Source organism: Kribbella sp. NPDC050281 (genome assembly GCF_040655855.1).
Classification (GTDB): domain Bacteria; phylum Actinomycetota; class Actinomycetes; order Propionibacteriales; family Kribbellaceae; genus Kribbella.
Map to the genome: position 1 here is coordinate 55,481 of NZ_JBFAKS010000014.1, position 55,561 is coordinate 111,041.

The following is a 55,561-nucleotide window of genomic DNA, read 5'->3' on the forward strand; positions in this document are numbered from 1 at the left end:
CGTCGTCCCGAACCGTGTCAACTGCTCTCCGAAGTGGGTAACGTCGTCCTCGGCGAGTTGCCGTACCCGCTCGACCTCGAGCGCCCGCCCGGCCCGCGCCACCCGCCGCGCGCGAAAGTACGCCAGCGCACCGGCAAGCCCGCCGCAGGCGATCAAGGCGACTATCCACTCCATCTACCGATGATAGGACGCAAGCCCCAACAGCCGCCGCGCTCAACTGGTGGACGGCGCGGAACTTCCGGGGGTGGTCGGCAGTTGAGTGAATGGGCGTTTACCGGTGGTGAGACGAGGAGAGTCATGGCAAGGCGTGTCGAGCAGAAGGCTCGGGCTCGGGACAGGATCGCAGCGCAGCAGGCTGCACAGGCGCGGGCTGAGCGGCGCCGGCGGTTGCTGCTCGCGGCGGGTGCGGTGACGGTTGTGGTCATCGTGGTCGCCGGTCTGGTGATCATCCGGCTGGCCGGCGGCGGGAAGGACAACACCGCGACCGGGCCGTCCGGTGCCGCCGACTCGCAGATCATGAGCGCGCTGACGTCCGTCCCCGACTCGACGTTCACCGAGGTCGGCACCGACGCCGTGCAGGGCGGTCCGGCGGCGATCACGGCCCCGCCGCTGACCGCGGGCGGGAAGCCGAAGGTGCTCTACATCGGTGCCGAGTACTGCCCGTTCTGCGCCGCCGAGCGCTGGCCTGTCACGGTCGCACTCTCGCGGTTCGGGACTTTCAGCAACCTCGGTACGACGCACTCGTCGGCCAGTGACGTCTTCCCGAACACCCCGACCCTGTCGTTCCACGGAGCGAAGTACACGAGTCAGTACCTGACCTTCACCGGCGTCGAGACGACCACGAACCAGCAGGTCAACGGGCAGTACGCCCCACTGGACACCCCGACGGCCGAGGACCAGAAGACGTTCGACACCTACAACGCGCCGCCGTACGTCAAGGAGGGGGGCTCCATCCCCTTCGTCGACCTCGGCGGGAAGTTCGTCGCCTCGGGCGCGTCGTACAGTCCGGAGATCCTGGCCGGGAAGACGCAGGCCGAGGTCGCGGCCGCGCTGAAGGATCCGTCCAGCCCGATCGCGAAGGCGATCATCGGCTCCTCCAACCTGTACACCGCCGCTCTCTGCCAGGTCACCGGCAACCAGCCTTCCAACGTGTGCTCGAGCGCCGCCGTTACCGCGGCCGCCGGCAAGCTCGGGAAGAGCTGAGACGTGAGCAAGACTGCGGGGACAGAGCAACAATCCGAGCAGGTCGCACCGCTGGGATGGTTGCCCTGGACAACCTTGGGACTGTCGATCGCAGGCGTCGCGGTCGCGGCGTACCTGACCTATGAGCACTTCACCGCCGGGTCGACGCTCGCCTGCCCGGACACCGGCGTGGTCAACTGCCTGAAGGTCACGTCGAGCGAGTACTCAGCCGTCTTCGGCATCCCAGTCGCGCTTCTGGGACTCGGCTTCTTCGTCGCGATGACTGTCCTGTGCCTGCCGCAGATGTGGCGCTCCACATCGCCGTGGCCCGGCCGAGTGCGCCTCGCCGCGGTCGTTGTCGGAGTGCTGTTCGTCTTCTACCTCGTCTGGGCCGAGCTCTTCCAGATCGACGCGATCTGCCTGTGGTGCACAGTCGTCCACGCGTTGACCCTCGTGCTGTTCGGGCTGGTCGTCGTACGGGAGGCGCTGGCGCCGACCAGCACCTGAGCCGTGCTGTCTACGTTCGCCCGGGGCCGGGTACCGGTCGGTCATGCGATGGTTTCGGCTTCGGGCGCTGTTGACGGTCAATCTGGTGCTGTTCTTCGTGTTCCTAATCGGCCTCGTTCTCACCGGTCACGCGCAGGACAACGCTGAGCTCACCGATCACGGGCAGCCGACCGAGACCCTGGGCCAGTACGTCGGTTCGTCGTCCTTCGGCGAGGCGGTATTCGAGAACTGGGAGTCCGAATTCCTGCAGATGGGCATGTACGTCCTGCTTACCGCCTACCTGGTACAGAAGGGCTCGGCTGAGTCCCGCCCGATCGACGAGCCCACACCCCAGGACGCAGACCCACGGGATCACCGCACCGATCGTGAGGCACCCTGGCCGGTACGACACGGGTCGCCGGTGGTGCTGAAGCTGTACGAGAACTCCTTGGCGATCGCGTTCGGGCTCGTGTTCCTGCTGTCGTTCTGGCTGCATGCGGTCACCGGTGCGGCGTCGTACAGTCAGGAGCAGGAGCTGCACGGCGGTAGGGCGGTGACGACGTGGCAGTATCTGGGGACGTCACAGTTCTGGTACGAGTCGTTCCAGAACTGGCAGAGCGAGTTCCTCGCCGTGGCGGCCATTGTCGGTGGGTCCATCTACCTGCGTCAGCGCCGCTCGGCCCAGTCGAAGCCGGTCCACGCACCGCACTCGGCCACGGGAGGCTGACGTGAACGACTTCACCGGCGCCGCACAGTGGGTTCCGCGCGACGGCGGGATGCGCAAGGTCACGGCGACGCTCCCGGACTGCCGCGGCTGCGACCTGCACGAGTACGCCGAACAGGTCGTGCCGGGCGAAGGGCGGGTCCGCGCCCGGATGATGCTGATCGGGGAACAACCCGGCGACGTGGAGGACAAAGAGGGGCACGTCTTCGTCGGTCCTGCCGGCCGGCTGCTGGACAAGGCGTTGGTCGAGGCGGGGATCGAGCGCTCCGAGGTGTTCCTGACCAACGCGGTCAAGCATTTCCGGTTCGAACGCCAGGGCAAGCGCCGGATCCACAAGACCCCGTCGGCCGGTCAGATCGTTGCCTGCCGCCCCTGGTTGGACCGCGAACTGGAGATCGTGAAGCCCGAGCTCGTCGTCATCCTCGGCGCCGTCGCCGCCCGCGCCCTGCTCGGCTCCGGCTTCAAAGTCACCGAACGCCGAGGCTCGCCTGTGCAACTTCCCGACGGCCAAGCCGCAGTGGCGACGGTTCATCCGTCAGCCGTCGTACGCTCCCAGGAATTCCGCCGCGACTTCGCCCATTTCGTCGACGACCTCCGCGCCGCCCTCGCCCTACTGGGCTGAGCTACCTGCCGACTGCCTTGGCGAGTTGGGCCTTGGTCATCTTGGAGCGGCCCTTGATGTTCTTGTGCTTGGCCTCGTTGTAGAGCTGTTCCTTGGTCCGGCCCTTCGAGCCGCTGTGCGAGCGGAGTCCGCCGCGGCGGCCCGACGAGATGTCGTGGGTCGACGTACGGCTCTTCTCCTTGGCCTCGCCGGAGCGGGCGCGTTCCTTGTTCACGGTCCGCGCGGCGATCTCCTCCGCGGTGTCCTCGCTGCGGCCACGCTTCTTCAGGCCGGACTTGATGTGCTCGTACTGCCGTTCGCGCTTGGCGTTCGATCCTGCGGGCATGATCCGCTCCTTCCGACGCTCCGGCCGGTACCCCGACAGCTCTCACCCAATCAGCCGCGTGCATGGATGGAACGGGATCGGGCACTCGGCGGGTAAATCAAACGATCGGAGTACGACGTGAAGATCGGCTACTTCCTGTCCAGTGAGGAGTACACGCCGGCACAGTTGATCGAGCAGGCGCGGCTGGCCGAAGACGCCGGGTTCGACGGACTGTGGATCAGTGACCACTTCCATCCGTGGAACGACGAACAGGGTCAGAGCGCGTTCGTCTGGTCCACCATCGGCGCGATCTCCCAGGTCTGCGAGCTCCCGGTGACCACTGCGGTGACGTGTCCGACGGTGCGGATCCATCCCGCGATCATCGCGCAGGCGGCCGCGACCAGCGCCGTACTGCTGAACGGGCGGTTCCAGCTCGGCGTCGGAACCGGCGAGGCCCTGAACGAGCATGTGCTCGGGTCGGTCTGGCCGACGGTCGGCGTACGGCTGGAGATGCTTGAGGAGGCGGTCGAGATCATGCGCCGGCTGTGGACAGAGGAGGGTTTCGTCTCGCACCACGGCAAGCACTACACGGTCGACACAGCCCGGATCTACACCCGGCCGGAGGCGCCGCTCCCCATCTACATGTCCGGATTCGGGCCGGAGGCAACCGATGTTGCGGCGCGGATCGCGGACGGATACATCACCACCACGCCGGACCGTGAACTGCTGCAGCGGTTCCGCGACAACGGCGGTGGGGACAAGCCGGCGCAGGCCGGGTTCAAGGTCAGCTACGCGCCGACCGAGGAAGAAGGCATCGAGCAGGCGCACCGGATCTGGGGCAACTCCGGCCTGCCGGGCGAGCTATCCCAGGTGCTCCCATCACCCCGGCACTTCGAGCAGGCGAGCCAACTCGTCACGAAGGAATCGACGGCGCAGTCCGTCACCTGCGGATCCAAGGCAGACACACATGTCGAGGCGTTCATGCCATACGTCGACGCCGGCTTCGACGAGATCTACGTCGCCAACATGGGCCCGCACTCCGTCGACATGATGAACCTCTACCGCACCGAAGTACTCCCCGAACTCCGCCGCCGCACCTGAGCCCGCAGCAAGTTCCGGCCGTACAAACCAACAGGTAGTGCACCTCCGAGACACCGTACACAGAACGCACGCCCGCTCAACCGCACTACCCGTCACCCCAACACCTCCTGTCCACCTGCACGCCACAAGCCGCCCGCTGACCTCGGTCGCCGGTTTGTCGGAGGCTGCTTCTAGGCTCTCGCCATGGCTGAACCGCCTCGCCTTGTGATCACCCCGGACGGCCCGTACTCGATCACCTCTGCCGACGCGGTGACCGTGCTCTTCGCGCGCTCACGCTCCGACTACTCCACCGGTCGTCTCACGCCCGACGCTCCTGCCGACGCGGTGCTCTTGTGCCGGTGCGGACGCTCGGGCTCCCCGCCGAACTGCGACGAGACCTGCGAGCGTTCAGGCTTCCAAGCGGATCCGGCCGGGCGTGGCCCGGACACATCGCGCGAGGCCGGCGTCCAGCCCCGGCTCGCGTTCGTGGAGAACGGACCGATCATGGTGGCCGGGATGGATGTGGTCCACGAGGACGGCTCAGTCACCTCGCTGACTGACCACGAGGCGCCGATGTGCCGGTGTGGTGCGTCGAACGACAAGCCGTGGTGCGACTTCAGCCACCGTGTCGTCAGGTTTTGCAGCCAGAAGCGCTGACTCAGTCGGTGATCGGGAGCGCGTGTGCCTCGGGGTAGCCGGTGGCGGCTAGGCGGTTGAGGGTCTTCTCGAGTACGGCGGTGTCTTCGAGGGTGCGTACTTCGGTGATCTTGCCCCACCGGAGGCGGAGGAACTGGTGTACGACGTTCTGGTAGTGCGTGCCGTCGACGACGCCCACGTGGACCGTGACCGCGGTCGCGACTCGCGTGTTCCACGGCCACCCTGCGACCACGACGTCTTGTACGTCGAACCGGGTGTCCGGGAGCAAGCGGAAGCAGCGCTCCCACCAGCGCCGCAATGCATCGTGCGTGTGCCGTTCACCGCCCAACGCGTGATCACCGTAGAACCGGTAGGTGAAGGCCGGCGCCATCCCCGCGACCATGGCCTCCCAGTTCCCGGCACTGATCTCCGCGAACGCCTTCCGCACCTGCGCCGCCACGATCCGGTGATACATGCCCCGCTCCCCTCTCGTCGGCCGTCGCCTCCACCGTAGATATGGTGAGTTCAATACCGCAACTGACTAGAGTGGTGACATGCGGAACACCAGCTTCGCCTCGATGCACTGCTCGCTCGCCCAGTCCCTCGAAGTCATCGGCGACTGGTGGACCCCCTTGGTACTGCGCGACCTCTACCTCGGCCTGAACCGCTTCGACGAGTTCGTCACCGACCTCGGCATTTCGCGCAATCTGCTCACCGACCGGCTCACCACCCTGATGAACGGCGGCCTCGTCGTCCGTACGCCGTACCAGGACAACCCGGTCCGCTACACCTACGCCCTTACCGAAGCCGGCCGCGAACTCATCCCGATCCTGATGGCTCTCACCGCCTGGGGTGACCGCTGGGCCACTCCACCGGCCGGGCAACCGCTCCACTTCACCCACAGCATCTGCGGGCACCGCACGACCCCAACAGTCACCTGCTCGGAATGCGGCGGCCCTCTCACCGCCGCCGACGTCTCGCCGTCCCCGGGCCCGGGCGGCCGAACAGCGCCCGGCACCGCCCTCATCGCCACAGCGCTCACCGATCCTGGGCGTTAGGCAGGCGTTGCGCCGCCGCTTGCGCGCCACTCGAGGGCTTCGGGCAGGTCGTGGTACTCGAGGAGGTGCTGACCCGCGATCCGGGCCAGTTCGTCACGGACCTCGGCAGGAGTCGCATAGAAGTACTCGCGCCGCAGGTTGACCTTGTTGACGCGCTTCTCCGCGAACGCCGCATGGAGTCCACCCTCCAGGCCGAGCGCGTCCTCGCTGAAGATGATCGCGTGGACGTCGAACCGGAACGGAACCGACGCGTCGCCCAACTCGCGGACCCGGTCCAGCGGATCGAGTCGCCGCGTCATGCCGATCTTGATCATGTTCTGACCGAACGAACCGAGGTTCGAGATGATGTAGACGTAGCCGGCCCGGATGTTCGCCTCGCGCTCCTCGACGCCGGCGATCGACGATTCGATCTCGGCGATCTGCGCCTGGAGTTGGTCGATCGCGGCCGTATCACCTGTCGCTTGCACCCGAGCCAGGGCGGTCTCGTAGTGCGACCGTTCCTTCAGCAGCCTCGACTTCTCCCGCTCGAACTCGCGCCGCGCGGCTTCCTCCTCGCGCTGCTGCTCGCGCTGCGCGCGAATGCGTTCCTTCTCCTCATCGACCTTCGAGAGGTAGTCGGCAGTCAAGAGGACCTCGTCGACTCGCAGCGCGTGGTAGTCCTCGCTGATCCTGATGTTCATGCTCTGACCCAGCCGCGCGATGGAATCGCGAGCCTTGGACAGACGCTCGACACTCGACGCCCGGCGATGTGGCCGGACTGTCCGGACACAGTTGTCCGCCTCGGCGTTGTACGCGCGCAGCATCAGCTTGGAGATCTCGCGAACCATCTTGGCGCCCTCACGCGCCGAGTTGTTGACCTGCCAGGTCGTCGAGGCCGTGACCGCGCCGTCGGCTCGCGCGAGAGCCTTGTACTGGTCCTTCAGCTCGGCCAGCCGCGCCTTGTAGGCAACCGCGTCCTCCAACGGATGCGAGTACTCGTAGATGCCCACCTCCTGCAGCATCGCAACCTCGTTGGTCTCGATGACCTCTTGCCGTACGGCGGTCAGCTCGGCCTGAGCGTTGGACACATCCTGTCGGGCACTGCCCAGCGCAGACTGCACCTGACCGAACTCGTCGCGCAGGCGGTCCGTCTCGGCAGCGATGGTCAGCGCATCCATCCCACCGAGCTGATCCACCAGGTGGTGCAGACGCTCGACCTCGTTCTCCAGGCGCTTCTTCCCGCCGAACAACCCGCGTCCCTCGCGGCGGCCCGGAATGTCGAGTCCGACCGCCTCAGCTGGAGCGGTCTGCTGTTCCGCGTGCTCGGTCCGCGCCGCATGCCTCGCGCGTACCGCAACCGGACTCCGCAGCGGAGGTTCCGGTACGGCGCTCGCGTGCGATCCGACGGGCACATTCTCGACCCACAGCTGCCACCCAGGCGGGGCCGGCGGCCAACTCGGGTCGGGTTCCCAACCCGGCTCAGGGACGAAGCCGGCCGGCGGGCTGGGCCAGTTCGGCGGCGGGTTGAATCGATACGACATGCAGCACGCTCCCCCACGTCAGACACGTCACGACCAGACGGCCGCCCCGCGGGCCTCACACCAGCCTCGCCCTCCCCGGCAAGGCCACCCACGCAAGCCCATATCGCTGTAAGACACGAATCCGTTACATCTCGCCACCCCGCGCAGCGCTCGTCAGACGATCCGGATCGGAACTTTACCGAGGGTGAACAGCCGTGGCCGCGGACGCAGGCTACTATTGGGAGAGCACCGAACATCGGCAATGCCGACCGCCCCTGGCGACGGTTGCGTCTTGGCCCGGAGGTCACAGTCATCGACTAGAGGTCGCCAATCGCACGCGGTGGCCGGTCCCGGTGGAGTCCGGGACAGCGATCGCTCGTGGAAGCGGTGGTTCTGCGCCGTTTCCCGGTGGCCCTACCGGACTCTCGGCGCGACGTGTCGCGGCGGCGGGATGGCCGTGCGGTGCTGCGTTCAGCCATGGCTCTCGCGCCGTGGCAGTACTGAGGAGGAGTCTTTGGCCCCACGAGGCCAGCGCCAGTCCAGCGCTGCCCGTTCCGCTCCCCGTCGCCGGCGTCCTGCCCGCGATGGTGACGGTCTGATCCCGGTCCTCGCGCGTGCCGTGCGGGAGGTCGAGGGCGCGGTCGAGCGCTCCGACGTACGCCCGTCGGTGCGCACCAAGTTCCAGGTCGTCGCGCTGCTGGTGCGCGAGGAGCGGGCCCGCGTGAACGCGGACCAGAACGCGACCGACACCTACCGGGCCGAGCAACTCCGGCGGCTGGACGGCGTCGCGACGATTCTCGCCAAGGCGGCCGCCCGCGAGACCTCGCTCCTCGGGCTGCTGGCCGAGGACGCCGTCGTGTCCGAGGCGGGTACGCGGCTCAAGCGCGACATGCTGAAGTCCGCCGGCGTCGAGGCGCCGCACGAGGAGCCCGCGCCCACCGAGCCGGTGACTCCACCAGATGCCGCGCGCCGCGTCGTACCGCAGGCGGTGGTCCAGCGTCAGCTCGCCAACCCGTTCCTCGCGCCCGACTTCTCGGCTGCCCCGTCGCGTCCGCCGCGCCCGCGCCGACTGGCCGGCTGGGAGCTCATCGGGCCTCTGCTGAAGTCGTTCGAGTACGCCGGTGCCGCGGCCAGCATGAGCTTGCCCGAGCCGACCTCTCTGAACGCGGCCGGCGGCCTGGAGCTCATGCCACACCAAGCGCGCCTGATCGCGTCCGCCGCGGCCGGCCACCGCACGTTCCTGCTCGCCGACGAGCCGGGCCTCGGCAAGACCGCTCAGGCCCTGCTGGCCGCTCGCGCCGCCAACGCTTATCCCCTGCTGGCCGTCGTACCGAACGTCGTGAAGACGAACTGGGCTCGCGAGGCCGGCCTCTGGACGCCGCAGAAGACTGCCACGGTGATCCACGGCGACGGCGACACGATCGACGGGTTCGCGGACATCGTCGTCGTCAACTACGAGGTCCTCGACCGTCACGTCGGCTGGCTCGGCGACCTCGGCTTCCGCGGCATGGTGGTCGACGAGGCGCACTTCATCAAGAACAGGAAGTCGCAGCGGTCGCGCAACGTCCTGCAGCTGTCCGAACGCATCCGGACCCGTACGCCGCGCCCGTTGCTGATGGCACTCACCGGAACGCCGCTGATCAACTCGATCGAGGACTTCACCGCGATCTGGCAGTACCTCGGCTGGATCGACGAGAAGGGTCCGCGGGCCGAGCTGATGGAGTCGCTCGAGGACACCGAGCTGACGCCGGCCGACCCCGGCTTCTACGCCGCCGCCCGCGCGTCGGTGATCGACCTCGGCATCGTCCGCCGCCGCAAGGTCGACGTGGCCGCCGACATCCCGGCCCGCCGGATCGCCGATCTGCCCGTCGAGCTCGACGGCGCCCTCGGCCGCTCGATCCGCGACGCCGAGCGCGAGCTCGCCAACCGCCTTGTGCAGCGGTACCAGACCGCACTCGAGACGCGGACGTCCGGCACCACCGTGGAGGGTATCGACCACGAGCTCGTCCGCCGGGTCGCCGGCTGGGAGCGCACCGAGATGGCGAACGCGAAGACCGGCGAGAACGTCTTCACCCTGGTACGCCGGATCGGTACTGCGAAGGCCGGCCTGGCCGCCGACTACGCCGCGCAGCTCGCGCAGAACGTCGGCAAGGTCGTCTTCTTCGCTCGCCACATCGAGGTCATGGACGCCGCCGAGGAGCTCTTCACCGAGCGCGGCATCCGCTTCTCCTCGATCCGGGGCGACCAGACCGCGAGGAACCGGCAGAAGAATATCGACGCGTTCGTCAACGACCCAGAGGTCTCCGTCGCGGTCTGCTCCCTGCTGGCCGCCGGTGTGGGCCTGAACCTGCAGGTCGCGTCGAACGTCGTACTCGCGGAGCTGTCCTGGACGAACGCCGAGCAGACGCAGGCGATCGACCGGGTCCACCGCATCGGCCAGGACATGCCGGTGACGGCCTGGCGGATCATCGCCGCCCAGACCATCGACACCAGAATCGCCGACCTCATCGACAGCAAGTCCAGCCTCGCCGCCCGGGCCCTCGACGGCTCCGACGAAGAGGTCTCGTCGTCCGCGGACTTCCAGCTCGAAGCCCTGGCGGCCCTCCTGACGGACGCCCTGGAGAACACGCTCTAGGCGGCCGGTCAGTCGGCGGTGATCTCCACGCAGCACTCGCCGCCGGCTGGGTCGAGGATGGCGCGGACAGTGGTTGCCCGGAGGCCGTTGAGCATGCCGGTGAGGAAGGCGTGGTTGATGCCGCAGACTGCGTCGGGCTGAGCCTGCGCGAGTGGGTGGAACGGGCAACTGTGCAGCCGGACGCAGTTCGGGCGTGGACGGTCCGGTTCGAAGCCGGCGCGCGACAACGTTGCCTCCGACAACGTCAACGCCCGTTCCGAACTCAACCGGCCGGGGCGGGATCGGGCGCGTTCCTCTTCGCCGACGCGTTCACCTCGGCGGAACGCCGCCTTGAGGGTCGAGTCCATCGGGCTGAGGTCGTCATCGCTGAGGACACCGTCGAGGAGGATCTCCGCGAGCAGGTCCGGCTGGCGCGGCGGGATCGACACCCGCACGTCGGTCTCGACCGGTTCGTACAGCTTCGGTGCACGGCCGACCTTGCGAAGCCTGCCGCCGTGCTCGTAGTGGGCTCGCAGGAGCCTGGCCTCGACCAGCTTCTCCAGGTGGAACGCGGCCAGTTTCCGCGAGATCCCGACCTCGGCCGCCGCCTCGTCCCGGCTGATCGCCCGGCCGGCCCGACGGCAGAACTCGAACATCCGGCGCCGGGATTCGTCGCTCAACGCCGAGACCGCTCTGATCGTCGCGTCCGCACCGAGCCTCTCGTCAGCCACCCGTCCACGATAACGGACACGAACATTGGCGAAAAGCGACGCTGACGCGCGCCCACCTCTTGACCTGCGAGTCCGAATAAGACCAAACTCGGTTGGTGAAATAGGAGGTGCCGATGTCCGACCGGTCGTCTGCCGCGAAGCACCCTGTCAGTGCGCTGCTCACCGGGCCGTACGGTCACCCGTTCCATCCGATCCTGGTGACGATCCCGATCGGCGCCTGGGTGGCCAGCTTCGTCTTCGACATCGGCTCGCAGGCGGCGGACGCGGCGTACCTGGTCCAGGCGTCGACGTGGCTGATCGTGATCGGCATCGTCGGCGCCCTCGCGGCCGCGGCCGTCGGGCTACTGGACTTCTTCGCCATCCCGCCCGGCACACCGGCGTTCCGGACCGGGTTCATCCACCTGCTCCTGAACGTGGCGGTCGTCGTGGCGTACGTCGTCAACGCGCTCTGGCGCCGCGGATCCGATGCCGACCAGGTCGCGGTCGGTCCGATCGTCCTGTCGGCGGTCAGCTTGGCCGCACTCATGGTGTCGGGCTATCTCGGGGGAAAGCTGGCCTTCCGGTACGGCGTACGCGTCGCCGAGGAGGACGACCAGGCCGAAGGTTTCGAGCCGAGGAGATGACATGGGTATCGCAGCACTCGTCACGTGGCTGATCACCGCGGTCGGTGGTTTCTACCTGCTGTTCACCTGGATCAGCAACGGCGGGCCACGCACGCCGAGCGCGAGCAAGTTCCGGCCGGCACTGATCTTCAGTCACTTCGCCCTCGCGGCCATCGGGCTCGTCCTGTGGATCATCTACCTGATCGCCGACAGCGACGCCCTGGCCTGGGTCGCGTTCATTCTGCTCGTGCCGGTGGCCTTGCTCGGGTTCGCGATGCTGCGACGCTGGCTGCCGACGTACCGAGCGCGTGCGGCGGCCGAGGTCGCAACGGCAGACGTCCCGGCTGAGCGGCACTTCCCCGTCGCTGTCGTTGGCGGCCACGGCCTGTTCGCCGTCGTCACCGTGGTGCTGGTTCTGCTGGCGGCCCTAGAGGTCTGAGGTGAGTTCGCCGACGGGCAGTTCTGCCTTCACCGTGTTGGTGGCCGGCGCGAGTGGGCAGGTCCACAGCGGGCTGTAGGCGCACGACGGGTTGTAGGCGAAGTTGAGGTCCACGATGAGCCGGCCCTCGCGGACGTCACCACCCAGATCGGCGCCCTTGACGGTGTCCAGCAGATAGCGGCCCCCTCCATACGTGCGTGATCCTGCGAGCGCGTCCTTGACCGGCACGAACACACCACCGCCGTACGACTCCAGCCACCACACGTCGAGGTCGCCGATCGCGGGCAGGTGCAGTACGCCGACCCGCGAGAACGGGATCACGCCGTCGGTGGCCGAGGGGACCTCCCATCGGACCGGCTCGACCTCCGTGTCGACCTCGACCTCGAACCGCAACTCCGGCCGGTAGTCCCCCACCGGAACCCCTTTGAAGCCGTCGCGCTCCTCGACAGGCGATGCAGGGTGGGTCGCCAGCAGCTCATCTCTCCCTGCCCGCCACAGCGCATGCCCTTCGGCTGGGTCGCCGGCCGCTCGCACAGCGCCGTACAGCGCGAACACGCGCCGCCGCCAATCAGCCGTCTCCAGCGCGCCCGGTGCTCCCCGCTCTTCGCTCACCCAACCACCCTACGGCGCCACTCCACAGTGCGAGTGGCTGGCACGGAGCTTGCAGACGGGGGATGGTTAGGAGGGGGTGGGGGCGCGTGGAGTTGGCGTTGGAGGGGCGGGTCGGGCTGCGGTTGGAGTTGCGGCCGCAGATCGTCGCGTTTGCCGAGCTGCTGCAGCTGCCGGCCGTCGGGGTGGACGAACTGGTGGAGCGGGAACTGGGCGACAACCCCGCGCTCGAGCGAGTCGACGACGGCGCCGGACGCGGACCTGTTGCCGGGGTGACCGAGTGGGTCGATGGCGGCGACGTGGGTGCCCTGCGGGCGGAGGCACGATTGCTGGTGCCTGCCGCCGATGGACCCATCGTGGAGTACGTCGTGGGCTGCCTCGATCAGCGTGGGCGGTTGACGAGTACGACCGCTGAGATCGCCGGCTGCCTCGGGGTCAGTACGACGCGGGTCGTGGGTGCGCTGGCGGCCGTGCAGAAGGTTGGGCCACCTGGAATCGGGGCTCGGGATCTGCGGGACTGCCTGTTGCTCCAGCTCGAGGACCGGACTCCGACTGTCGTCAGGGCAGTGGTGGACCGGCATCTCGAGGACCTGGCCGGCCAGCGGTTCGACCGTATCGCCAACGCTCTCGGGACGTCCGCAGAGGAGATCCAGGCAGCGGCGGACTTCATCAAGGAGCGGCTAGTGCCGTTCGTGGCACTGGATCTCGGGTGCTGGCCGCCGCGGACCACGAACGGCCGGGCAGAGGTGCTGCGGCCGGACTACGTGTTCGCGGACGAGTTCACGATCGAGATCGCCGAGGAGGCTCGGCATTCGCTGGCGATCAGCCCGTCGTACCGGACCGGCGGTGCGGAGGCCCAGGAGTGGCTGGCGCGGGCGAGGCTGTTCATCAGCCGTCTGCACCAGCGCTGGCAGACAATGCGCGCGGTCGGCGAGGCGATTGTCGACAATCAGAAAGTCTTCCTGGCGGGGCGATCCGGCTATCCCGCTCCCCTGACCCGCGCCGACGTCGCGCGCACGGTCGGCGTCCATGAGTCGACGGTGTCCCGCGCGGTGTCGGCCCGTTGGGCGCAACTGCCGTCGGGACGCCTCACCTCGATGGCAGACTTCTTCTGTACGTCGGCCGAACCGCGCGACGCGGTTCGCAACCTGATCGCGCAGGAGGCCCAGCCGCTGTCGGACGGCGAGATCGCGCGGCTGCTGTCCACCACGGCCCATCCGATCGCCCGTCGTACCGTCGCCAAATACCGGGCCCAGCTCGGAATCGCCGCGCAGTCCCGACGCTGAAGCGAACTTCGCCGACGTCGCTCATTAAGGGCCTGCTAGACGAAGGCGACTTCGGCGGCTGCACCGGTGACCCCTGGCACGGATCGTGCATCCCTGTGGTCGAACAGATCTCGCGACAGATCGGGTGACCGGGGAGGGTCTTCGTGCAGCAGCTGGATCCGGTGCATGAGCTGGAGCTCGCGACCCGCGCCATCGAGGTGCGGGACCGCGCGGGAGCCGTGCCGGCGCTGCGTGCCATGGCGACCAGCCTGGCCGGGCTCCTCCCGACCGCGACCTCCGAGCAGGTGGCGCGGCTGGTGGATCAGAGTCTCCCGCTCTGGATCCGGCTCCAGGAAGGTTCCGATCCGGCGCGGGTCAGCACGTTGCTCGGGCTCGAGCTGGAGGGACTGAGCGCGGAGGACCGTGAGCTCGAGGTGACTCGTGAGCTGGTGCGGTCGGCCTGGGATCGGTTCGCGACCTTGACAGATGGACCAGGAGGAAGGAACGGCGTGATGGCGGCTTACGGATACGAAGGCTCGTTCGGTCCGGGCGAGGTCTATGCCGAATTCGGCGAGGGCGAGCAGTACGGCGAGGGCGAGTTCGGCCAAGGCGAGTTCGGCCAGGGTGAGTTCGGCGAGGGCGAGTTCGGCCAGACGGAGTACGGCCAAGGCGAGTACAACGAGTTCGGCCAAGGCGAGCAATACGGGGAAAGCGAACAGTACGGAGAGTTCGGAGAAGGTGAGTACAACGAGTTCGGGGAGGGTGAGCAGTACGGCGAAGCCGAGTTCGGCGAACTGCAGGAGGCCATGCCCGGCGAGTTGGAGCAGTTCGAGGCCGAGCTCCAGGAGCTGAACGGCGAGTACTCCAGCCCACTCGGCGAGCAGCAGGAGATGGAGCTGGCCGCGCAGTTGCTCGAGATCCGCGACGAAGCCGAACTGGAGCAGTTCCTCGGCGGCCTGATCAAGAACGTGGCCAAGGGAGTCGGCGGGTTCCTCGACTCGCCGACCGGCAAGGCCCTCGGCGGGATCCTCAAGAACGTCGCCAAGAAGGCGCTGCCGATGGTCGGCGGTGCGATCGGCTCGTTCGTTGCCCCTGGCATCGGTACGGCGATCGGCACCCGGCTGGGCAGTATGGCGACCAAGCTGTTCGAGGCCGAGGTAGGTGAACTGGAGGCGCTCAGCCAGGACGAGGCCGAGTTCGAGGTCGCCCGCCGGTACGTTCGGTTCTCCGCAGCCGCCACCCGCAACGCGGCATTGTCCCCGCGGCACGGACAGCCACAGCGGACAGCCCGCGCAGCCGCCTACGGTGCAGCGCGCCGGCATGCCGGCGGAGTGGCTCGGCGCTACCCGTCGTTCGCGCGGCCGGGTCAGTGGCACGGCTCGCAGCAGCAACGCCGCAGGCGGCACCATCACCCGCAGCAGCCCGGACCGTACCCCTACGCCGCCTGGCCGTACCCGGTGCCGCCGTTCCCACCGCCCTATCCGGTCCCACAGCAGGAGCCTCCGCAGCAGGAGCCCCCGGGCGGCGCCGCGCCGAACGGTGCGCCACCCAAACCTGCCGGAGGACCGCCGCCGGACGCGCCGCCACCTGATGCCGGACCGGACTCCGGAGGGCAGAGCGAGTACGGGTACCGCGGGTCGTCGTCGCGGCAGAGCTCAGGCGGTCGCTGGGTACGCCGCGGCAGCCAGATCGTGCTCTACGGGGCGTGACCGCGATGCCCGACGCCGTGTGGTTCCTGGAGCAGGAGTGCCGTGCGCTGCGCACGCGGCTGGCACTCGTGCAGCCGTTCGTGCTGCACGAGTCGATGCTGCCGGCGGCCGCGCTGGCGCCGGACGCCTTGCTGGCGGTCGAGCGCTTCCTGATCCAGGGCCGCGAGGAGCTACGGCGTCGACTGGACGCGTACTACGACTGGCTCCTCGGCGCCGGTGCTTCGGCGCCACCCGACGAGCAGCAACGCCGGTTCGTCAGCCTGCGCTGGCGGTTCAACGACGTACTCACGCAGTTCGACACGTTCCAGCAGGCCATCACCCAACGCAGCGAGAGCCGGATCGGTATCTGGCTGTCCGGCCTGGACGTGGCAGCCCGGGATGCGTTGCAGCTTCCCGGCATCGCCGTACCGCCGATCATCTGCTACCTCGATCGGGGTCAGGGCGCGGCGATCCGGCGGGCGCGGACCCGGTTGGCAGGTGGCGACCCGAGCCCGACGGCCCTGGTCCTCATCCCGCGCGAGCGGATGATCGGCTCGAGCGGAATCGCGTCGTCGCTCCTGCACGAATGCGGCCACCAGGTCGCAGCCTTGCTAGAGCTGGTCCCGTCCCTGCACCACGAGGTACGGCGCTATGCGCGGAGGCGACCGGACGATGAGCGGCCCGCCTGGCAGCTGTGGCAGCGCTGGCTGTCCGAGATCGTGGCCGACCTGCATTCGGTCGGCAAGCTCGGGATCGGCTCGACGCTCGGGCTGATGGGTGTCGTGAGTCTCCCCCGCGTCTTCGTCCTGCGAATGACCGAGGGTGATCCGCATCCGTTCCCCTGGATCCGGGTCCACCTCAGCTGCGCGCTCGGCGACGTTCTCTATCCACATCCGCAGTGGGCGGCCGTGGCGCGGTTGTGGGACGAGCTCTACCCGGCGACGGGTCTCGATGCGGCGCGGCAACGGCTGTTCGCAACGCTTCGCCGTACCTGTCCGTTGCTGGCCGGACTCCTCGCCGGCCATCGCCCGCCGGCTCTGCGCGATCACACGCTCGCAGACATCTACCCGACCCGCGAACGCACTCCTGACCGGCTCGCGCGGCAGTACGACGACGTACTGACCGACCCCGGTCGGCTGTGCCGGGAACGTCCGACGCTGGCGTTCGCGATCCTCGGCCAGGCCCGCGCCGACGGCCGGCTCAGACCCGAGGACGAGAGCACGGTCGTCAACGACCTGCTCACCCGGTGGGCGCTCGACTCCACGTTCGCAGCCGCCGGCATATCTCTCACCAGTTCAAAGGAGACACCCTGATGCCAAGCAACGAACCCGAGGTCATCCTGACCCCCAGCCCGGAGACGATCGAGCAGGGCGGCCGCGTCCGGCTCACCGCCAGGCTCGACACATCCGAGACCTACTTCATCACCGAGGCGTCCTGGAACTTCCCGGGTCGCGGACCGTTCATCGTGCAGACCTACGACCCCGACGACGAGGTCACCGAGGCCAAGGCGGTCTGGCACGTTCCGGACGACCAGACCCCCGGGACCTTCGACATCCGCGTGAAGGTGACTGCGGAGCTGCAGCCGGTCAGGCGGGGCAGCGGCGGTTCTCCCCCGGCGCCGATCACCGTCGTCGTCAATGGCAAGGAGGAGGTCACCGTGCGGGCCCGGCCGTTCGCTTCCGGCGATGCGGTCGCGGTGACCATGCGCCGCGGCGACGTGGTGGAGACCGACGACCAGGCGTTCTGGGTCGCGATCCGCAACAGCACCCAGGCCCTGTCCTTCAACCGGTACTCCGAATTCCTGGCCGGCACCATGCGCCGACGCGACGTTCGCCGGCTCGCGAAGCTGCAGAAGGTCCGCGCGCTGCCGTTCCCGGACATGGACCAGTACCGGGTGCTGAAGACCGCGACCGAAGTGTTCATGATGGCGCACTGCGGTGTCCGGGTGGACGCGAACCGGCTGGGCCGGCCGTTCAAGGGACTCGACCTCGACGAGGAGCGGGTCCGGCTGAACCGTCCGGATCTGGACGACGACCCGTTCCGCGCCGAGATCCGGCACCAGTGGGAGGACTACATCACCGAAGGCCCGCGGCTGCCGGGTGAGGAGGACCAGGCGTTCCTGCCGTACCTGGCGGTGATCCGGCTCAAGCTCGGCGATGTCGACATCGTCGGCGACCGCGACTTCGGCGTGAACACGTACGGCATCCTGCAGAGCAAGCTGACCAATCCGTGCCTGATCGAGCTGATCTGGAACTACTGGCACCGCGAGGCTCATCTGGTGCACGCGATGTCGGCGCTGCTACTGCGCTTCCAGAACGTCCGGACGGGTCGTGGCCCGGACCCCCTCGCGCATCTGGAGATCGATCCGCTCCGGCCGTTGAGCAACCTGATGTGGGGCATGGTCAACGACGAGCAGCACCGCCTCACCGACACCCGGGTCGCGTACGAGCTGTTCCACCACTACGGCATCAGCATGTTGCAGCCCGGTCAGCCGCCGATGCGGCCGGCCGACAGCAGGGTGCATTTCCTCAGCAGCTTCCACCGGTTGCTGCACGTGGTCTCGATCTTCCTGAAGGAGGACGACGACACCACAGTGCTCGCGGATGCCTTCCCCGTCCTCAACGCACTCAAGGAGGTGCACCTGCAGCTCACCGAGGGGCAGGGAAACCAGTACCTCGAGCTGCCCTGGCAGGCGCGCCAGGAGGACCTGATGTACCAGTACATGCTCGCGCGGCCGGAGATGCGGGAGTTCCTGCCGAGCCGAGTGATGGTCGCCTACCCGGAGGCCTGGATGGATCCGGTGGAGACGGTCAAGCGCCTGTACGGCTGGCCGGATGCGTCCGTACTGCACTTCCGCGACCTGGCGATCTTCGGTGAGCAGCTCCTGCTCGGCATCCGCTACGGCAACTGGAACGACATCAGGCTGCCGCAGCAGGCCGCCAACTGGGTCCGCTACTGGCGTCCGGAGCTGCAGGGCTACATCCACGCCTACCAGGCGGTGACCGGAGCCGATCTCACGGTCGACCCGGTGGACACCACGATGCCGTCGATCCTGCTCCGGCAGCGACTGCTCGACCAGTTGGCCGGCACTGGCTCTCGTCGTACGTCGGCGGCGCCCGTGCAGCTGCCCGGTGACTCCGGAACGTTCTGACCAGGGAGGCTGAATCATGACGACCCAAGCGTTCCTCGACGAGACGTGGGGCGAGGTCTCCACCCCGGGCGGCGCAGACGCACTGGACAACGCCCTGCCCCAGTCGGGTCCAGGGTTCTACTGCAAGAGCACTGGCCGGCAGTTCGGTCGCCGCGAGACGCTGCGCGCGGTGACCGCGATCGCCGCTGAATGGGCTCGGCGGCACCCGAGCGGCCCGAGGATCGGGATCACCGACATCAGCCTGCGCGGCGGCGGACCGATGTCGCCGCACAAGTCGCACCAGAAAGGAACGGACGTCGACATCCGGCCGGTGCGCAACGACGGCAAGGAGGAGCCGGTCAACTACACGATGCCGGTGTACTCCCGTCAGCTCACCCAGGAGTTGGTCGACCTCATCCGGGGCAACCCGGTGCTGCAGGTCTCGCGGGTCTTCTTCAACGACCCACAGGTCAAGGGCGTCTCCCCGCTGAGTGGTCATCACGACCACATGCACGTCTCCTTCACGACCACGCCTGCGACCGGAGGCTCCTTCCCGGCGGCAGGCGGTTCGTACGTGCCCAGCGCGCCTCCGCCGCAGGCGGCTCCAGGCGGTTCGTACGTGCCGAGCGCTCCTCCGATGCAGGCGGCTCCAGGGGGCGGGGCTCAGAATGTCCGGCTCGGCACGATCCACGCGACCCGGCCCGACGGCACGCGCTTCACCTATCAGTTCACCAGCGACGACCTGGTCTGGACCGCGCGGTTCATCGTCGGTGAGGCCGGTGGGCGTGACAACGCGGACAACCGAGCGGTCATCTGGGCGATGATCAACCTCTACGGTCTGATCCGGCATCGCCAATACCCCACCTTCCACGGATTCCTGCGGGCGTACTCGACACCGCTGCAGGCGTCGCTGAAGAACTGGGGTGCCGCCCGCCGGCACATGCACAAGCCGGAGTTCGTCAAGACGGGTGCGACCTACCCGCCACCGGCGCCGCCGGGAATCCCGGTCGGTCAATTGCGGCAGTTCCTCAAGCTCCAGAGCACCGCGTGGGCGGCGCTCCCCCAGCCTGCGCGGAACCTCGCCACCACCGCCCTGACCGGCGCCATCCCGAACCCGATCGGCAACGCCACCCAGTTCGCCAGTACGGCGGTCTACTTCCGCGACCGGCACGGACGGCTGCCAACCGACCCGCAGTGGACGAAGTTCACCCAGGACTACGCCAAGGGCCAGCGCTGGCAGTGGATCGGGCAGCGTGCCGGGCTCAACCAGCGGAACAACGCGTTCTTCATCGAGGACCGGTTCTCGAAGTTGCCGGCGGGCGCCGTACGAGTCCAACGGCCTTAGGGCGATGACCATCGTCGACGCCCACTGCCATGTGGGGAGAGGAGACACACTCACCGGGCCGTGGGACGTCGGCCGGTTGGAGCACTACCTGCGGCGGGCCGATGCCGCGGGGATCACGCACACGGTCCTCTTCTCGGTGTTCCACGGCGACTACCTGACCGCCAACCGGGCCGTGGCGCGGGTCGTGGCCGGCAAGCCCGAGCGGTTCATCGGGTTCGCGTTCGTCCACCCGGCCCGGGATGCCGGGCGGGTCGCCGAGTTGGTGCACGAGGCCGTGCACCAACTCGGCTTCCGCGGGCTGAAAGTGCACCGGCACGACGCGGCACTGACACCCGAGATCGCGCGCGCCGCGGACCGGTTCGGTCTGCCGGTGCTCTACGACCCGATGGGCCAGGTGGCGCCTCTGGAACTGTTCGCCACCGAGTTCCCGCGGGTCGCGTTCATCGTGCCGCACCTGGGCAGCTTCGCCGACGACTGGGCCGCGCAGCGTTCGCTGATCGACCTGCTGGTGCGACTGCCCAACGTGTACGCCGACACCTCCGGCGTACGGCGGTTCGACCTGCTCGTCGACGCAGTACGCCGGGCCGGGCCGGAGAAACTCATCTTCGGCTCCGACGGGCCGTGGCTGCATCCCGGACTGGAGCTCGCGAAGATCAAGGCACTCGGCCTCTCGCGGCGGGACGAACAGGCCGTCCTCGGCGGCACCTTGCTGGGACTGCTCAGCCCTCTTGGAGCTGTGCGGCCCGCCGCAGTTGGAGCGCCCGCTCGCTGACGGTCAGGATCCGCGCGGCCCGCTTCAGATTCCCGTCTTCCTGTGCGACAGCCATCCGAACCGCGGTGTCCCGCGCGATGTCACCGATCTCCTTCAGCGACGCCCCTCCGGCCAGTGCTTGCATCACCGCACCCTCGAACGCACGTCCCGTCCGCCATGTCTCCCGGGCGTCATCCGGAGGCCGCTCGTCATCAGGTACGTCGCCAACCGTGATCGGTCCCTGCCCGACATGCCGTTGAGCAATCCGCTCGACCAGCGTCCTCAGATCACGCACGTTGCCGGGGTACGGCCGCCCGGTCAGCAGTGCACTGACTGCTGGGTCGAATCCGCCGGCGGCCTCCTGCATCGCAGCGAAGTGCTCGGCGAGCGGAAGGATGTCGCGTGTCCGCTCGCGGAGACTGGGCAGGGCGCACCGCCACGCGGCGATCCGATGGTAGAAGTCCCGCCGGAACGCCCCGCGCCTCTCGTCGTCGAGCAGGTCCCGGTTCGTCGCACAGATCAGCCGGAACGTCGTCCGATGCCAGGTGTTCCCACCGACGCGCTTGTACGCCCCCTCCTGGATCACGCGGAGCAGCTCGGCCTGGAGCTGCAGCGGAAGCTCACCCACCTCGTCGAGGAACAAGGTCCCGCCGTCGGCCTGTCCGAAGGCGCCGACCCGCTGGGCGACCGCGCCGGTGAACGCTCCCCGCTCGTGCCCGAAGAACTCGCTGCCGGACAGGGATGGCACCACCGTCGTACAGTCCAGTACGACGAGGTCGCCCTTGTCCGGCCTCGGGTCCAGCGCATGGACCAGCCGCGCCACGAGCTCCTTGCCCGTCCCGCTCTCACCGGTGATGAGCAACGACAACGTCGTGAAGTGCGCGACCTCGACGATCTGGCGCAGTACGCGTCGCCAAGCCGGCGAGCGCCCGACCAGCTCCTCGGTCACCACGGCCGAGTCCATCAACGCATCGACCTGCTGCCACCGCAGCAACCGCTCGACCGCATCCGACGCCGGATCGTCCGACCGGTCCCAGACGATGACATCGGCCGCGCCCGCCGACATCAACTGCCATGACCCGTCGACGTCGACCGACGCACCAGCCGGCACGACGACCAGCACCCGCCGCTCCCCGTCCGCGGCCGCCGCGCGCACGAACGCCACTTCCCGCTCGGTGATGGTGTCCACGACAACGACACCGATCCGCCCCACGGCTGGTGCCGACTCCGGCACCACTACGCCCTCCCCCGTCAGCGCGTCACAAACCACCTGCGCCGCACGCGACTCCCCCGCAGCCCCGAGACAGCGCATCCACACGGGCCCAATCTCCCCACGAGACATAGCGCTGTATCCCCACGATCGCCCCAGCCCCCAGCGACCTTCCAACCGTACGCGCATCCACACCGTCAGACCACAGCCTGCAACCTCCAACTGCTGTCCACGACGGGTGGTCCATCAAATACATTTGATGTAATGTCAGGCGCCGTGAACGGTGTGCCCGAGTTCGTCCGGCTGGTCAGTCATCCGCTGCGATGGCAGCTGGTGGCCGAGCTCGCTCGAAGCGATCTGCGGGTGCGTGAGTTGGTCGCCGTTGTCGACGAGCCGCAGAACCTGGTCTCGTACCACCTGAGGCTGCTGCGCGACGGCGGTCTGGTGGCCGCGCGGCGCAGCAGCTTCGACGCCCGCGACAGCTACTACCACCTCGACCTCGACCGTTGTGCCGAGGCGCTGGCCGAGGCCGGCACCGCGCTGCATCCGGCGCTCCGGATGACGCCGGTGCCCGAGGAACCGCCACGCCGTTCGAGCGTGTTGTTCGTCTGCAGCGGCAACAGCGCACGCTCGCCGATGGCGGAGGCGCTCCTGCGACACCGAGCCGGGAACCGCGTGCGCGTCAGCAGTGCCGGGACCCGGCCCAAGGACCGAATCCATCCGCACGCCGTGCGAGTACTGCGAGAGCACTACGACATCGACATCGAGAAGCAAGCACCACGGTCGCTCAACTCGACCCTGCACGGTCGTTTCAAGCGCGTGATCACGTTGTGCGACAAGGCGCGCGAAACGCTCGCCGACAACCCGCCCCGCGCGCATTGGAGCATCCCCGACCCTTCGGCCGGCGACGACGGCCGGAGCAGTTACTCGAGGTTTGTCTCCGCGGCGGCGGACATCGACAACCGCGTTCGGCACCTGCTGCCGAGCCTCAAGGAGGACCAACCATGAACGACGAGGAGACCTTCGCCAGCGTCCGCTACATCGTCGACGACGTCCCGGCGGCCATCGACTTCTACACCAGCCAGCTCGGTTTCGTACTGCGGAGCAACCCGGCGCCGGCGTTCGCCGACGTCACCCGCGGACCACTGCGCCTCCTGCTCTCCGGACCGCAGACCTCTGGCGCCCGCGCCACCCCGGACGACGCGTCGGACGCCGGCCGAAACCGCATCCATCTGATTGTCGACAATCTCGACGCCGAGATCGACCGGCTCGAGGCCGCCAAGGTCCCGTTCCGCAGCGAACTCACCTCCGGCCCAGGAGGCCGCCAGATCCTGATTGCCGACCCGGCCGGCAACCTCATCGAGCTGTTCCAGCCCGCAGGCTGACGGCGACCCAGCACTAGCATGTGCGGGTGGCGATACCGATGGTGCTCGACTGCGATCCTGGGCATGACGACGCGATGGCGTTGCTGCTGGCGGTCGCGGACCCTGCGATCGACCTGCTCGCGGTCACCACCGTGGCCGGCAATCAGACTGCCGAGAAGTGCACCATCAACGCTCGCCGGGTGCTGTCGCTGGCCGGGGCGCGAGATGTCCCGGTCGCTCGCGGGGCCGACCGTCCGTTGGTGCGGCCGTTGCGGATCGCCGACGACGTACACGGTGAGACCGGCCTGGACGGTCCGCTGTTCGACGGCGACCCGACGGTGCCTGAGGCAACGATCACGGCCCACGAGCTACTGGTCGACGTACTGACCACGCATGAGGCGCCGGTCACGATCGTGGCGACCGGCGCGCTGACAAACGTCGCCCGGCTGCTCGCGGAACGCCCGGAGCTGACCGACCGGATCGACCAGGTCGTCTGGATGGGCGGTTCGACCGAGCGTGGCAACGTGACGCCGTACGCCGAGGCCAACTGCTTCGTCGATCCCGAGGCCGCCGACCAGGTCCTGCGATCGGGCGTCCCGTTCACGATGTGCGGCCTGAACGTCACGCATCAGGCGCTGGTGACGGACGACGTACTGGCTTCCTTCGCACGCATCGGCACGCCGCTGGCCGACATCTGCATCGAGTGGATGACCTTCTTCGCCTCGACCTACGAGCGTCTCTGGGGCTTCACTGCCCCACCGCTTCACGATCCGGTCGCCGTCGCCCGAGTCATCGACCCCACCATCGTCCGCTGCGTCGAGGCCAACGTAGTCATCGAAACCAAGGGCGACTGGACCTCCGGCGCCACCGCTGTAGACCTCCACCACTACACCGGCCGCCCACCCAATGCCCAGATCGCCATCGAGCTCGACCAATCCGCCTTCTGGACCAAGCTCGTCGACGCGATCACGCTGCTCGGTCATCAACCAATCGGGTAGACGGATGGATCCGGCACGACGGCCGGCGGAGTTCGAGGTGGGAGTGTGGGGTCGGTGCGGGCAGCGTCGGCCAGGTCACGGCAGCGGGCGAAGGTGATGTCGCCGCAGGAATGGGCGTACTCGATCAGGTCGCGCAGGGCGAGGAGACGGCTAGGACGGCCGGACAGGAACGGATGCAGGCACAGGTTGAACAGACAGCGATAATGCCGCATCGCGTCCAGCTCCGCGCGCCACAGCTCGAGAACCTTGCGCGGCGACTCGATGACCGTACCGATCTGCGGCGACGGGAGATACGCGTACTGCTCCCAGTCGTCGAGTGACCAGTGCACCGGCAGCTCCACGACCGACCGGCCGCCGACGTCGAGGAGGTACGGGCGGTCGTCGCCCATCAGCGACGAGTCGTACGAGAGCCCGTGCTCGGCGACCAGGTCCAGCGTGGTCCGCGTGGCCTCCCAGAGCGCCGCCCGGTGCCCGTGGATCTCGATGCCCTGCGCAACGAATACCTCGAGGGCCCGCTCGAAGTCCGCCCTCTCGTCCGCCGCGGTCAGCGTGGTCGGCGCGCGATGACTGTAGGAATGGTGAGCCACCTCGTGACCACGCTCCTGGATGGTCGCCGCGAGCCCCGGCCGCTGCTCGGCGACCCAGCCCGGCACGAAGAACGTCGCCGGTACGCCGAGATCCGCGAGCAGCTCCAGGATCCGTGGTACGCCGACGTCCGGGCCGTACGCCTGGTGCGACATCGTGCTCAGGTGATCGGCGTACCTGCGCCCGGCCGCGAGGATCGGCGTCTCGGCGTCGACGTCGAAGGTGAGCGTGACGACGGCCTGTGCCCCGCCATGCCACGTCGGGGTCGTCATGACCGAGCAGTCTGCCACTGCTTCGCGTTGGCCAGGGTCGCCGCCGGCTCGAGCATCCCGCGGTCGAACCGGTCGAGCTGGTGCTCGTCGGCGAGTCGCCGGGGCAGATCGGGGTTCGCGAGTGCGCCCCGGGCGATCGAGACCAGATCGGCGTGGCCGTCGGTCAGGACCCGATCCGCGCGCTCCGGGTCGTGCATGCCGCCGTTCGCGATCACAGGCAGTCCGCTGACCTTGCGAGCGAGCCCGGTGATCGTCTGGCCACCGGGCAGCCGAGCCGTCTCGAGCCAGTCCCGGCCCTCGCTGGCGATGTGCAGATAGTCGATGCCCTGAGCGGCCAGGATCCCGAACACGACCTCGGCGTCGTACGCGCCGCCGGGCCAGCGGTACTCGAGATCGTTCACCTTCGTCTGCGAGAGACGTACGCCGACGACGAACCCGGGCGGTGTCGCTGCGACGATCGCCTCGGCGACCTCGGCGGTCAGCCGGATCCGGTTCGCCACCGGTCCGCCGTACGCATCCGTGCGCTGGTTCGTGTAGACGGTGAGGAACTGGTCGAGCAGGTATCCGTTGGCGCCGTGGATCTCCACGCCGTCGAATCCGGCTTCGTGCGCCCGGACCGCTGCCGCGACGAAGCCGGCGATCACCTCGTCGATCTCGCACGCGGACAGTTCGCGCGGCGTCGGCCACGGACCCTGCCCGCCGTACTCGGACAGCATCTCGCCGATCGGCCGGACCGCCGACGGCCCGACGCGCTCCGCGCGGTGCGGATTGCCCTGCGAGATGGCGCCGGCGTGCATCAACTGGGCGAGGATCGGCCGGCCGGCCGCATGGACCCGGCGAGTCACCTCCCGCCATCCCGCCACCTGAGCCGACGTGGTGAGACCCGGCTGGTTCAGATAGCCCTGGCTGTACGCCGGGTCGGTGTAGGTGCCTTCGGTGATCACCAGGCCGAACCCGCCCTCGGCGAACGCCGCGTAGTAGTCGGTCATCTCGTCGGTCGGTACGCCGTCCGGCGTCGCGGACACGCGGGACATCGGCGCGACGGCGAATCGGTTCGCGAGCTCGACCGCGCCGACTCCGATCGGTCGCAGGGCGGGGTGAGTTGTCGTCAGTTCCATGCCCTGAACTTCATCAGTGACGGGTGCACCCTCGCGATGGATCAAGCCACAAGATCAGCACCGTCATGCTGGACGATCGTCCACTGCAGGCCGATGACTCGACCTGCTGGAGTTGGTGGCATGCAGACAGTCGCTCGTACCCTGGTGCCCGCCCGGACCGGACGCGCCGTCCGGGTCCAGCGGGGCGACCACGTCCGCGTCGTCGACGTCGCCAGCGGACAGGTCGGCGATCTCTTCGCGTACGTCGCCGCGCCGTCCGGGACCACCACCGAACACCTCAGCGCCTCGCACACGAGGACGGCAACCAGCCGACTCTTCCCCGCCATCGGAGAAGCCTTCACCACCACCGCGCGCCGCCCGATCCTGACCCTGCTCGAGGACACCTCACCGGGCCGGCACGACCTGCTCATCGCAGCCTGCGACGACGCTCGGTACGCCGGACTCGGCGTACCGGATCATCCGTCGTGTGCGCGGAACCTGCGGGACGCGCTCGGCCACGAGATCGACGTCGTGCCGCAGCCGGTCAACCTCTTCATGCAGGTGCCGGTGCGCCCCGGCGGCACCCTCGACTGGTTGCCCGCGGCCACAGCCCCCGGCGACTCGGTCACGTTGCGCGCCGAACTCGACTGCGTGGTCGTGGTCTCCGCGTGCCCGCAGGACCTGACCGTCATCAACAACTCCCGGCCGACCGATCTGGCCATCGAGGTCGTGCGCTGACGGCTACCCGGCGAGCTCGTCCGCTTCCAGGGCGAGGTAGAGATCCACCCGGTCCTCGGTCCGGGCGACGTCGCGGCCGGTCAGCTCGGTGATCCTGGCGAGGCGGTTCCGCAGGGTGTTCACATGGACGTAGAGCGCGGCGGCGGTCGCGCCGTACTGGCCGTCATGAGCGAGGAAGGCTCGCAGCGTGGACTCGAGCTCACTGTCCCGCGTGTTGTCGTGCTGCCGTAGCGGTCCGAGCACACCGTCCGCGAAGCCGCGCAGCGTCCCGGCGTCCTGCAGTCCGAGAAGCAATCGGTGGGTCCCCAGTTCCCGGAACGACGCGACCGCGTGTCCTCCGCGCCGGCGGCGCAGTACCTGGCAGGCCTCGCGGGACTGCACCAACGGCTGCCGCAACTCTCGTGCCGAGGCGGCGGTGTCACCGAGGCCGACGACCGGCCGGCGATCCGGGAATCGCTTCCGGAGCACGGTACACAGCGCTTCGGCCAGCTCCTTGAGCTCCTGCCGGGGGTCTTGCAGTACCGCGACCACATCCTGACTGCCGCCGGCGACGACCACGGCCAGCCCCTGAGCCAGGAAGAACTCGCCGATCGTCTCCGACAGGCCCGGCAAGGTCGACTCGGTGCCGTCGGCGAACGCGACCGTGAGCACGGCCAGCCGACCGGACGGATCCACCCCGAACGCCCGGAGCCGGTCGGGCACCTCAGCCGCCCGCTGCGCACCGGACAGAATCATGTCGAGGAGCTCACTCGCGAACCGCAGCTCGATCGCCTGGATCGCCTGCTGCTTGGCCACCTCGAGGCTGAGGAAGCGTGCCACCTGGTCGAGTGCGTCCTGCTGCGGCTTGGTCAGCTCGGTGACCGGCCGCAGGCACAGCAGCGCAGCGTCGGTATCGCCCACCGCCCCGACCAGGAACACTGTCGCGCGACCTTCCGGCCCACCGAGATCGATCTCCAGCGGTGGTGGATGGCGGGCCAGCCCGTCGGCAACGCGTCGGCGCTGGTCTGCCGACAGGTCCACGCCCGCCGACGCCAGCGGCCTCGCCATCCGGTCCACGACCGCCAGCGGCAGCTCATGCTCGCGCCGCAGTACAGCCAGTACGCCGGACGCGCCCGCACCGTGCGAGATCGCCGAGGCCAGCGCATCACCGCGCCGAACCATGCCGACCAGAGCGTCCCGTCGTTCGTCGGCCTGCAGCGCCGACGCAGCCTCGGCCACCGCGGTGAACGGAACCGCGATCGAGATCTCCGCCAGCGGCAACCCCTCCTGCCGGCACGCCTCGATCAGCTCGGCCGGGGTCTGCGGCATCACGTCACGCAGCCCGAACACGATGCCCGCGGCACCGGACCGTCGTACGTTGGCCGCGAAGTCGGCGGCGGACGTCTCACGCAGCCACAGTCCGTTGGTCAGTACGATCTCGCCGGTCCGAAGGTACGGCGACGGGTCCGGCAACTCGGTGCTGTGCACCCACAACACCTCCCGCTCGACCGCTCCCTCCTTGCCCGGAACCAGCAGCCGCAGCTCCAGCGACCGATCGCTCAGCAGCGCACCAAAACTCAACACCCTGTGAACATATCCAGTGATCTGCCAGATCAACTAGAGATACGCCCACTGGGAGAGGACGTCAGGCGGGGGTTTCGGCGGCGACGATCAGAAAGTTCGGGAGACGGGTGTAGGCGGCGGCGCCTGGGAAGGAGGCTGCGGCGGCTGGGTCGAGAGCCGGCTCGACGACCTCGCGGAGGCGGCAGCCGAGGGTGGCCAGTTCGTTCAGGTACGCCGAGAGGGGGCGGTGGAAGTCGGGGGCCGCCGGGCCGTGGACGACGTACTCCTCCAGGTATCGGTCCTGGCGGTACTCGCCGTGCTCGCGCCAGGTCGTCAGCAGGTTCTCGAAGGCAGGGTGGACCAGGGCGAAGACGAACAGGCCGCCGGGTCGCAGCGCTTCGACGCAGGCACGCATCGCGGGTTTCCAGTCGGGGATCGCCATCAACACCATGCTGCAGACCACAGCATCGAAGGCGCCGCCGAGGTCTGGCAGCCGAGTCAGATCAGCCTGGACATACCGAACGCCCTGACCGGTCTCGGCTTCCTTGTCACGAGCGAAGGTGACCATGGCCTCGGTCGGTTCAACGCCCACCACCTCAGCTCCGCGCTCGGCGAGCATGCGGCTGAAATACCCATTGCCGCATCCGGCGTCCAGCACCCGCCGTCCCCGTACGTCGCCCAGCAACCGCAACAGCACGGGGTTCACCAGATGCCGCTTGACGAAGTCCCCCTCCTCCGCGGTCGCCTCCATCGCCTCCTGCGTACTCGAGGCGTCCCACTGACTGATCGCGGCTTCGTTCGTCCAAGTCGAGCTCACCCAGCCGACCCTAGGACGCCCGGCAGCACATCTCGACCGAAATACCGCGTCGGTCGTGGGATCGTGGTGGCATGTCGATTGAGGTTCGGCCGGCTGAGGTGTTCGAGGATGTTCGTGCCGTCATCGGGCCGAAGTCGCCGACGTCGAATGTGTGCTGGTGTTTGAGCTACCGGATCCCGTCCAAGGTGAACAACGAGCTCCGCGGACCGGACCGGGGCGAGTACGTCGCTGAACTGTGCCGTGCAGAACTGTCTCCGGGAGTTCTTGCCTATGACGACGAGACGCCGGTGGGGTGGGCCGCGGTCGCGCCGCGCGCGGACACGTCGTTCGCCCGCAACCGCAAGATCCCGCAGGTCGACGACCTTCCGGTCTGGTCGCTGTGGTGCATCCGAGTCCGTCCCGGGCACCGCAAGCAGGGCATCTCCCACGCCCTGATCGACGGTGCGGTCGAGTTCGCTCGCGAGCACGGCGCGCCGGCGATCGAGGCGTACCCGCTCGACAGCGGCGACGCCAAGGTCGACCTGACGATGGCCTACCCCGGCATCCGCAAGAACTTCGAACGCGCCGGCTTCACCAAGGCCGCCGACACCACCTCCGTCCTGGCCGGCCACCCCCGCATCCTCATGCGCCTCGACCTCAGCTGACTGTTCTCAGCGGTAGCGGCGGGAGACGTTTTCGGCGGTGGACTCGCCTGGTTGCCACTCGCTGATCCAGGGGCCGGTTCCTTCGGAGGGGTCGACGATGCCGGATTCGAGCCAGGTGTAGGCGCCGTCGAGGACGTGGTTCGCGAGCCGGCGGTCGGTGTCGTCGGTGTTCTTCCAGAGCCGGTCGAACAGGTGGTCCACCCGGAGCCTGGCCTGTTCGCAGAAGGCGCCTGCCAGCTCGTACGCCGTCTCGCCGCGCGCCGGATCGTCCGTGCGCAGCATCTCGGCCCGGGAGCAGGCGGCCGCCATCGCGAACAGCTCCGCGCCGATGTCGACGATCCGTCCCAGGAAACCCTGCCGGTACTCCAGCTTCGCCTGCCAGCGGCCCATCCCGTAGAACGTCTGCCGTGCGAGCTTGCGCGACGTGCGCTCGACGTACCGGAGGTGTTTCGCCAGCGGCCCGAACTCGGCGTACGACGTCGGCGCCGAACCCTTGCCGACGGCAAGTTGTGGAAGCCACTTCGCGTAGAAGCCGCTCGCCTTCACCGCCGCCCTCGCCTTGGCCTGCAGGTCGGCGTCCGCCGAGGCGAGGTCGCCGGCCGCGGCCAGGTGCGCATCGACGGCTTCGCGGGCGATCAGCAGGTGCATGATCTCCGTCGATCCCTCGAAGATCCGATTGATCCGCAGATCACGCAGAATCTGTTCGGCCGGCACCGCGCGTTCCCCGCGTGCCGCCTGCGAGTCGGCGGTCTCGTAGCCGCGACCACCACGGATCTGGACCAGTTCGTCGGCGATCAGCCACGTCATCTCACTGGACCACAACTTCGCCAGCGCGGCTTCGATCCGGATGTCCTTGCTCCCCGCATCGGCCAGCTTCGCCGAGAGGTCGAGCACTGCCTCGAGCCCGAACGTGGTGGCGGCGATGAACGAGATCTTCTCGGCGACCGCGGCGTGCTTGCCGACCGGCCGGCCCCACTGGACCCGCTCCGCGGACCACTCCCGGGCGATCTTCAGACACCACTTGGCGGCCGCGGTGCAGGTTGCCGGGATGGAGAGCCGGCCGGTGTTCAGCGTGGTCAGCGCGATCCGCAGGCCGTCACCCTCGCGACCCAGGCGGTTCTCGACCGGCACGCGGACCTGGTGGAACCGAGTGACGCCGTTCTCGAGGCCGCGCAGTCCCATGAAGGCGTTGCGATTCTCCACCGTGATGCCTGGTGCGTCGGCCTCGACCACGAACGCGCTGATGCCACCGCGTCCGCCGTCGTGTTTCGGCACCCGCGCCATCACGACGACCAGTTCAGCGATCACTCCGTTGGTGGTCCAGAGCTTCACGCCGTCGAGCAGATACGCCTCGCCGTCCTCGGTCGGGGTCGCGGTCGACGCCATCCGGGCAGGATCGGATCCGACGTCGGGCTCGGTCAGCAGGAACGCCGTCACCGCGCCGGCGGCGCACCTCGGCAGGAACTCGGCCTTCTGTTCGTCGGTGCCGAACATCTTGACCGGCTCCGGTACGCCGATCGACTGATGTGCGGACACCAGTGCGCCAAGGCTGGGATGAACCGATCCCACCATCATCAGGGCCTTGCCGTAGTACGTCGTCGACAGGCCGAGGCCGCCGTACTCGGTCGGGACCTTGATGCCGAACACGCCCAATTCGGCGAAACCCTGGAGGTACTCGTCCGGGACCTTCGCCTCCCGCTCGATCAGTTGGCCGTCGAGGGTCTCGCAGTACGCCTGCAGTTTGGCCAGGAACTCCTCGCCTCGGGAGACGTCATCCGGTGCAGAGCGCGGGTGTGGGTGGATCAGCGACAGGTCGAAGTCACCGAGATAGAGCTTCTTGGCGAAACTCGGCCGGTCCCATTCGGTCTGCCGTGCCGCCTCCGCGACTTCGCGGGCCTCACGCTCGCTGGCGTTCCGCGCCGCTCCCGGCTGCTCGGTGATCTGGTCCGTAGGTACCTGCTCCGTCGTCACGCCGCATCTCCCTGCTCGGGGGCACGTCCTTACCCACCAGTCTTACCCGGAAGTAGCTTTCTGTGAACCGTAGGGCGCACGGATCGGCCCAGGAAGCGGAACCGGATCCGTCGGCTCGGCCGGCCCAGTCGGCTCGAGCGGTTCAGGCGGCATGTGAGGCGCCGGCGGCTCCGAAGGCTCCGGCGGCTCTGGCGGCGGCATAGGCGGCTGGACCGCCCAACCCGAACATCCCTTGCCCATCGCCCAATCCTTCCCCGGGCCGCTGCTCCTCGTACTGCCCACGTGCCCCGTCCACCCCGGATCTATTCGGGTACTACGACTTCCCACGGTGATTGATGCGGCCGGTTTCGTAGGCCCAGATGGCGATTTCGACGCGGTTCCGGGCGCCGATCTTGCCCATCACGCTGGTCAGGTGGGTTTTGACGGTGCTGAGGCTGATGTGCAGGTCTGTCGCGATCTCCGCGTTGGTCCGGCCGGTGGCCGTGGCGATGAGGACCTGCTCCTCGCGCGTGGTGAGTGGATCGACGAGCTGAACCGGCATACGGCCGGTGGGTGGGTCGGAGAACGCGGCGAGCAGCCGCGCGGTGATCCTCGGCGCGATCAGGGCGTCGCCGTTGGCAGCGGCGTGGATCGCCTGGACCAGAAGGTCCGGCCCGGCATCCTTGAGCAGGAAGCCCCGCGCGCCCGCCTTCAGCGCGCCGTACACGTACTCGTCCACGTCGAACGTCGTGATCACCACGATCGCCATCGGGTCATCGACGCCCGCCCCGGCGAGCTCGCGGGTCGCGGCGATCCCGTCCATGCCAGGCATCCTGATGTCGAACAAGCACACGTCGGGCCGAAGCCGGCGTGCCAGCTCCACCGCCTCCCGCCCGTCGGCCGCCTGACCGACCACTTCGATGCCGGGTTGCGCCTCGAGGATCATGGCGAGCCCGGTACGGACGAGATCCTGGTCGTCGGCGACGAGCACCCGGATGCTCATCGGCCCGCCGTTCGCGGCAGCACGACGTCGACAGTCCAGCCCCGTTCGGAGGAAGGCCCGGCGGCGAACGAGCCGCCGAGAAGCGTCGCGCGCTCGGTCATCCCCACCAACCCATAGCCGAGCGAGGTCCCGGGCGCCGAGGCGCCTTCTCCGTCGTCGCGGATGGTGAGCCGTACGGCGTCACCGTCCACGGCCACGCGGACATCGATGCGAGTCGCCTGACGTGCATGCCGTACGGCGTTCGTGATCGACTCCTGAGCGATGCGGTAGATCGCCGCATCCACCGCCGGTCCGAGATCCTCGACATCGCCCGACACCTCGACCTGGACCCGATCCCCCACGCTGCGCGCGAGCCGCTGCAGGTCAGCCACTCCCGGGTTCGGCGCGAGCGCCGCCGTCCCTTCATCGCGCAGTACGCCGACCATCCGCCGCATCTCGGCGAGAGTACGTGTGCCTTCCGCTTCGATCACCGCGAGCGCGTCCACCGCAGCCTCGGGACGGGAGACGGCGACGGCCCGGCCGGCTTGCGCGCGAATGACGATGGCCGACACATGATGGGCGACTGTGTCGTGCAACTCGCGAGCCAGCTGCTCGCGCTCGCGGAGCCGCACCTGGTCCAGTTCGCGCAGCCGGGCAGTCGACCAGTAGCGCACCGCGGCCCCGAGCGTTGCCCAGAACAACAAGAACATGCTGCCGAAGACGGCTTCGACGTACCCGGTGAAGTCGCTGATGTTCGCCAGCACCATCGCGGCCAGGATGATCCCGAGCCCGATGCCGATCTCGCGCCCGGATCCCCAGCGGACGAGTGCGTAGGGCAGCAGGATCACGCAGATCATCGAATTCAGGCCGAAGGGTCCGCGACCGCTGATCAAAGCGATGATGTCGATCACGATCACGGCACCGAACACCGCGGCCACCACGGCGAGAGGCTGAGTCCGCCGCCACAGGAGCGCCCAGACGACGGCCACGGCCACCACGATCGCGACGGGCCTCCAGACCACGTCATCGCGGACCACGCCCTCGATGACCACCGCCGTCAGCAAGCCGGCAACGAGCACCCAGTCGCGCCACACCCGCTTGGGCGGATACGGCGCTCGCGGCTCGGCCAGTAGCGAGCGGACGGCGTTTCTCACCATGCCCACAGCGTAGGGACTTCGGGCGCCCAGCGGATCGGCTCAAAGTACGGCTCATGGCTCGGCTGATCGGCCGAGGAAAGTCTGCCCCATCGCCCGAGGCGCGGCCCTGCCCGTCACCGACACGATGATCGCGAACCTCGCCGGACGATCGCGAACCCTCGCCGAAGGAGCTGAACCATGAGGTCGAACCTGTACAGACTGGGCCGGTACGCCGCACGCCGGCCGTGGGTGGTCATCGGGGCGTGGCTGGTGGTGGCGGCCCTCGTGGTCGCAGCCTCCGGCGCCTTCGGCAAGAAACTCGAGGAGTCGTTCGGGGCGCCGGGCGTCGACTCGCAGACCGCGACCGATCTGCTGTCGGCTGCCGGAGCCGATCAGGCCGGCCTGACCGCGCAGGTGGTGGTCACCCCGCGCGACCAGAACGCAACGCTCACGTCGCCGGAGCTGCGGACTGCTCTGACCCAGGTCCAGTCGACCGCGGCCGGGCTTCCTCAAGTGCTTCGCGTGGGCGATCCCGTCATCTCACCCGACGGCCGGGTCGGTCTCATCCGCCTTCAATACCCGGTGCTGGACAAGCTGGAGCCGAGCGACCTGGAGAACCTCAAGTCGTTGGCAGCCGCGGGTTCGCCGCTGCGGATCGAGCTGGGCGGCGACCTGTTCTATGCGTTCGAGGAGGGCCAGGCCGGCCTCGGCGAGGCGTTCGGTCTGATCGCGGCGATCATCATCCTGCTGCTCGCCTTCGGTTCGATCATCGCGATGGGCCTGCCGATCGGGATGGCGCTCTTCGGCCTCGCGCTAGGGATCAGTTCGCTGTCACTCGTCACCTACCTGATCGAGCTGCCCAGCTGGGCGCCGGTGCTGGGCAGCATGATCGGTCTCGGCGTGGGGATCGACTACGCGCTGATCATCGTCACGCGCCACCGCGAGTCGCTGGCCCGCGGAGTGAGCGTCGTGGAGTCCGTCGGGCGCGCGGTCGCCACCGCCGGTCAGGCTGTGCTCTTCGCCGGCGGCACGGTGGTGGTCGCGATCCTCGGACTGGTCGTGGCCGGCGTACCGTTCATGACCGCTGGCGGCGTTGCCATCTCCCTGATCGTCCTGATCATGGTGCTCGCTTCGCTCACCCTGCTACCCGCCTTCCTCGGCCTTGCCGGGCACCGGATCAACCGCTTCCGAGTACGACGCGTGCGGTCCTCCCCCGGTCCGGGATGGCAGCGCTGGGCCGGACATGTGTCGCGGCACGCCACCGCGTATGCAATCAGCGCGACCGTGCTGCTGCTGGCACTCGCCGCACCGGTTCTCGCGCTCCGGGTCGGCACACCCGATGACGGTGCACTTCCCGTGCAGCGAACCGAGCGCCGGGCGTACGACCTCGTCGCCACGGGATTCGGTGCCGGGAGCAACGGTCCGCTGGTCATCGCCGTCGACATCTCGAAGGACTCCACCGTCGTGCAACCGCTCGTCGACGCCGTCAAGACCGACCCGGGGATCGCCTCGGTCGCACGTCCCGAGGTGAACACCGCGGCCGGAGTCGCGACGCTGATCGCCGTACCGACGACCGGACCGCAGGACGATGCCACGATGACCACGGTGAAGCGACTCCGCGCGGAGGTCTTTCCTTCAGTACTGCGGCAGAGCCCGGCGACCGCGCATGTCGGTGGTCAGACGGCCATGCTCGCCGATGTCGGTGCCAAGGTCAACGATCGGCTCGGGCTGTTCATCGGCGCGGTGATCCTGCTGTCCGTCGTGCTGCTGACCTTCGTCTTCCGCTCGGTCGTCGTACCGCTGAAGGCGGCGTTGATGAACCTGCTGAGCATCGGCGCGTCGTTCGGCGTGATGGTGATGGTGTTCCAGTGGGGCTGGGCGGCCGGCCTGATCGGGCTGGAGTCGACACTTCCGATCCTGCCCTTCATCCCGATGTTCATGTTCGCCGTGGTGTTCGGTCTCTCGATGGACTACGAGGTCTTCCTGCTCACCCGGATCCGGGAGGAGTACGTGCGGACCGGCGACAACCACAGCGCGACGGTCCACGGCATCGCCACCACCGGCCGCGTCATCACCTCGGCAGCGCTCATCATGATCTCGGTCTTCGTCAGCTTCGCCCTCACCGACGACCCGACCGCCAAGATGTTCGGCCTGGGTCTGGCGGTTGCCGTACTGATCGACGCGACCGTAGTACGGCTGGCCCTGGTCCCAGCCCTGATGACTCTCCTCGGCGACGCCAACTGGTGGCTTCCACGGCCCTGGCGGACGCGCACGCGCGATGTCACAGACCGAGTGGGTGTCCTGTCTAAGTGAGCGACTGGTCTGTCCCCGTTCTTCATGGAGGTCATTCAGGTGCCGCACAGCGCTCCACCCCAGGTGCATGGCAGCCACCAGGTCGCCCGGGATCACTGCCTCAGCCCGGCACGCGCCGTCGACCGGCCCACCGGCTCGGCGCGTTACGGGCGGATGTTTCCCGGGCTGGAGCCGCTCGGCACCGACCCTCAGGAGCTGATGCGCGCTGGCGGCACCGGTGGGATCTGCGACGCGGCCGCCGCTCTGGACCAGGTCAGCGCGGGCGACGACGCGACTGAAGCCGCGGGCTGGCCGTTCTTCGGTCAGTTGATCGCCCACGACATCACCGCTGACCGCTCCCCCATCGCCGGTGGCGTCGACGCCGAGGCACTGCGTAACGCCCGCACTCCGAGGCTCAACCTGGAGATCGTGTACTCCGACGGCCCGATCGGATCGCCGTACCTGTTCGATCTGGGCGACCCGGCGAAGTTCCTGCTCGGTCCCGACGGGGGCGACGTACCGCGCAACCACCAGGGCGTCGCATTGATCGGTGACCCACGCAACGACGTCCATCTGTTCTCGTTGACGCTGCACGTCGCCCTGCTGCATGCGCACAATCGGATTGTTGACAAGCTGCGCGCGAACGGCGTACCTGAGGCCGATGTCTTCGGCGAGGCCCGCACCGCGCTGACATGGCACTACCAGTGGATCGTCGTGCACGACTTCCTGCCGCGGCTGGTCGGCACAGCACTGGTGGAGCAGGTGCTCGCCGAGGGCGGCCGGTGGTTCACGCCGGAGCCGCTGCAGGCGTACATCCCGCTCGAGTTCGCCGACGCGGCATACCGGTATGGACACGGCCAGATCCGGCATACCTACCAGCTCGTCGAGGGCGGTCCCGCCGTACCGCTGTTCCCCGACTTGGTTGGGTTCGGGCCGCCGCCGGCCGACCGGCGTCTCGATCTCGCGCAGATCTTCGATCTGCCTGGCCACCCACCCGCGCAGCGCGCCAAACGCCTGGACGGTCGGCTCGCAGCCAGCCTCATCGGGCTGCCCGAGCAGGTGACCGGCGCGGTCGACACCGCGTCCTACCGCTCGCTGGCGGTACGCGACCTGCTGCGCGGCGAGACGACCCAGCTGCCCAGCGGCGAGGCGATCGCCAGGCTCATCGGCGCAGAGCCGCTGACCGCCGACGAGCTGCAGCAGAACTGGCCGCACGGTACGCCGCTGTGGTTCTACATCCTCAAGGAGTCCGAGCACCGCGGCGACGGCGACCGGTTGGGCCCGGTCGGCGGCCAGATCGTCGCGGAGACCCTGATCGGCCTGCTTCGCGCCGACCCGGCCAGCTACTTGAGCCTCGAGCCGACCTGGGAGCCGAGCCTGGCCACCGCCGAATCAACCTTCGGCCTGGCCGACCTACTCACCCTGAGCATGCCGCCGGCCGGGATCGGTCAGGAACGGTCGTAGTGGCTTGGCGGGAACGGGTGCTTTTCCGTCAGTGGATAGACCTCGCCCTCGGACTCTTCCCGGCGGAACTCCGCCTCGGCCTCCTGGTACTCCTCGGACTCCGTGAGGTCGGTCGGCACCGGCTCGTCGGTCGCCGGTGGTACGTCGTCCGGATCGTAGTCGTCGATGCCGGCCTCGACCCGCTCCTGCTCGGTCCGCCGGGCCAACTCGTCGTCATCGGGACGCAGCGACGAAGCCCCGCCATGCTCCCGCCGATCGCGCCGAGCATCCTCAGACGTCTCGAACGGTTCATCCGTCATGATTCCTCCTCAAGCGCGGCTGGCGGTCATGCGGCCGTCAGGAACCACAGTAGTCACGCCTCGCTCGGCACCGGAGCGACCTCGAAGTGGGTGACTGTGTCCTCCCGGTCGAGGAGGTACGCGTCGTCCTCGGGGTAGTACTTGGCGTGGCTGATGTCGTGGCCGGCGAAGGCGCGGATGTGGTCGAGGTCGGTCCACCAGCTCAGCGTGATGATCTCGGTCCGGCCGTCGCCGAGATCGCGGGTGAGCAGCTGTGCGCCCTGGTTTCCCGGCGTACGCCGATAGCCGGACATCCCGGTGCGCTCGACGATGTCGACGTACTCGGCCGCCTTCTCGGTGGGCACCCAGCCCCGCCACATGCGCGCGATCATGCGATCACCGTACGCCGGACGGCGGGGCGCGGACCTGCTCGGGCCGGATAGGGTTTCGGCAGCCGCGACTTGGGGGGAGGCCCATGCTCGACCGGTCCGTGTCTGCGCTGAGCATTGTCGTCCGGTCGCGTTTCTACCGTTCGGCGTTCCTGTCCTTGCTGATCGCCGGGATCGGGGTGTCGGCCGCGACTCCTCAGCTGACCCTGTTCCTCGTCCGCGACCTGGGCGCTCCCCTGCCCGTGGCCGGCCTGTACTACGTCACCAACCTGGCCGCGCCGGTCGCCGGCTACGCAGTCGGCCGATTGTCGGACCGGAGCCACGATCGACTGCTCTGGTTCCGCATCTGCGCGCTGATCGGGACTGCCGCCTGGCTCGCGATGGCAGCCGCGAACACGGTCTGGCTCCCGTTCGTGATCAGCGCCGTGGCGCTGAGTGTCGCCGGCGGATCCATGGCGCAGCTGTTCGCGGCCTGCCGGGACGAGCTGAGCCGGCATCCGACGAAAGCCGAGAACCGGGTCGTGGCAACGGTCCGGATGGCGTTCACGACCGGCTGGATCCTCGGACCGGTCTTCGGAAGCTGGTTCGGCGGTGTGTTCGGGCTTCGGGCGCTCTTGGTGGCGACCGCCGTCTGTACCTTCGCGCAACTGATCCCGCTCGGGCGCCAACACGTGGAGCGCTATCACAACTTGTCGATGCCGCCGCGACCCGCGAGCCGGCGGCAGATCGACCAGCTGATGCCGTTGCTGATCTTCACCGCTGTCTGCGTCCTGGCGATGACCGGCGACACGATCAAGTTCGGCTATCTGCCCATCTACATGGCCGAACAGCTCCATGTCTCCGATTCGGTGCGCGGCGCGGTGATCGGCGTACAGCCTTTGCTCGAATTGCTGCTGCTACCCGTGGTCGCCCGGCTGGCCGACCGCTTCGGGCCGATGCTGGTCATGACGGGAGGCGCCGCGCTGGGCCTGGCCGGGAACCTCGCTTACGCGACAAGTACCTCGGTCGGAGGACTGTTCCTCGGGCAAGCACTGACGGCCGGACTGTGGGCCTGCGTCGGCGCGCTCGGAGTGTCGATCGCACAGCAGCTCTACCCCGAAGGCGTCGGTACGGCGTCCGGCATCTTCCTCAGCGCGATCCCGCTCGGCTCGGCGATCGGCGGCACGATCGGCGGCATCGGCGTGGCAGCCATCGGTCTCCCCCACGTCTTCTTCGTGCCGGCCGTGCTGACGACGTTCGCCATGGTCGCGTTCGGCGTACTCACGGCGCGCAACCACCTGCGCATGATCCCGTGATGTCACGGCGGATGTACGTTGTCGAGGCGACGTGTCGTACCCGGCGGCCCTTGTTCGACGCATTGACGACAGCACGTCACATCACCCCAAGGAGGAACTGATGCGCACCCTGATCGCCACCGCGTTCGTCTCACTCGACGGCGTCGTCGAGGCACCCGGCGGGGAGCCCGGCTACCGCAACTCCGGCTGGACGTTCAAGGACGTCGCGTTCGACGAGGCGGCGTACGAGCTCAAAGGCCGCGAGCAGGAACAGGCCGCGGCCATGATGATGGGCCGGGTCAGCTACGAGGCCTTCTCACCGGTCTGGCCGGACATGCTCGACGACTTCCCGCGCTACAAGGTCCTGCCGAAGTACGTCGTGTCGACCACCCTGCAGGACAAGGATCTGGTCACCAACTGGGGTGACATCACCATCCTGCGCTCGCTGGACGACGTCGCCGCCCTCAAGGAGACCGACGGCGGCCCGATCATCATCCACGGCAGCGCCACCCTGGACCGCAACCTCTCCGACGCCGGCCTGATCGACCGCTACCACCTGCTCGTCTTCCCCGTCCTGCTAGGCGCCGGCAAACGCCTCTTCAGCGACACCGACAAGGACAAACAAAACCTCAGCCTGGCAGAGAGCCAGTCCTACCCCAACGGCATCCAGAAACTCGTGTACGACGTCACCCGCTGACCGCCCGATCCGAGACACGCCGGACGGACACCCATCCCGGTGTCCGTCCGGCGTCTCACCCGCGCGTGGCGGCGGCGTGGGAGTGACCAACCACACCCGTACCGGACAGATGATCGGGGGCGGGGGCGGTTGGGATGTGGTCAGGGCGTGGGTATCGTTAGTTTTGCTAACGATATTGTTGGGGGTGTACACGTGAGTTCTGCACCGGTCGGTACGTCGTCCCGGTTCACTGTTGATGCCGATCATCCTCGCTACAAATGGATCGCGCTCTCGAACACCACGGTGGGCATGCTGATGGCAACCATCAACTCCTCCATCGTGATCATCTCGCTGCCGGACATCTTCCGCGGCATCAAGCTCGATCCGCTGCAGCCGGGCAACGTGAGTTACCTGCTGTGGATGCTGATGGGCTTCCTGCTCGTCACCGCGGTCCTGGTCGTCTCCCTCGGCCGGCTCGGCGACATCTATGGCCGGGTGAAGATCTACAACCTCGGTTTCGCCGTGTTCACGGTCGGGTCGATCGCCCTGGTGTTCGATCCGTTCACCCAGGGCAGCGGAGCGCTGTGGCTGATCCTGTGGCGCCTGGTCCAAGGCGTCGGGGCCGCGATGCTGTTCGCGAACTCGACCGCGATCCTCACCGACGCGTTCCCGTCCGATCGGCGCGGTTTCGCGCTGGGCATCAACCAGGTCGCCGCCATCGGCGGGTCGTTCGTGGGGCTGGTCATCGGCGGTCTGCTCGCACCGGTGGACTGGCGGCTGGTCTTCCTCATCTCCGTACCGTTCGGATTGATCGGCACGGTCTGGTCGTACAAGAGCCTGCGCGAGACGAGTGTCCGCACGCGGGCGCGCGTCGATTGGGTCGGCAACGCACTGTTCGCGGTCGGCCTGACCGCGATCCTGGCGGGCATCACGTACGGCATCCAGCCGTACGGCGGCCACGACATGGGCTGGACGAATCCGTGGGTACTGGCCGGACTGATCGGCGGCGCCGCACTGCTGGCCGTGTTCTGCGTGGTCGAGGCACGGGTCGAGGCGCCGATGTTCAACCTGTCGCTGTTTCGCATCAGAGCATTCACGGCAGGCAACCTGGCTGGTCTGCTGGCCTCGGTGAGCCGGGGCGGACTGCAGTTCATGCTGATCATCTGGCTGCAAGGCATCTGGCTGCCGCTGCACGGCTACAGCTTCGCCAGTACGCCACTGTGGGCCGGCATCTACCTGCTGCCACTGACCGTGGCGTTCCTGATCGCGGGACCCTTGTCCGGCTTCCTCTCCGATCGGTACGGCGCGAGGGCCTTCGCAACCGGCGGCCTCCTGCTGGCGGCACTCAGCTTCCTCGGTCTCATGATGCTGCCCACCAACTTCAACTACTGGGCCTTCGGCGGCTTGCTGGTGCTGAACGGCATCGGTTCCGGGCTGTTCTCCGCGCCGAACACCACCGCGATCATGAACAGTGTTCCGGCCGACCGGCGCGGCGTCGCGTCCGGCATGCGCGGTACGTTCTTCAACTCCGGTACGTCGCTGTCCATCGGCATCTTCTTCAGCCTGATGATCGTCGGCCTCGCGCAGACGTTGCCGGCAGCACTGACCTCCGGCCTCGAAGCGCACGGGGTCTCCGCAACGGTCGCAACCGGCATCGGACAGCAGCCGCCCGTCGGCAGCCTGTTCGCCGCCTTCCTCGGCGCGAACCCGATCGGAACGCTTCTCGGCAGCCTGCCGGCCTCGGCGATCCATGGCGCCGACCTGAACACCTTGACCAGCAAGCAATTCTTCCCACAACTCATCGCCACCCCGTTCCATCACGGCCTGGTGATCGTGTTCAGCGCAGCGATCGCGATGTCGCTCATCGCCGCCGTCGCCTCACTCTTCCGCGGTAGCCGCTACGTCCACACCGACTGATCCTCAAGGGAGCAAGCAAAATGAAGAAGCCACTGATGGTTGTGGTGGGTGTTGTGGTGGCGCTCCTGGGCCTCCTCTTCACCCTGCAAGGCGCCGGTGTCATCGGCGGCAGCGCGATGAGCGGCACCACGTTCTGGACGGTCGCAGGCCCGATCATCATCGTGATCGGCCTGGTCGTCGCCGCCGTCGGAGTCAGGGGCCGGGCACGCTGATCAGAGTGCGCAGGGCACGGAGCGCGTAGTACAACCTGGACTTCACGGTGCCGGGAGGTACGCCGAGTTCGCGGGCGGCCTCGGTGACGGATCGGCCGCGGTAGTACAGCTCCACCACGACGTCGCGATGTGCGGCGGACACCTGGCGAAGGGCGTCGCCGAGCATCATGGTGTTCGCCACGGACTCGGAGTGATCTCCATCGATGCGGCTGTGCTCGGCGATGTCGCCCAGCTCCAGGGGACGAAGGGCTCGAGCCCGGGCGCGGTCGGCGACGAGGTTCCGCGCGACCGTGAGCAGCCAGCCGTGCACCGAGCCCTTGTCCTCGACCAGGTCGTCGGCGTGTTTCCAGGCCCGGACCAGCGTCTCCTGGACGATGTCCTCGGCTCCGCTACGGTCGCCTGTCATCCGGGTGACGAAGAGCAGCACGCTGCGCCCGTACTCGGCGTACAAGCCGTTGACCAGTACGTCGGCCCGGCGGCGGTCCGCCTCACCCATGGCTGCCCTTCCCGGCGAGATCGTCAGAACCGGCTGTCCGGCGCCATCAGCGCGACTGCGGTCGGCAGCACAAGACCCGCCGCGACGAGCGCGAACAGGAGCAGACGCAGGTGCTCCGTGTCCAGTTCGTCGTACAGCTGCCGCGCCGGGTGGGGTACATCGAGCGCGAGTGCAGCCTGGGCTGCCCGCAGGTTGATCACCGATTCCAGCTCCGACATCCTGCGGAGCCGCAAGACGCGGTCGTCCAAGCGTGCGTACCTGTCGTGCCGCTGCAGCAACTGCCGAAGGCTGACCGCGATCTCCTCGATCGGCGGCCCGATCGGTTCCAGAGCGCTGCCCGGGTAGCCGAGCCGCCGGGACCTGACCCGGCGTACGACGAGGTAGGTCACGCCCGACAGCAGCGCGAGTGACACTCCGCAGAGAACGACGACGATCATGTGCCCGGAATCCCTTGACTTGAGGCGATCTGGGTCCCCTCGGCGAGTGGTGCCTGCTTCACCGGGTACTGCGCGCGATGCGCCGGTGCTCGGCGAGCGTCAAGGCGTTGCATCCGTTGGCCTCGCCAATGATGTAGTGCACTACGCTCATCACGATCGCGTCGAGTTGAGTGGGTTCGATCCGGTCCGAGTCGCAGACCCGGCACCGCATCAGCCACTCGCCGGCCCGCTCGCTGCAGACGACGACCGGGGCGCCGTCAGTTACCGGGTTGTATTCCACGACCACGTTCACTGTTCGACCTCCTCGTACCGTCGGGCGCGGCACCGTCCGGGGGCAGATCGCCCTCCGGCGAGGGGTGGAACGGGTTAGCCGGGGCCGGCTCCCGTCACACCTCCCGGGACACCTGTAGGGACCCTCCCAGACTGAGCCGTCCGCCCCTTCCCGGTCGACACCGCCAGCCCCCGTCCCTTCCCCCTGCTAGCAGGAATCCGGAGGAACCCCAGCGACAGCATGAAGGCACCTCCTGCGGCTGTCTGCCGTAGGAGGTGCCTGCGCCGTCGTACGGTCAGGCGGCGGCCTGCTCGATCTGCTGCCCGTCGACGCTGAGGATGACCTCGATGTTGCCGCGGGTCGCGTTGGAGTACGGGCACCGCTGCTCCGCGCGGAGCATCAGGTCCGCCGCGTCGGCGGACGAGAGATTCGGTGCGTGCAGGTCCAAGGTCACCTGCAGGCCGAAGCCGCCGTGACCGGTCGGGCCGATCCCGACGCGGGACCGGATCTGGGAGTCGGTGGCGTCCAGCTTCCGACCCTGCGCGACGCCCAGGAGCGCCGACTGGAAGCAGGCCGCGAAGCCTACCGCGAACAGTTGCTCGGGATTCGTGCCGGGACCGCCCTGGCCGCCCATGTCCGCGGGTACCGACAGGTCGACGTCCAGATGACCATCGGTAGTCCGACCATGCCCGGCACGGCCGCCCTCCACGGTCGCCTCGGCGGTGTAGAGCACCCTGCTCAACGATGTGGCTGGCATTCTGCTTCCTTCCTGACGCGCTGACAGACGGAGTCCCCAGGACGCGGGGGCTCACCTCCGACGATTACGCACGAGCGGGCCGATGTCGCTGCGGCCAGCCTCCGACTTCGCGTACAGCCAGCCGGACGCCAGTCCTTCCCGTTAGCCGGTACGTCAGGAGAGCCCAGCAAAGCGATCGGGTCAGTCCTTGCAGCAGTCGTCGGCGCATCCGTCTGTGCATCCTTCACCCGCACTGCCGTCGGCGAGGGGTGCGCAGCAGCCTTCACCGCGCCAGGCTTGGAGACCCTCGCGCACCGCGACGCCTGCGATGACCAGTCCGGCGATCGGATCGGCCCAGCCCCAGCCGAGGGTCGCGTTCAGCACCAGGCCCAGGAGCAGGACGGCGGACAGGTAGGTGCAGAGGAGGGTCTGGGTGGAGTCGGCAACGACTGCGTTCGAGCCGAGCGCCCGGCCGGTACGGCGCTGCGCCCACGACAGCAACGGCATGACGATCAGCGAAGCGATCGCCAACCCGATCCCGACCGGCGAGGTGTCCGGGTCAGCGCCCGTGATCAGCGTCCGGATCGACTCGAAGCCGACGTACGCCGCGAGTGCGAAGAACGAGAACGCGAGCAGCCGCAACGCCTGACGTTCGCGGGTCTCCGGGAGGTGGTGGCGGAACTGCCACAAGATGATCAGTCCGCTGGAAACCTCCACGACCGAGTCGAGCCCGAAGCCGACCAACGCCACAGACCCCGCGACGAGGCCTGCGCTGATGGCGACCGCGGCCTCGATCACGTTGTAGGTGACCGATGCACCGGCGAGCAGCTGAGCCCGCCGTCCGAGGCGCCGCCGCTCCTCCGGATCACTGGTCCAGGTGCTGCGCGGCGCGGTGGTGATCTGCAGCGGCTGCAACGGCAACTCCGGCCGGCCGGCGGTCTCGTGGTGATGTGGGTGGTTGTGGCTCATCGCGTTGCGTCCTGGGGCTGCCGTGCTGCCTCGCCGAAGTTCGGGCAGAGCGCGACTGCGTCGCCGGTCAGGCTGAGCAGCCGCTCGGCCGCCGACAGCATCTCGAGCGTCGCCTCGGGATGCGTGAGGCTGAAGACCGACGCTCGCCCCTGCGGGCGGGACTGCACCAGCCCGCAGTCCCGCAGACAAGCCAAATGCTTCGACACCGTCGACTGCGCCAGCCCAAGATGCTCAGTCAGATCCACCACGCGATGCTCACCCAGGGCCAGATGCCGCACGATCGCCAGCCGAGAGACGTCACTGAACCCATTGAAGAGACAAGCCGCCACGACCAAAGCCCGCGCCTCGTCAACCTCCCCGATCGCGACATCGACCAACCCAGCTTTCATCGCCATGCGGCGATGTTATCGGCCGACGGCTCATTGGAGAAGCCCGCGGGCTTCGGGCGGCTAGGCCGGTGCGTGTTCCTTGAGGATTGTCATGAAGGCTCGCATCCACGCGGGGTGGTCGGGCCAGGCGCGGCCGGAGACTACGTTGCCGTCGACCACCGCGTCGCCGTCGACCCATTCCCCTCCCCCGGCCGTGATGTCGAGTGCAAGCGCCGGGTAGGCCGACGTCTTGCGCCCGTTCAACAGGCCGGCAGCCGCCGGGATGAGTGGTCCGTGACAGAGCTGGGCCACAGGCTTCGACTCGCCGTAGAAGTGCTTCACGATCCGCTGGCAGTCGGCGTCGTTGCGGATGTACTCCGGCGCACGCCCACCCGGAATCACCAGCGCGACGTACTCGGCCGGATCCACGTCGGCGAACGCGATATCGGCCTGCCAGGTGTGCCCGGGCTTCTCGGTGTACGTGTCGAACCCGTCCACGAAGTCGTGCACCACGAACTGCAACTTCTTCACCGCGGGCGCCGCCACGTGGACGTCGTACCCCTCCTCGAGCAGCCGCTGGTAGGGGTAGAACACCTCCAGGTCTTCGGCGGCATCACCGGTCAGAATCAGCACCTTCGCCATCACGCCATCTCCTTCGCAGCCGGGGCTTCCACTCGTCAGCCTCTGCCCGCCGACCGAAGCAGGTCAAGGGTCGACGACCGCGGCCAGGGCGAGCGCGAAAGTCGAGTGCCGGGCCGAATCCGAACTGGTATGGTCCGATGACGCCCCGCGGGTCCCGGTATGCGCGTGCGGAGACCTGCCGTCAGTGGAAGGTTGGATGCCCACGTGATCATCGAGGTCTCCGATCTCACCAAGGACTTCTCACGGCCGGATGTGCGCCCGGGACGCTTCGCGGGCACGCGATCGCTGTTCACCAAGGCCCGCAAAGTCACCAGGGCGGTCGACGGGATCAGTTTCCAGATCGACGACGGTGAGCTGATCGGATTCCTCGGTCCGAACGGCGCGGGCAAGTCCACCACGATCAAGATGCTCACCGGCATCCTGGTCCCCACCTCGGGCACCGTCACGGTCGCCGGCCAGGTCCCGTGGCGTGATCGGCGCCGGAACGCCCGCACCATCGGCGCGGTCTTCGGGCAGCGGACCCAACTCTGGTACGACCTCCCGTTGCGCAACTCGTTCGAGATCATCCGGGACCTCTACACGATGGACCCGGCGACGTACCGGACCCGGCTCGGTGAGTTCACCGAGCTGCTCGACCTGGACGAGTTCATCGACACCCCGGTGCGATCGCTCTCGCTCGGTCAGCGGATGCGCGGCGACCTGGTCGCCGCCATGCTGTACGCCCCGCGGATCCTGTACCTCGACGAGCCGACGGTCGGACTCGATGTCGTTGCCAAGGGCAAGATCCGGGAGTTCGTCGCGGAGATCAACGCCGGCCGCGGTACGACGGTCATCCTGACCACCCACGACATGGACGACGTCGAGCGACTCTGCCGGCGGGTGGTGATCATCGACCACGGCAAGATCCTGTACGAGGGCGACGTCGGGATGCTCAAGGCGCAGTACGTCACCAGCCGGGACGTCGTGGTCCACTGCACCGACTTCGACGCCACCACGATCGCGTCGCCGTTCGCGGAGGTGGTCTCGGCCGACACCTTCAAGGCGACGCTGCGGTTCGACCCGGACGCGACGGCCGCACCGAAGGTCGTCCACGACCTCACATCGCGCTACCCGATCACGGACCTGTCCCTGCTCGAGCCGGACCTCGAGGACGTGATCCGGCAGCTGTACACGGAACGGACGCCGGTGGCCGCACGCAGTACGGGCGACTGATGCGCGTCGACACACTGAGCACCCGCCTGACCGGGCTTCGCGGCTTCTACCGGGCCGGGTATCAGTCGGTCCTCGCCTACCGCGCGGACCTTCTGTTCGGGATCGTCGGGCTGGTCATCCAGGCCACGCTGACCGTGGTCGTCTGGCGCGTTCTGTTCGTCGGTCACGACCAGGTCGCCGGAATCGGGAGCGCCACCGCGGTCGCGTACGCCGTACTGGCCGCCTGTCTTCAGGCCGTCGTCATGCCCTGGCAGTTCTCGTCGCTCCCACTGCGAGTCATGCGCGGTCAGATCGGCGTGGACATGATCCGGCCGCGGTCGCTGATCAGCCAGAACCTGGCCCAAGCCGGCGGCACGATGGTCGGCAGACTTCCGCTCGGGGCAGCGGGCCTGATCACCGGCCTCGCACTCGGAGCGGTGAAAGCGCCGGACACCGTACCCGACCTGCTGGCCTCGATCGTGTCGATGGCGCTCGGTGTCGCGAACATCATGACCATCAATCTGCTGGTGTCCATGACCGCGTTCTGGACTCTCGAGATCGGCGGCATCATGATCCTCTACCGGTTCGGGTCGGCGTTCCTGTCCGGCGCCTTGATCCCACCGTGGTTCATGCCGGAGTGGCTGCAACCGATCATCGGCTGGCTTCCGTTCCAGGCGCAGATCTACGCGCCGCTGTCCATCTGGTTCGGGACCAGGCACGGGGCCGACCTGGTCGGCACGCTGGCGCTCCAGCTCGGCTGGGTGGTGGTGCTCTTCCTGCTCCTGCAACTGGTCTGGCGCCGAGCCGTCCACAAGGTGGTGGTGCTCGGTGGCTGAGCAGGTCACGACCTTGACCGCGGTCCGGGAGGATCTGCGCGCGAGCCGGATCCTGCTGAGGGCCGGCTGGCGTGCCGCGATGAGCTATCGCGTCAGCTTCCTCTCGGCGATCCTCGGCGGGATGGTGCTGCAGGGTACGCAACTGCTGTTCATCGGGGTCCTGCTCGCGAAGTTCAACGTCATCGACGGCTGGCAGTTGAACGACATCGCCTTCCTGTTCGCGATGCGACTGGCCGCGCATGCGTTCTACGTGGTGCCGTTCGGTGCGCTGCTCTCGATCGACCAGGCGATCCAGCAAGGCGATGTCGACCGTTACCTGCTACGCCCGGCCGGAATCTATCTGCAGGTCGTGACCCGCTACGCACCACTCATGGCCCTCGGCGACGCTCTGCTCGGGTTCGGAGCGCTGGCGGTCTTCGCCCCTCAGGCCTCGGTGGACTGGACGCCGGGAAAGGTGGCGTTCCTGATCGCCGCGCTGGTCGGTGGCGGCCTGGTCGAGACCGGCATGCAGACCTTCCTGGCCGGGCTGTCCTTCCGGATGACGTCCACCATGTCGCTGCGGATCCTCGCCGACGACACCATCACGCGGTTCAGCGGCTATCCGCTGACAATGTTCAGCCGCTGGGGATTCCTGTCCCTCACCTTCATCTTCCCGATGGCGTTCATCGCCTACCTGCCGGCCACCGTGCTCCTCGATCGAACCGACGACCTGCCGATACCTGCCTGGCTGGCGTACCTCTCACCGGCCGGCGGGCTGGTCGTCTTCGCCCTCGGTCTCGCCTTCTTCAACCGGATGATCCGGAGCTACAACAGCCCGGGCAGTTGAGGCCGGAACCCCGATTTCGCCGGCTCTCGATCGCACTCGGTCATGGACAGAGCACGGGCCGTTGCCGGGCGATTCTCGCTGCTGGAAACGCTGAATTAACACTTCCCGCAAGCCGTCCGCCGTGCCACTCTGCTGCTGTCGACAGGGCGGGCTGGAGGTGCGCCGAGAGATGAGCCTGGCAAGTCAATCGATGGTCCTTGTCACTGCGATTCGCCTGGCAAATGGTCATGACGACGTGGACGGTGTGACGACCGTCCGATGGGAGGGCAATGCTGGGCCGGAGGAAAGCTCTATCGGCGATCTCGTGCTCTGGATCGCCCGGTCACGGGGGCATGCGTACCTCCAATGGCCCAGCGGACAGCGCGGGCCGCGCCTGCACGTGGCCAACCATCCGACGCGACGCTCGGTACGCAGCGGCCTGACGGCCGACGGCAGCGACGGCCTACTGTCCTTGCCGCGGTTCTGACGCTGGTTGTCCACAGCAATGACCCTCCGGGTCGCCGGCGGATTCGTCCTGCCGTACGGCGCCCGGCCTGCTCCACTGCGGGACGGGACGGCCGTCCTTGGCCCACCAGGTGTAGGTCCGGTCCTGCGGCCAGCCCGCCGGTGAGTCCTCCCACTCTTCCTGACGGCCGTACACCGTCAGATCGAGCAGGCGGGCCTGCAGCATGGTCGTCTCGACACCCCGGCCGATCGTCTCACCGGTCAGGAACACCCGATCGCCGATCCTCAAATAGCAGGCGATGTTGCCTGGGTCGTCAAGCAGGCCCGGCCCGACGCCGGGGTCTTCGACACCGGTCATGGAGTACCACGGCAGGGTGTAACCCATGAACTCACGGAACGGGGCGATCTCCTCCCAAGGTCCGTCGCAGAAGACTGCGAACGACACTCCGCGATGGTTCAGGTAGCTGGCGTCGTGGACGTCGAAGATCGACGCGGTGCACCCCTCGCACTGACCTTCGATCCCCTTGCCGGTATGCCACATGTGCTTGTAGGCGATGAGTTGGTCGCGGCCATCGAACACGTCCAATAACGAGACCGGCCCGCCCTCGCCGACCAGGCTCGCCGAGGCGTCCACCTCGGTCATCGGCAACCGGCGCCGGGCCGCGGCGATCGCGTCGCCCTCCCGGGTGTGGGCCTTCTCGCGGGCGAGCAGCCCCCGGCGTTCCCGGAGAAAGGTCTCCCGGTCGACGATCGGTGGCGTGGCGGTCGCTTCGGTCATGGCGTTCGTCCTTTCGATTGGTCGCTGTCAGAAGGTTGGACGAGCGACCCGGCGAATCGTCATCGCACTTCTTTCGCCCACTTGGTCGACGGCGGCGTTGGTACGGTGAACCGCATGACGAGCGCCGCGGCCGACGACCGGTTCCGGGACGCGTTCGACGAGCACCGGCGCTCGCTGCATGCGCACTGCTACCGGCTCGCAGGCAACGTCGCCGATGCGGACGACCTGGTGCAGGAAACCTTCCTGCGCGCCTGGCGCTCTCGCGCGCAGTATGAGGGCCGGGCGGCGATCCGGACCTGGCTCTACCGGATCTCCACCAACGTCTATCTCGACCACCACAAAGCAGCGGCGCGGCGGACCGTACCGGCGGGCGATCCGCTGGAGTGGTGCACCGACATCGGGCCCTACCCCGACTCCGTGCCGGGCGAGGACCCACAGGCCGACCTGGTGGCGCGGGAGACCGTCGAGCTCGCGCTGATCGCCGCGCTGATGTATCTGCCGCCACGGCAACGGGCGGCGTTCGTCCTCCGGGACGTGTCAGGCTGGACGGCGGCCGAGATCGCCGAGGCCCTCGACCTCGGGGTGCCTGCGGTGAACAGTCTGATCCAGCGCGCCCGGCGGACGATTCGCCGGCACGCTCCGGGCGATCCGCGGCAATGGCGCCGACCGGCACTGACCGCCGAGGACGAGGAGATCCTCCGCCGGTACGCGGCAGCGACCGACCCAGTCAGCCTCCGGGACTTGCTGGCCGACGACGTACGCATCACCATGCCGCCGGACGCACCGGTCATCGGGATCGATGCCGTTGCCGAGTTCCTGACCAGGCCGCTGGACTGGCGAACGTTCCCGTCCGCCGCCAACGGCCGCCCTGCCCTGATCTGCTATCTGCGCAGCCCCGGCAGCGATCAGTACGACGCCATGGTCGTCGACGTCCTCACCATCGAGAACGGCCGGATCGTGGAGAGCAACGCCTTCGTCGGACCACACCACGTGGCCGCCTTCGGCATGCCACCCGCCGTACCGGCTGTCAGTCGGTGAACGCGTTGCGCATCGACACCAGCTCGATGCCCCGCTCCTCGATCGCCTTGCGGATCTCCGGGTCGGTCACGATCTCCTGGTCCGACAGCCGGTACTCCTCGGCCCACCGGTAGGTGTACGTGCCGGGCGACGTCATCGCCGCGAGTTCCGGATGGGCGGCGGCGCAGTGCGTGACCAAGAGGTGTACGCCGGGCGTCAGTCCGGCGATGTGGTCGAGCATCCACGCCTTCTTGCCGTCCGCCTCCCGGTCGCTCAAGGTCACGATCGAGGCGAACCGCTGCGACTCCACCGGGCCGTAGATGAACGGCTTGCCGGCAGCGTTCGAGACCTCGTCGTACGCCGACTCCTGCGCGGACTGCCCCATGTGGACGTCCAGGTAGTCGATCGAGAGCCCTTCCGCGGCGAACTTCGCCACCTGGGCGGACAGCTCGCGGACGGAGTCGGCCTGGGTGATTGAAGCCCGCGCCGCATCGACCGTGCGGAGGAACGTTCCGTCATCACCGACCAGCGACGGTCCATCGGTCAGCGGCCGCCACCGCAGGAAGTCCCATTCGCAGGTCAGGGTCTGATGCACGCCGAGCGGAATCCCGGACTCCCGCGCCAGCGCCGCGGCCTCGGTGAACCAGGGGCACGCGGCCATGGTGGAGGCCTGCGTCAGGATCCCCTCCCGGAACGCCTCCATCGTGCCGACATTGACGGCATGACACATACCGAAGTCGTCACCTTGAACAATGAGCCTGATGTCACCAGCCACGCGCACTCCTCAGATCAGCGGACGAGCCCGAGGACGACCGTACCCCCGCACTCAGGACCTCAGTCCACCTGCTGTGGTCAGACGGGGCCGGTTGGGGTGGGTGCCGGTTCGGGGTGTGGAGGTCTGGCGAGGAACTCGAGGATCGCCAGGGCGACCACGAGGAGGGCCGCCAGCACCAGCACGTCCTGCCCGGTCGGCCGGTCAATGAACACGAAGACGAGTCCGGCCAGCGCGACCAGCGCGAGCCGCAGGATCGTCAGGTTGGCATGCACCCACGTGCCGACGGGGCCGGTGCGCAGGCCGGCGGCCTCGCCGTGTTCGCGCAGCCAGCCGATCCCGGTGCGGAAGCCGTGCTGGGTTCGGACCGCAGTGGCCGAAGGCCCGGTGAAGAACGCGGCCGCAGCCACCACCAGGCCGATCACAAGGACGGTCCGCAGCCCGGCCCGGATGAACCGGACCAGGGTGTCGAACACTGTCGCCGCGGTGGTGGCCGACACCGTGCCGGGAAGCCGATCGAGGTACGCCGTGCGGAGCAGTGCGATCACGATCCCGAGCAGGAGCATCGACGCGGCTACGCCGAGCCCGGCACCGACCAGGGCCCGGCGGTGGCCGGGGGCGACGTACACGCCGAGCAGGATCAGGCCGATGGCGACGAAGGGCAGCGCCGTACTGACTCGTTCGAGCGGCCGGTAGGCGTCCTGCGCCCGGGCCAGTTCACGCGAGGAGAACACCTCGAACTGGGGGCTGACGTTCGGGACCCGTTCCGCGGCCGTGAAACCGGCCGAGACCAGACCCTCTTTCGCCGCGGCCACGAACGCTCCGAGGTTGATGCTCACCACTCCCTGGCTGAAGCTGACCGACCGGCTTCCCTCTCCGCTCAGCGCTGCCACCATCTGCTCATGGGCGACGCGAACCGCGGTCGCCCACGCGCCCTGGAATGTGTCACTGGAGACGACCTCGCCGACCTTGCCCCGGACGAAACCGCGAATGGCGCCGGCGAGCGGCACTGACAGGCCGCGGAGCTGGTTCGCGACGAGCGGCGGCAGCCCCCGCTCGGCCAGCAGATCCACCGTCTGCCTGGTGATCGCGGCCACGTCGACATACCCGAAGATCTCCGCGGTGACCCGGTCGGCGACGGCGTTCCGGACGCCCGGGTCAGCCGCCAGCGGCGCCACGTTCGCCACGAAACGGTCGGTGTCGGTCACTTGGTTGCGAGCCCAGACACCGACCACGGACACCGGCATCAGCAGGCAGCCGATCAGGATCAGCAGTACCGCGAGCGGCGACCGCCAGCCGATCCGGCGCCTCCGAGCCGCCACCAGCGCCCGCAACCGCTCGAGCTCGGCGCGTTCGTCCGCCGCCAGACCGCCTGGTGAGACGTCCCCGACCGGGGTCGATCCGCCGGCTGGTTTCCCGACCGCGTCGCTCATGAACCGTCCCTTCGAGGCTCGACAACTCGAGCCTGACCAGCACGGGCGGTGACTTCCTCACCCGCGTCGGGTGAGCACGTCGCCGATCCACGGTCCGGACCGGAGCTCATCCATGCCGGGTGATCCCAGACGGCCGCCGGACCGCGACCGTGGTCCCGAGAGGGACTGATCGGCGCGACAGCGAAGGGATGCAGTCATGAGTTTCTGGGACGTCATCTGGTTCATCATCGTCACGTTCGCGTTCGTCGCGTACCTGATGGTGCTGTTCCACATCATCACGGACATCTTCCGCGACAAGTCGCTCGCGGGCTGGGCCAAGGCCCTCTGGGTGATCCTTCTGGTCTTCTTCCCGCTACTGACCGCACTGGTCTACCTGATCGCCCGCGGCAAGGGCATGGCCGAGCGTTCAGCGGCGGCTTGGGGAAGCGCGAAGGCCGCGCAGGACGACTACATCAAGTCGGTCGCCGGGTCCTCGTCGCCGGCCGAGCAGATCAACCAGGCACAGCAACTCCTCACCGCGGGAACGATCACGCAGACGGAGTTCGACACCCTGAAGGCCAAGGCCCTCGCGTAGTGACAACCGTCGACCCGGTGCTCCGACGCCTCAGGCTCGCTGGATTCGCGACCACAGTCGCGGTCCTGGCGGTCGCCTGCGGCGGGACGACGTCGGCGCCACCTGCCGGTACGACGACCGCGACACCAGAGGCTGCGACTACCGGCACCTCGGCGCCGGTAGATCGCGCTGCCATGCGGGTGGACGAGGAGACCGCCGTCAAGGCGGTGGACACCTACTGGCGCACGCACTTCTCCGAGCACTTCGACGGCCAGTACAAGAGCCCTCGGGTGGAGGGCAGCTACGTCGGCGCGAACGGACCGTCGTGTGGCGGAGAACCGTCGGTGCCGTTCAATGCGTTCTACTGCGCGCCGGGCGATTTCCTCGCGTGGGACGAGCAGTTGATGGAAGCCGGCTACAGCCAGATCGGGGACGCGTGGATCTACCTGATCATCGCCCACGAGTGGGGCCATGCCATCCAGGCCAGGCTGAACCGGGACCAGGTCTCCGTCCAGGCGGAACTGCAGGCGGACTGCCTGGCCGGCGCCGCGCTCCAGGGCGCCGCGAAGGACGGGCTGATCGAGATCGAGCCCGGCGACAGTGAGGAGCTCGCCCAGACGCTGGCCGCTGTCGCCGACGACTACCCCTGGACCAACGAGAGCGATCACGGCAACGCCCAGGAACGGACGTCGGCCTTCAACACCGGAGTACAAGGAGGAGTGCAGGCCTGCGCCTGAACCGGCCGTCAGGTACGGCGCTCGTCGTGCTCGGCGAGGGCCGCACCGAGCTGGGCGCCGACGACCGCTGAGCCGACGATCACGAGAGCGAGGACGACCAGCCACGAGATCAACGCGATCGCTACGCCGATCACGCCGTACCGCTCTGTGTTGCGCTCGATCAGGTGCGGTACGTACACGGCGCCCGCCGACGTGACGACCACCTGAGCTACCGCGCTGACGACGGCGCCGGGGAGGAGCAGCCGCCAGGAGACACGACGGCTCAGCAGCAGCCAGCTGGCGAGCCACCACCCCGGAACCGCCGTACAGATCTGGGCGATCACGGTGATCAGGAGGCCGACCGGCAGCTGATCAGCCAGGCTCGCCAAGTAGCCCAGCAGGATCAGGGCGATGAGCAGGAGGAACGCACCCTCGATGCCGTTGACCGTCCTGCGCAGCCCGCGCGCAGGCAGG

60 protein-coding genes (2 of these 60 cut by a window edge) are annotated in these 55,561 nt (G+C 68.3%); 33 read left to right on the forward strand and 27 right to left on the reverse strand.

Annotated elements, in window-relative coordinates; genetic code table 11:
* Positions 1-174, reverse strand: partial view of a hypothetical protein gene (locus AB0I34_RS17195; protein WP_360446011.1) — the 5' end (the start) only. Its footprint begins 534 nt before the window's first position; 174 of the gene's 708 nt are visible here — the first part of the coding sequence; the start codon lies at positions 172-174; its stop codon lies off the left edge, out of view.
* Between the two features lie 123 nt (positions 175-297).
* On the opposite strand from AB0I34_RS17195, the gene AB0I34_RS17200 reads away from it, so the two are divergent.
* The 4 genes from AB0I34_RS17200 to AB0I34_RS17215 are packed head-to-tail and all read left to right on the forward strand — an operon-like array spanning position 298 to position 3,014.
* A complete protein-coding gene (locus AB0I34_RS17200) occupies positions 298-1,203 on the forward strand; it encodes a DUF929 family protein (RefSeq protein WP_360446012.1) in 906 nt (301 codons plus the stop codon).
* 3 nt (positions 1,204-1,206) lie between these two features.
* Entirely contained in the window at positions 1,207-1,689 is a 483-nt protein-coding gene (locus AB0I34_RS17205) for a vitamin K epoxide reductase family protein (RefSeq protein WP_360446014.1), read from the forward strand.
* 43 nt (positions 1,690-1,732) lie between these two features.
* The gene (locus AB0I34_RS17210; protein WP_360446016.1) at positions 1,733-2,395 is read left to right on the forward strand and encodes a DUF6766 family protein; all 663 of its coding nucleotides are present in this window, start codon (positions 1,733-1,735) and stop codon (positions 2,393-2,395) included.
* Position 2,396: 1 nt separating this feature from the next.
* Complete coding sequence (locus AB0I34_RS17215) at positions 2,397-3,014, forward strand: UdgX family uracil-DNA binding protein (protein ID WP_360446018.1); 618 nt, start codon at positions 2,397-2,399, stop codon at positions 3,012-3,014.
* Between the two features lies 1 nt (position 3,015).
* Here AB0I34_RS17215 and AB0I34_RS17220 read toward each other — a convergent pair whose 3' ends face one another.
* Positions 3,016-3,339: a plasmid stabilization protein gene (locus tag AB0I34_RS17220; protein ID WP_360446020.1), complete on the reverse strand. Its 324-nt coding sequence runs from the start codon at positions 3,337-3,339 to the stop codon at positions 3,016-3,018.
* A 117-nt stretch (positions 3,340-3,456) separates the two neighbouring features.
* Here AB0I34_RS17220 and AB0I34_RS17225 point away from each other — a divergent pair, with 117 nt between their 5' ends.
* Positions 3,457-4,419, forward strand: a complete 963-nt coding sequence (locus AB0I34_RS17225; protein WP_360446022.1) for a TIGR03557 family F420-dependent LLM class oxidoreductase — start codon at positions 3,457-3,459, stop codon at positions 4,417-4,419.
* A 183-nt stretch (positions 4,420-4,602) separates the two neighbouring features.
* Positions 4,603-5,055 (forward strand): CDGSH iron-sulfur domain-containing protein, encoded by a 453-nt coding sequence (locus tag AB0I34_RS17230; RefSeq protein ID WP_360446024.1) that lies wholly within the window; start codon positions 4,603-4,605, stop codon positions 5,053-5,055.
* Between the two features lies 1 nt (position 5,056).
* Here AB0I34_RS17230 and AB0I34_RS17235 read toward each other — a convergent pair whose 3' ends face one another.
* Positions 5,057-5,509: a nuclear transport factor 2 family protein gene (locus AB0I34_RS17235; RefSeq protein WP_360446026.1), complete on the reverse strand. Its 453-nt coding sequence runs from the start codon at positions 5,507-5,509 to the stop codon at positions 5,057-5,059.
* Positions 5,510-5,588: 79 nt separating this feature from the next.
* Between AB0I34_RS17235 and AB0I34_RS17240 the strand changes: the two genes are divergently transcribed.
* Entirely contained in the window at positions 5,589-6,092 is a 504-nt protein-coding gene (locus AB0I34_RS17240; protein ID WP_360446028.1) for a helix-turn-helix domain-containing protein, read from the forward strand.
* Here AB0I34_RS17240 and AB0I34_RS17245 read toward each other — a convergent pair.
* Positions 6,089-7,612 (reverse strand): DUF4041 domain-containing protein, encoded by a 1,524-nt coding sequence (locus AB0I34_RS17245; protein WP_360446030.1) that lies wholly within the window; start codon positions 7,610-7,612, stop codon positions 6,089-6,091. The genes AB0I34_RS17240 and AB0I34_RS17245 overlap by 4 nt on opposite strands.
* Before the next feature lie 493 nt (positions 7,613-8,105).
* Here AB0I34_RS17245 and AB0I34_RS17250 point away from each other — a divergent pair, with 493 nt between their 5' ends.
* Positions 8,106-10,226 carry a DEAD/DEAH box helicase gene (locus tag AB0I34_RS17250; RefSeq protein WP_360446032.1) on the forward strand — a complete coding sequence of 707 codons (2,121 nt, stop codon included), beginning with the start codon at positions 8,106-8,108 and terminating at the stop codon, positions 10,224-10,226.
* 8 nt (positions 10,227-10,234) lie between these two features.
* Here AB0I34_RS17250 and AB0I34_RS17255 read toward each other — a convergent pair whose 3' ends face one another.
* Positions 10,235-10,936 carry a hypothetical protein gene (locus AB0I34_RS17255; protein WP_360446034.1) on the reverse strand — a complete coding sequence of 234 codons (702 nt, stop codon included), beginning with the start codon at positions 10,934-10,936 and terminating at the stop codon, positions 10,235-10,237.
* Positions 10,937-11,049: 113 nt separating this feature from the next.
* On the opposite strand from AB0I34_RS17255, the gene AB0I34_RS17260 reads away from it, so the two are divergent.
* Together AB0I34_RS17260 and AB0I34_RS17265 are read left to right on the forward strand one after the other, a co-directional pair.
* Entirely contained in the window at positions 11,050-11,559 is a 510-nt protein-coding gene (locus tag AB0I34_RS17260; RefSeq protein ID WP_360446036.1) for a DUF2231 domain-containing protein, read from the forward strand.
* 1 nt (position 11,560) lies between these two features.
* On the forward strand, positions 11,561-11,977 hold the full coding sequence (locus tag AB0I34_RS17265) for a hypothetical protein (protein ID WP_360446038.1): 417 nt from the start codon (positions 11,561-11,563) through the stop codon (positions 11,975-11,977).
* Here AB0I34_RS17265 and AB0I34_RS17270 read toward each other — a convergent pair.
* Positions 11,966-12,589 carry a DUF1684 domain-containing protein gene (locus tag AB0I34_RS17270; RefSeq protein WP_360446040.1) on the reverse strand — a complete coding sequence of 208 codons (624 nt, stop codon included), beginning with the start codon at positions 12,587-12,589 and terminating at the stop codon, positions 11,966-11,968. The genes AB0I34_RS17265 and AB0I34_RS17270 overlap by 12 nt on opposite strands.
* 86 nt (positions 12,590-12,675) lie before the next feature.
* On the opposite strand from AB0I34_RS17270, the gene AB0I34_RS17275 reads away from it, so the two are divergent.
* From AB0I34_RS17275 to AB0I34_RS17300, 6 genes are all read left to right on the forward strand, one after another.
* Positions 12,676-13,872 carry a hypothetical protein gene (locus AB0I34_RS17275; RefSeq protein WP_360446042.1) on the forward strand — a complete coding sequence of 399 codons (1,197 nt, stop codon included), beginning with the start codon at positions 12,676-12,678 and terminating at the stop codon, positions 13,870-13,872.
* Between the two features lie 143 nt (positions 13,873-14,015).
* Complete coding sequence (locus AB0I34_RS17280; RefSeq protein WP_360446043.1) at positions 14,016-15,560, forward strand: hypothetical protein; 1,545 nt, start codon at positions 14,016-14,018, stop codon at positions 15,558-15,560.
* A complete protein-coding gene (locus AB0I34_RS17285; protein ID WP_360446045.1) occupies positions 15,557-16,852 on the forward strand; it encodes a hypothetical protein in 1,296 nt (431 codons plus the stop codon). Before AB0I34_RS17280 ends, AB0I34_RS17285 begins: the two co-directional genes overlap by 4 nt.
* Complete coding sequence (locus AB0I34_RS17290; RefSeq protein WP_360446047.1) at positions 16,852-18,690, forward strand: hypothetical protein; 1,839 nt, start codon at positions 16,852-16,854, stop codon at positions 18,688-18,690. Before AB0I34_RS17285 ends, AB0I34_RS17290 begins: the two co-directional genes overlap by 1 nt.
* Before the next feature lie 16 nt (positions 18,691-18,706).
* Positions 18,707-20,014, forward strand: a complete 1,308-nt coding sequence (locus AB0I34_RS17295) for a penicillin-insensitive murein endopeptidase (protein WP_360446049.1) — start codon at positions 18,707-18,709, stop codon at positions 20,012-20,014.
* A gap of 4 nt (positions 20,015-20,018) precedes the next feature.
* Positions 20,019-20,786, forward strand: a complete 768-nt coding sequence (locus tag AB0I34_RS17300) for an amidohydrolase family protein (protein WP_360446051.1) — start codon at positions 20,019-20,021, stop codon at positions 20,784-20,786.
* Here AB0I34_RS17300 and AB0I34_RS17305 read toward each other — a convergent pair.
* A complete protein-coding gene (locus AB0I34_RS17305) occupies positions 20,734-21,999 on the reverse strand; it encodes a sigma 54-interacting transcriptional regulator (RefSeq protein ID WP_360446053.1) in 1,266 nt (421 codons plus the stop codon). The genes AB0I34_RS17300 and AB0I34_RS17305 overlap by 53 nt on opposite strands.
* Positions 22,000-22,239: 240 nt before the next feature.
* On the opposite strand from AB0I34_RS17305, the gene AB0I34_RS17310 reads away from it, so the two are divergent.
* Genes AB0I34_RS17310 through AB0I34_RS17320 form a run of 3 tightly spaced genes read left to right on the forward strand, consistent with a single transcriptional unit; the run spans position 22,240 to position 24,337 of the window.
* Positions 22,240-22,983, forward strand: a complete 744-nt coding sequence (locus tag AB0I34_RS17310) for an ArsR family transcriptional regulator (RefSeq protein WP_360446055.1) — start codon at positions 22,240-22,242, stop codon at positions 22,981-22,983.
* Positions 22,980-23,360 carry a VOC family protein gene (locus tag AB0I34_RS17315; protein ID WP_360446057.1) on the forward strand — a complete coding sequence of 127 codons (381 nt, stop codon included), beginning with the start codon at positions 22,980-22,982 and terminating at the stop codon, positions 23,358-23,360. Before AB0I34_RS17310 ends, AB0I34_RS17315 begins: the two co-directional genes overlap by 4 nt.
* Positions 23,361-23,386: 26 nt before the next feature.
* A complete protein-coding gene (locus AB0I34_RS17320) occupies positions 23,387-24,337 on the forward strand; it encodes a nucleoside hydrolase (RefSeq protein WP_360446059.1) in 951 nt (316 codons plus the stop codon).
* Here AB0I34_RS17320 and AB0I34_RS17325 read toward each other — a convergent pair.
* Positions 24,322-25,194, reverse strand: coding sequence for a polysaccharide deacetylase (locus AB0I34_RS17325; protein WP_360446061.1), 873 nt, complete (start codon positions 25,192-25,194; stop codon positions 24,322-24,324). The two genes, AB0I34_RS17320 and AB0I34_RS17325, sit on opposite strands and share 16 nt — an antisense overlap.
* Positions 25,191-26,312, reverse strand: a complete 1,122-nt coding sequence (locus AB0I34_RS17330) for an NADH:flavin oxidoreductase (RefSeq protein ID WP_360446063.1) — start codon at positions 26,310-26,312, stop codon at positions 25,191-25,193. The genes AB0I34_RS17325 and AB0I34_RS17330 overlap by 4 nt, the downstream gene beginning before the upstream one ends.
* A 120-nt stretch (positions 26,313-26,432) precedes the next feature.
* Between AB0I34_RS17330 and AB0I34_RS17335 the strand changes: the two genes are divergently transcribed.
* Positions 26,433-27,029, forward strand: a complete 597-nt coding sequence (locus AB0I34_RS17335) for an urea carboxylase-associated family protein (RefSeq protein ID WP_360446065.1) — start codon at positions 26,433-26,435, stop codon at positions 27,027-27,029.
* A gap of 3 nt (positions 27,030-27,032) precedes the next feature.
* On the opposite strand, the gene AB0I34_RS17340 is transcribed toward AB0I34_RS17335, so the two are convergent.
* Together AB0I34_RS17340 and AB0I34_RS17345 are read right to left on the reverse strand one after the other, a co-directional pair.
* The gene (locus AB0I34_RS17340) at positions 27,033-28,592 is read right to left on the reverse strand and encodes a helix-turn-helix domain-containing protein (RefSeq protein ID WP_360446067.1); all 1,560 of its coding nucleotides are present in this window, start codon (positions 28,590-28,592) and stop codon (positions 27,033-27,035) included.
* Positions 28,593-28,653: 61 nt separating this feature from the next.
* Complete coding sequence (locus tag AB0I34_RS17345; protein ID WP_360446069.1) at positions 28,654-29,388, reverse strand: class I SAM-dependent methyltransferase; 735 nt, start codon at positions 29,386-29,388, stop codon at positions 28,654-28,656.
* Between the two features lie 71 nt (positions 29,389-29,459).
* On the opposite strand from AB0I34_RS17345, the gene AB0I34_RS17350 reads away from it, so the two are divergent.
* Entirely contained in the window at positions 29,460-30,032 is a 573-nt protein-coding gene (locus tag AB0I34_RS17350; protein ID WP_360446071.1) for a GNAT family N-acetyltransferase, read from the forward strand.
* 6 nt (positions 30,033-30,038) lie between these two features.
* Here the strand turns inward: AB0I34_RS17350 and AB0I34_RS17355 are convergent, their stop codons facing one another.
* The 3 genes from AB0I34_RS17355 to AB0I34_RS17365 all read right to left on the reverse strand — a co-directional run bounded on the left by AB0I34_RS17355 (position 30,039) and on the right by AB0I34_RS17365 (position 34,121).
* Positions 30,039-32,003: an acyl-CoA dehydrogenase family protein gene (locus AB0I34_RS17355; RefSeq protein WP_360446073.1), complete on the reverse strand. Its 1,965-nt coding sequence runs from the start codon at positions 32,001-32,003 to the stop codon at positions 30,039-30,041.
* 313 nt (positions 32,004-32,316) lie between these two features.
* Positions 32,317-32,985, reverse strand: coding sequence for a response regulator transcription factor (locus AB0I34_RS17360; protein ID WP_360446075.1), 669 nt, complete (start codon positions 32,983-32,985; stop codon positions 32,317-32,319).
* Positions 32,982-34,121: a histidine kinase gene (locus AB0I34_RS17365; protein ID WP_360446077.1), complete on the reverse strand. Its 1,140-nt coding sequence runs from the start codon at positions 34,119-34,121 to the stop codon at positions 32,982-32,984. The genes AB0I34_RS17360 and AB0I34_RS17365 overlap by 4 nt, the downstream gene beginning before the upstream one ends.
* Before the next feature lie 177 nt (positions 34,122-34,298).
* Between AB0I34_RS17365 and AB0I34_RS17370 the strand changes: the two genes are divergently transcribed.
* Complete coding sequence (locus AB0I34_RS17370) at positions 34,299-36,413, forward strand: MMPL family transporter (protein ID WP_360446079.1); 2,115 nt, start codon at positions 34,299-34,301, stop codon at positions 36,411-36,413.
* A 24-nt stretch (positions 36,414-36,437) separates the two neighbouring features.
* Positions 36,438-37,856, forward strand: a complete 1,419-nt coding sequence (locus AB0I34_RS17375; RefSeq protein ID WP_360446081.1) for a peroxidase family protein — start codon at positions 36,438-36,440, stop codon at positions 37,854-37,856.
* On the opposite strand, the gene AB0I34_RS17380 is transcribed toward AB0I34_RS17375, so the two are convergent.
* Both AB0I34_RS17380 and AB0I34_RS17385 read right to left on the reverse strand, forming a co-directional pair.
* Positions 37,841-38,155: a hypothetical protein gene (locus tag AB0I34_RS17380; protein WP_202867788.1), complete on the reverse strand. Its 315-nt coding sequence runs from the start codon at positions 38,153-38,155 to the stop codon at positions 37,841-37,843. The genes AB0I34_RS17375 and AB0I34_RS17380 overlap by 16 nt on opposite strands.
* A gap of 53 nt (positions 38,156-38,208) precedes the next feature.
* Complete coding sequence (locus tag AB0I34_RS17385; RefSeq protein WP_360446084.1) at positions 38,209-38,526, reverse strand: antibiotic biosynthesis monooxygenase; 318 nt, start codon at positions 38,524-38,526, stop codon at positions 38,209-38,211.
* A gap of 83 nt (positions 38,527-38,609) precedes the next feature.
* Here AB0I34_RS17385 and AB0I34_RS17390 point away from each other — a divergent pair, with 83 nt between their 5' ends.
* The 4 genes from AB0I34_RS17390 to AB0I34_RS17405 all read left to right on the forward strand — a co-directional run bounded on the left by AB0I34_RS17390 (position 38,610) and on the right by AB0I34_RS17405 (position 42,602).
* Positions 38,610-39,818 (forward strand): MFS transporter, encoded by a 1,209-nt coding sequence (locus tag AB0I34_RS17390; protein ID WP_360446086.1) that lies wholly within the window; start codon positions 38,610-38,612, stop codon positions 39,816-39,818.
* A gap of 100 nt (positions 39,819-39,918) precedes the next feature.
* Complete coding sequence (locus AB0I34_RS17395) at positions 39,919-40,494, forward strand: dihydrofolate reductase family protein (protein WP_360446088.1); 576 nt, start codon at positions 39,919-39,921, stop codon at positions 40,492-40,494.
* Between the two features lie 192 nt (positions 40,495-40,686).
* Positions 40,687-42,390, forward strand: a complete 1,704-nt coding sequence (locus AB0I34_RS17400; protein WP_360446090.1) for an MFS transporter — start codon at positions 40,687-40,689, stop codon at positions 42,388-42,390.
* A gap of 20 nt (positions 42,391-42,410) precedes the next feature.
* On the forward strand, positions 42,411-42,602 hold the full coding sequence (locus AB0I34_RS17405; protein ID WP_360446092.1) for a hypothetical protein: 192 nt from the start codon (positions 42,411-42,413) through the stop codon (positions 42,600-42,602).
* On the opposite strand, the gene AB0I34_RS17410 is transcribed toward AB0I34_RS17405, so the two are convergent.
* The 7 genes from AB0I34_RS17410 to AB0I34_RS17440 all read right to left on the reverse strand — a co-directional run bounded on the left by AB0I34_RS17410 (position 42,583) and on the right by AB0I34_RS17440 (position 46,521).
* Positions 42,583-43,098: a sigma-70 family RNA polymerase sigma factor gene (locus AB0I34_RS17410; protein ID WP_360446094.1), complete on the reverse strand. Its 516-nt coding sequence runs from the start codon at positions 43,096-43,098 to the stop codon at positions 42,583-42,585. The genes AB0I34_RS17405 and AB0I34_RS17410 overlap by 20 nt on opposite strands.
* Positions 43,099-43,121: 23 nt before the next feature.
* Positions 43,122-43,535, reverse strand: coding sequence for a hypothetical protein (locus AB0I34_RS17415; RefSeq protein WP_360446096.1), 414 nt, complete (start codon positions 43,533-43,535; stop codon positions 43,122-43,124).
* A 58-nt stretch (positions 43,536-43,593) separates the two neighbouring features.
* Complete coding sequence (locus AB0I34_RS17420; RefSeq protein WP_360446098.1) at positions 43,594-43,827, reverse strand: hypothetical protein; 234 nt, start codon at positions 43,825-43,827, stop codon at positions 43,594-43,596.
* A 274-nt stretch (positions 43,828-44,101) separates the two neighbouring features.
* A complete protein-coding gene (locus AB0I34_RS17425) occupies positions 44,102-44,563 on the reverse strand; it encodes an organic hydroperoxide resistance protein (RefSeq protein WP_360446100.1) in 462 nt (153 codons plus the stop codon).
* 180 nt (positions 44,564-44,743) lie between these two features.
* Positions 44,744-45,511, reverse strand: a complete 768-nt coding sequence (locus AB0I34_RS17430) for a cation transporter (RefSeq protein ID WP_360446102.1) — start codon at positions 45,509-45,511, stop codon at positions 44,744-44,746.
* The gene (locus AB0I34_RS17435) at positions 45,508-45,906 is read right to left on the reverse strand and encodes a metalloregulator ArsR/SmtB family transcription factor (RefSeq protein WP_360446104.1); all 399 of its coding nucleotides are present in this window, start codon (positions 45,904-45,906) and stop codon (positions 45,508-45,510) included. The genes AB0I34_RS17430 and AB0I34_RS17435 overlap by 4 nt, the downstream gene beginning before the upstream one ends.
* Before the next feature lie 54 nt (positions 45,907-45,960).
* A complete protein-coding gene (locus AB0I34_RS17440; RefSeq protein ID WP_360446106.1) occupies positions 45,961-46,521 on the reverse strand; it encodes a DJ-1/PfpI family protein in 561 nt (186 codons plus the stop codon).
* Between the two features lie 204 nt (positions 46,522-46,725).
* On the opposite strand from AB0I34_RS17440, the gene AB0I34_RS17445 reads away from it, so the two are divergent.
* Genes AB0I34_RS17445 through AB0I34_RS17455 form a run of 3 tightly spaced genes read left to right on the forward strand, consistent with a single transcriptional unit; the run spans position 46,726 to position 49,374 of the window.
* Positions 46,726-47,733, forward strand: coding sequence for an ATP-binding cassette domain-containing protein (locus AB0I34_RS17445; protein ID WP_360446108.1), 1,008 nt, complete (start codon positions 46,726-46,728; stop codon positions 47,731-47,733).
* Positions 47,733-48,548, forward strand: coding sequence for an ABC-2 family transporter protein (locus AB0I34_RS17450; RefSeq protein ID WP_360446110.1), 816 nt, complete (start codon positions 47,733-47,735; stop codon positions 48,546-48,548). The genes AB0I34_RS17445 and AB0I34_RS17450 overlap by 1 nt, the downstream gene beginning before the upstream one ends.
* Entirely contained in the window at positions 48,541-49,374 is an 834-nt protein-coding gene (locus AB0I34_RS17455) for an ABC-2 family transporter protein (protein WP_360446112.1), read from the forward strand. The genes AB0I34_RS17450 and AB0I34_RS17455 overlap by 8 nt, the downstream gene beginning before the upstream one ends.
* Positions 49,375-49,816: 442 nt before the next feature.
* Here the strand turns inward: AB0I34_RS17455 and AB0I34_RS17460 are convergent, their stop codons facing one another.
* Positions 49,817-50,596, reverse strand: a complete 780-nt coding sequence (locus AB0I34_RS17460) for a DUF899 family protein (RefSeq protein ID WP_360446114.1) — start codon at positions 50,594-50,596, stop codon at positions 49,817-49,819.
* A gap of 114 nt (positions 50,597-50,710) precedes the next feature.
* On the opposite strand from AB0I34_RS17460, the gene AB0I34_RS17465 reads away from it, so the two are divergent.
* Positions 50,711-51,634 (forward strand): RNA polymerase subunit sigma-70, encoded by a 924-nt coding sequence (locus tag AB0I34_RS17465; RefSeq protein WP_360446116.1) that lies wholly within the window; start codon positions 50,711-50,713, stop codon positions 51,632-51,634.
* Here the strand turns inward: AB0I34_RS17465 and AB0I34_RS17470 are convergent.
* Both AB0I34_RS17470 and AB0I34_RS17475 read right to left on the reverse strand, forming a co-directional pair.
* Positions 51,624-52,388 carry a ChbG/HpnK family deacetylase gene (locus AB0I34_RS17470; RefSeq protein WP_360446118.1) on the reverse strand — a complete coding sequence of 255 codons (765 nt, stop codon included), beginning with the start codon at positions 52,386-52,388 and terminating at the stop codon, positions 51,624-51,626. The two genes, AB0I34_RS17465 and AB0I34_RS17470, sit on opposite strands and share 11 nt — an antisense overlap.
* A 77-nt stretch (positions 52,389-52,465) precedes the next feature.
* Positions 52,466-53,818, reverse strand: a complete 1,353-nt coding sequence (locus AB0I34_RS17475; RefSeq protein WP_360446120.1) for a hypothetical protein — start codon at positions 53,816-53,818, stop codon at positions 52,466-52,468.
* Positions 53,819-54,014: 196 nt separating this feature from the next.
* Between AB0I34_RS17475 and AB0I34_RS17480 the strand changes: the two genes are divergently transcribed.
* A complete protein-coding gene (locus AB0I34_RS17480; RefSeq protein WP_360446122.1) occupies positions 54,015-54,392 on the forward strand; it encodes a PLDc N-terminal domain-containing protein in 378 nt (125 codons plus the stop codon).
* 17 nt (positions 54,393-54,409) lie between these two features.
* A complete protein-coding gene (locus AB0I34_RS17485) occupies positions 54,410-55,108 on the forward strand; it encodes a neutral zinc metallopeptidase (RefSeq protein WP_360446124.1) in 699 nt (232 codons plus the stop codon).
* 8 nt (positions 55,109-55,116) lie between these two features.
* On the opposite strand, the gene AB0I34_RS17490 is transcribed toward AB0I34_RS17485, so the two are convergent.
* Positions 55,117-55,561: the 3' portion of a YhjD/YihY/BrkB family envelope integrity protein gene (locus AB0I34_RS17490; RefSeq protein WP_360446126.1), read on the reverse strand. It continues 383 nt past the right edge of the window; only the last 445 of its 828 coding nucleotides appear in the window; the start codon falls outside the window, past its right edge — the gene reads right to left on this strand; the stop codon is at positions 55,117-55,119.

Coding starts and splice junctions, on each gene's coding strand:
- AB0I34_RS17290 (WP_360446047.1), top strand. CDS start 16,852: ATGCCAAGCAACGAACCCGAGGTCATCCTGACCCCCAGCCCGGAGACG.
- AB0I34_RS17465 (WP_360446116.1), top strand. CDS start 50,711: ATGACGAGCGCCGCGGCCGACGACCGGTTCCGGGACGCGTTCGACGAG.
- AB0I34_RS17330 (WP_360446063.1), bottom strand. CDS start 26,312: ATGGAACTGACGACAACTCACCCCGCCCTGCGACCGATCGGAGTCGGC.
- AB0I34_RS17415 (WP_360446096.1), bottom strand. CDS start 43,535: ATGATCGTCGTCGTTCTCTGCGGAGTGTCACTCGCGCTGCTGTCGGGC.
- AB0I34_RS17440 (WP_360446106.1), bottom strand. CDS start 46,521: ATGGCGAAGGTGCTGATTCTGACCGGTGATGCCGCCGAAGACCTGGAG.
- AB0I34_RS17460 (WP_360446114.1), bottom strand. CDS start 50,596: ATGACCGAAGCGACCGCCACGCCACCGATCGTCGACCGGGAGACCTTT.
- AB0I34_RS17360 (WP_360446075.1), bottom strand. CDS start 32,985: ATGAGCATCCGGGTGCTCGTCGCCGACGACCAGGATCTCGTCCGTACC.
- AB0I34_RS17325 (WP_360446061.1), bottom strand. CDS start 25,194: ATGACGACCCCGACGTGGCATGGCGGGGCACAGGCCGTCGTCACGCTC.
- AB0I34_RS17210 (WP_360446016.1), top strand. CDS start 1,733: ATGCGATGGTTTCGGCTTCGGGCGCTGTTGACGGTCAATCTGGTGCTG.
- AB0I34_RS17390 (WP_360446086.1), top strand. CDS start 38,610: ATGCTCGACCGGTCCGTGTCTGCGCTGAGCATTGTCGTCCGGTCGCGT.
- AB0I34_RS17230 (WP_360446024.1), top strand. CDS start 4,603: ATGGCTGAACCGCCTCGCCTTGTGATCACCCCGGACGGCCCGTACTCG.
- AB0I34_RS17365 (WP_360446077.1), bottom strand. CDS start 34,121: ATGGTGAGAAACGCCGTCCGCTCGCTACTGGCCGAGCCGCGAGCGCCG.
- AB0I34_RS17385 (WP_360446084.1), bottom strand. CDS start 38,526: ATGATCGCGCGCATGTGGCGGGGCTGGGTGCCCACCGAGAAGGCGGCC.
- AB0I34_RS17380 (WP_202867788.1), bottom strand. CDS start 38,155: ATGACGGATGAACCGTTCGAGACGTCTGAGGATGCTCGGCGCGATCGG.
- AB0I34_RS17435 (WP_360446104.1), bottom strand. CDS start 45,906: ATGGCGATGAAAGCTGGGTTGGTCGATGTCGCGATCGGGGAGGTTGAC.
- AB0I34_RS17395 (WP_360446088.1), top strand. CDS start 39,919: ATGCGCACCCTGATCGCCACCGCGTTCGTCTCACTCGACGGCGTCGTC.
- AB0I34_RS17375 (WP_360446081.1), top strand. CDS start 36,438: ATGGAGGTCATTCAGGTGCCGCACAGCGCTCCACCCCAGGTGCATGGC.
- AB0I34_RS17295 (WP_360446049.1), top strand. CDS start 18,707: ATGACGACCCAAGCGTTCCTCGACGAGACGTGGGGCGAGGTCTCCACC.
- AB0I34_RS17405 (WP_360446092.1), top strand. CDS start 42,411: ATGAAGAAGCCACTGATGGTTGTGGTGGGTGTTGTGGTGGCGCTCCTG.
- AB0I34_RS17240 (WP_360446028.1), top strand. CDS start 5,589: ATGCGGAACACCAGCTTCGCCTCGATGCACTGCTCGCTCGCCCAGTCC.
- AB0I34_RS17265 (WP_360446038.1), top strand. CDS start 11,561: ATGGGTATCGCAGCACTCGTCACGTGGCTGATCACCGCGGTCGGTGGT.
- AB0I34_RS17200 (WP_360446012.1), top strand. CDS start 298: ATGGCAAGGCGTGTCGAGCAGAAGGCTCGGGCTCGGGACAGGATCGCA.
- AB0I34_RS17480 (WP_360446122.1), top strand. CDS start 54,015: ATGAGTTTCTGGGACGTCATCTGGTTCATCATCGTCACGTTCGCGTTC.
- AB0I34_RS17310 (WP_360446055.1), top strand. CDS start 22,240: ATGTCAGGCGCCGTGAACGGTGTGCCCGAGTTCGTCCGGCTGGTCAGT.
- AB0I34_RS17260 (WP_360446036.1), top strand. CDS start 11,050: ATGTCCGACCGGTCGTCTGCCGCGAAGCACCCTGTCAGTGCGCTGCTC.
- AB0I34_RS17235 (WP_360446026.1), bottom strand. CDS start 5,509: ATGTATCACCGGATCGTGGCGGCGCAGGTGCGGAAGGCGTTCGCGGAG.
- AB0I34_RS17300 (WP_360446051.1), top strand. CDS start 20,019: ATGACCATCGTCGACGCCCACTGCCATGTGGGGAGAGGAGACACACTC.
- AB0I34_RS17475 (WP_360446120.1), bottom strand. CDS start 53,818: ATGAGCGACGCGGTCGGGAAACCAGCCGGCGGATCGACCCCGGTCGGG.
- AB0I34_RS17430 (WP_360446102.1), bottom strand. CDS start 45,511: ATGAGCCACAACCACCCACATCACCACGAGACCGCCGGCCGGCCGGAG.
- AB0I34_RS17350 (WP_360446071.1), top strand. CDS start 29,460: ATGTCGATTGAGGTTCGGCCGGCTGAGGTGTTCGAGGATGTTCGTGCC.
- AB0I34_RS17220 (WP_360446020.1), bottom strand. CDS start 3,339: ATGCCCGCAGGATCGAACGCCAAGCGCGAACGGCAGTACGAGCACATC.
- AB0I34_RS17425 (WP_360446100.1), bottom strand. CDS start 44,563: ATGCCAGCCACATCGTTGAGCAGGGTGCTCTACACCGCCGAGGCGACC.
- AB0I34_RS17335 (WP_360446065.1), top strand. CDS start 26,433: ATGCAGACAGTCGCTCGTACCCTGGTGCCCGCCCGGACCGGACGCGCC.
- AB0I34_RS17245 (WP_360446030.1), bottom strand. CDS start 7,612: ATGTCGTATCGATTCAACCCGCCGCCGAACTGGCCCAGCCCGCCGGCC.
- AB0I34_RS17315 (WP_360446057.1), top strand. CDS start 22,980: ATGAACGACGAGGAGACCTTCGCCAGCGTCCGCTACATCGTCGACGAC.
- AB0I34_RS17370 (WP_360446079.1), top strand. CDS start 34,299: ATGAGGTCGAACCTGTACAGACTGGGCCGGTACGCCGCACGCCGGCCG.
- AB0I34_RS17410 (WP_360446094.1), bottom strand. CDS start 43,098: ATGGGTGAGGCGGACCGCCGCCGGGCCGACGTACTGGTCAACGGCTTG.
- AB0I34_RS17450 (WP_360446110.1), top strand. CDS start 47,733: ATGCGCGTCGACACACTGAGCACCCGCCTGACCGGGCTTCGCGGCTTC.